The 57,671-nt window shown below is 66.2% G+C and carries 49 protein-coding genes and 2 tRNA genes (2 of these 51 cut by a window edge); 23 read left to right on the top strand and 28 right to left on the bottom strand.

What is annotated here, in order from left to right; translation table 11 throughout:
* The 6 genes from AX672_RS11610 to AX672_RS11585 all read right to left on the bottom strand — a co-directional run.
* Positions 1–414 carry the beginning of a carboxylesterase/lipase family protein gene (locus tag AX672_RS11610; RefSeq protein ID WP_066651550.1) on the bottom strand. The gene continues 1,155 nt to the left of window position 1, outside the view, so the window shows 414 of its 1,569 coding nt (coding positions 1–414); its start codon is at positions 412–414; its stop codon lies off the left edge, out of view.
* Positions 401–1,408, bottom strand: coding sequence for a sugar kinase (locus tag AX672_RS11605; RefSeq protein ID WP_066651591.1), 1,008 nt, complete (start codon positions 1,406–1,408; stop codon positions 401–403). Before AX672_RS11605 ends, AX672_RS11610 begins: the two co-directional genes overlap by 14 nt.
* The gene (kduD, locus tag AX672_RS11600; RefSeq protein ID WP_066651548.1) at positions 1,408–2,163 is read right to left on the bottom strand and encodes a 2-dehydro-3-deoxy-D-gluconate 5-dehydrogenase KduD; all 756 of its coding nucleotides are present in this window, start codon (positions 2,161–2,163) and stop codon (positions 1,408–1,410) included. Before kduD ends, AX672_RS11605 begins: the two co-directional genes overlap by 1 nt.
* A 128-nt stretch (positions 2,164–2,291) precedes the next feature.
* A complete protein-coding gene (gene kduI, locus AX672_RS11595; protein WP_066651547.1) occupies positions 2,292–3,131 on the bottom strand; it encodes a 5-dehydro-4-deoxy-D-glucuronate isomerase in 840 nt (279 codons plus the stop codon).
* 13 nt (positions 3,132–3,144) lie between these two features.
* On the bottom strand, positions 3,145–4,587 hold the full coding sequence (gene uxaC, locus AX672_RS11590) for a glucuronate isomerase (protein ID WP_066651546.1): 1,443 nt from the start codon (positions 4,585–4,587) through the stop codon (positions 3,145–3,147).
* A 72-nt stretch (positions 4,588–4,659) separates the two neighbouring features.
* The gene (locus AX672_RS11585) at positions 4,660–5,685 is read right to left on the bottom strand and encodes a LacI family DNA-binding transcriptional regulator (RefSeq protein WP_066651589.1); all 1,026 of its coding nucleotides are present in this window, start codon (positions 5,683–5,685) and stop codon (positions 4,660–4,662) included.
* A 123-nt stretch (positions 5,686–5,808) separates the two neighbouring features.
* Between AX672_RS11585 and AX672_RS11580 the strand changes: the two genes are divergently transcribed.
* The 8 genes from AX672_RS11580 (at position 5,809) to AX672_RS11545 (ending at position 18,174) form a co-directional block, all read left to right on the top strand.
* A complete protein-coding gene (locus tag AX672_RS11580; RefSeq protein ID WP_066651541.1) occupies positions 5,809–7,287 on the top strand; it encodes a UxaA family hydrolase in 1,479 nt (492 codons plus the stop codon).
* Positions 7,284–8,723, top strand: a complete 1,440-nt coding sequence (locus tag AX672_RS11575; RefSeq protein ID WP_066651539.1) for a mannitol dehydrogenase family protein — start codon at positions 7,284–7,286, stop codon at positions 8,721–8,723. The genes AX672_RS11580 and AX672_RS11575 overlap by 4 nt, the downstream gene beginning before the upstream one ends.
* 70 nt (positions 8,724–8,793) lie before the next feature.
* Entirely contained in the window at positions 8,794–9,612 is an 819-nt protein-coding gene (locus tag AX672_RS11570; protein WP_231731303.1) for a 2-keto-4-pentenoate hydratase, read from the top strand.
* A 31-nt stretch (positions 9,613–9,643) separates the two neighbouring features.
* Positions 9,644–10,933, top strand: coding sequence for an MFS transporter (locus AX672_RS11565; protein ID WP_066651537.1), 1,290 nt, complete (start codon positions 9,644–9,646; stop codon positions 10,931–10,933).
* Positions 10,930–14,673 carry a LamG-like jellyroll fold domain-containing protein gene (locus tag AX672_RS11560; protein ID WP_066651535.1) on the top strand — a complete coding sequence of 1,248 codons (3,744 nt, stop codon included), beginning with the start codon at positions 10,930–10,932 and terminating at the stop codon, positions 14,671–14,673. Before AX672_RS11565 ends, AX672_RS11560 begins: the two co-directional genes overlap by 4 nt.
* Positions 14,670–15,845 carry a DUF885 family protein gene (locus tag AX672_RS11555; RefSeq protein ID WP_066651534.1) on the top strand — a complete coding sequence of 392 codons (1,176 nt, stop codon included), beginning with the start codon at positions 14,670–14,672 and terminating at the stop codon, positions 15,843–15,845. Before AX672_RS11560 ends, AX672_RS11555 begins: the two co-directional genes overlap by 4 nt.
* On the top strand, positions 15,842–17,398 hold the full coding sequence (locus AX672_RS11550) for a family 43 glycosylhydrolase (protein ID WP_066651532.1): 1,557 nt from the start codon (positions 15,842–15,844) through the stop codon (positions 17,396–17,398). The genes AX672_RS11555 and AX672_RS11550 overlap by 4 nt, the downstream gene beginning before the upstream one ends.
* 2 nt (positions 17,399–17,400) lie before the next feature.
* Positions 17,401–18,174 (top strand): rhamnogalacturonan acetylesterase, encoded by a 774-nt coding sequence (locus AX672_RS11545; RefSeq protein ID WP_066651530.1) that lies wholly within the window; start codon positions 17,401–17,403, stop codon positions 18,172–18,174.
* Here AX672_RS11545 and AX672_RS11540 read toward each other — a convergent pair.
* From AX672_RS11540 to AX672_RS11530, 3 genes are read right to left on the bottom strand one after another with little or no spacing between them, the layout of a single operon-like run.
* Positions 18,163–19,497: a pectate lyase gene (locus AX672_RS11540; protein ID WP_231731301.1), complete on the bottom strand. Its 1,335-nt coding sequence runs from the start codon at positions 19,495–19,497 to the stop codon at positions 18,163–18,165. The two genes, AX672_RS11545 and AX672_RS11540, sit on opposite strands and share 12 nt — an antisense overlap.
* A 10-nt stretch (positions 19,498–19,507) precedes the next feature.
* Positions 19,508–20,932, bottom strand: coding sequence for a glycoside hydrolase family 28 protein (locus AX672_RS11535; RefSeq protein ID WP_066651523.1), 1,425 nt, complete (start codon positions 20,930–20,932; stop codon positions 19,508–19,510).
* A gap of 29 nt (positions 20,933–20,961) precedes the next feature.
* The gene (locus tag AX672_RS11530; RefSeq protein ID WP_066651521.1) at positions 20,962–24,300 is read right to left on the bottom strand and encodes a TonB-dependent receptor domain-containing protein; all 3,339 of its coding nucleotides are present in this window, start codon (positions 24,298–24,300) and stop codon (positions 20,962–20,964) included.
* A 262-nt stretch (positions 24,301–24,562) separates the two neighbouring features.
* Between AX672_RS11530 and AX672_RS11525 the strand changes: the two genes are divergently transcribed.
* The 3 genes from AX672_RS11525 (at position 24,563) to AX672_RS11515 (ending at position 29,583) form a co-directional block, all read left to right on the top strand.
* Positions 24,563–26,074 carry a CoA-acylating methylmalonate-semialdehyde dehydrogenase gene (locus AX672_RS11525; protein WP_066651519.1) on the top strand — a complete coding sequence of 504 codons (1,512 nt, stop codon included), beginning with the start codon at positions 24,563–24,565 and terminating at the stop codon, positions 26,072–26,074.
* 262 nt (positions 26,075–26,336) lie between these two features.
* Positions 26,337–28,292, top strand: coding sequence for a hypothetical protein (locus AX672_RS11520; protein WP_066651517.1), 1,956 nt, complete (start codon positions 26,337–26,339; stop codon positions 28,290–28,292).
* 4 nt (positions 28,293–28,296) lie between these two features.
* Complete coding sequence (locus tag AX672_RS11515; protein ID WP_202189316.1) at positions 28,297–29,583, top strand: MBL fold metallo-hydrolase; 1,287 nt, start codon at positions 28,297–28,299, stop codon at positions 29,581–29,583.
* A gap of 6 nt (positions 29,584–29,589) precedes the next feature.
* On the opposite strand, the gene AX672_RS11510 is transcribed toward AX672_RS11515, so the two are convergent.
* Positions 29,590–29,680, bottom strand: a tRNA-Ser gene (locus tag AX672_RS11510).
* A 77-nt stretch (positions 29,681–29,757) separates the two neighbouring features.
* On the opposite strand from AX672_RS11510, the gene AX672_RS11505 reads away from it, so the two are divergent.
* On the top strand, positions 29,758–30,657 hold the full coding sequence (locus tag AX672_RS11505; protein WP_066651584.1) for a peptidylprolyl isomerase: 900 nt from the start codon (positions 29,758–29,760) through the stop codon (positions 30,655–30,657).
* On the opposite strand, the gene AX672_RS11500 is transcribed toward AX672_RS11505, so the two are convergent.
* The 4 genes from AX672_RS11500 to AX672_RS11485 are packed head-to-tail and all read right to left on the bottom strand — an operon-like array spanning position 30,654 to position 34,160.
* Positions 30,654–31,262: an ABC-type transport auxiliary lipoprotein family protein gene (locus AX672_RS11500; protein ID WP_066651582.1), complete on the bottom strand. Its 609-nt coding sequence runs from the start codon at positions 31,260–31,262 to the stop codon at positions 30,654–30,656. The two genes, AX672_RS11505 and AX672_RS11500, sit on opposite strands and share 4 nt — an antisense overlap.
* Before the next feature lie 8 nt (positions 31,263–31,270).
* Positions 31,271–32,233, bottom strand: a complete 963-nt coding sequence (locus tag AX672_RS11495) for an MlaD family protein (protein ID WP_066651514.1) — start codon at positions 32,231–32,233, stop codon at positions 31,271–31,273.
* A complete protein-coding gene (locus AX672_RS11490; RefSeq protein WP_066651511.1) occupies positions 32,233–33,051 on the bottom strand; it encodes an ABC transporter ATP-binding protein in 819 nt (272 codons plus the stop codon). Before AX672_RS11490 ends, AX672_RS11495 begins: the two co-directional genes overlap by 1 nt.
* Positions 33,051–34,160 (bottom strand): ABC transporter permease, encoded by a 1,110-nt coding sequence (locus tag AX672_RS11485; protein ID WP_066651507.1) that lies wholly within the window; start codon positions 34,158–34,160, stop codon positions 33,051–33,053. Before AX672_RS11485 ends, AX672_RS11490 begins: the two co-directional genes overlap by 1 nt.
* A 62-nt stretch (positions 34,161–34,222) precedes the next feature.
* On the opposite strand from AX672_RS11485, the gene AX672_RS11480 reads away from it, so the two are divergent.
* Entirely contained in the window at positions 34,223–34,894 is a 672-nt protein-coding gene (locus AX672_RS11480) for an HAD family hydrolase (RefSeq protein WP_066651505.1), read from the top strand.
* Between the two features lie 5 nt (positions 34,895–34,899).
* Here the strand turns inward: AX672_RS11480 and AX672_RS11475 are convergent, their stop codons facing one another.
* From AX672_RS11475 to AX672_RS11450, 6 genes are all read right to left on the bottom strand, one after another.
* Complete coding sequence (locus AX672_RS11475; RefSeq protein WP_231731297.1) at positions 34,900–36,156, bottom strand: DUF445 domain-containing protein; 1,257 nt, start codon at positions 36,154–36,156, stop codon at positions 34,900–34,902.
* Between the two features lie 55 nt (positions 36,157–36,211).
* The gene (locus tag AX672_RS11470) at positions 36,212–39,367 is read right to left on the bottom strand and encodes an efflux RND transporter permease subunit (RefSeq protein ID WP_066651503.1); all 3,156 of its coding nucleotides are present in this window, start codon (positions 39,365–39,367) and stop codon (positions 36,212–36,214) included.
* 54 nt (positions 39,368–39,421) lie between these two features.
* On the bottom strand, positions 39,422–40,615 hold the full coding sequence (locus AX672_RS11465) for an efflux RND transporter periplasmic adaptor subunit (protein ID WP_066651501.1): 1,194 nt from the start codon (positions 40,613–40,615) through the stop codon (positions 39,422–39,424).
* Positions 40,616–40,843: 228 nt separating this feature from the next.
* The gene (locus AX672_RS11460; protein WP_066651578.1) at positions 40,844–41,095 is read right to left on the bottom strand and encodes a GlsB/YeaQ/YmgE family stress response membrane protein; all 252 of its coding nucleotides are present in this window, start codon (positions 41,093–41,095) and stop codon (positions 40,844–40,846) included.
* 91 nt (positions 41,096–41,186) lie between these two features.
* Complete coding sequence (gene sciP / locus AX672_RS11455) at positions 41,187–41,486, bottom strand: CtrA inhibitor SciP (protein ID WP_066651499.1); 300 nt, start codon at positions 41,484–41,486, stop codon at positions 41,187–41,189.
* A gap of 98 nt (positions 41,487–41,584) precedes the next feature.
* Positions 41,585–41,812, bottom strand: a complete 228-nt coding sequence (locus tag AX672_RS11450; protein ID WP_066651498.1) for a hypothetical protein — start codon at positions 41,810–41,812, stop codon at positions 41,585–41,587.
* Positions 41,813–41,948: 136 nt separating this feature from the next.
* On the opposite strand from AX672_RS11450, the gene AX672_RS11445 reads away from it, so the two are divergent.
* Entirely contained in the window at positions 41,949–42,971 is a 1,023-nt protein-coding gene (locus AX672_RS11445; RefSeq protein WP_066651496.1) for an MnmA/TRMU family protein, read from the top strand.
* On the opposite strand, the gene AX672_RS11440 is transcribed toward AX672_RS11445, so the two are convergent.
* Complete coding sequence (locus tag AX672_RS11440; RefSeq protein ID WP_066651495.1) at positions 42,968–43,447, bottom strand: DUF4188 domain-containing protein; 480 nt, start codon at positions 43,445–43,447, stop codon at positions 42,968–42,970. The genes AX672_RS11445 and AX672_RS11440 overlap by 4 nt on opposite strands.
* 16 nt (positions 43,448–43,463) lie before the next feature.
* The gene (locus AX672_RS11435) at positions 43,464–43,802 is read right to left on the bottom strand and encodes a hypothetical protein (RefSeq protein WP_066651494.1); all 339 of its coding nucleotides are present in this window, start codon (positions 43,800–43,802) and stop codon (positions 43,464–43,466) included.
* Between AX672_RS11435 and AX672_RS11430 the strand changes: the two genes are divergently transcribed.
* The gene (locus AX672_RS11430) at positions 43,801–44,877 is read left to right on the top strand and encodes a serine hydrolase domain-containing protein (protein ID WP_082730517.1); all 1,077 of its coding nucleotides are present in this window, start codon (positions 43,801–43,803) and stop codon (positions 44,875–44,877) included. The genes AX672_RS11435 and AX672_RS11430 overlap by 2 nt on opposite strands.
* Before the next feature lie 149 nt (positions 44,878–45,026).
* Here AX672_RS11430 and AX672_RS11425 read toward each other — a convergent pair whose 3' ends face one another.
* Genes AX672_RS11425 through yajC form a run of 5 tightly spaced genes read right to left on the bottom strand, consistent with a single transcriptional unit; the run spans position 45,027 to position 49,555 of the window.
* Positions 45,027–46,190 (bottom strand): DUF3089 domain-containing protein, encoded by a 1,164-nt coding sequence (locus tag AX672_RS11425; protein ID WP_066651576.1) that lies wholly within the window; start codon positions 46,188–46,190, stop codon positions 45,027–45,029.
* Positions 46,191–46,250: 60 nt separating this feature from the next.
* Positions 46,251–46,622, bottom strand: coding sequence for an Mth938-like domain-containing protein (locus AX672_RS11420; RefSeq protein WP_066651490.1), 372 nt, complete (start codon positions 46,620–46,622; stop codon positions 46,251–46,253).
* 10 nt (positions 46,623–46,632) lie between these two features.
* Positions 46,633–47,607 carry a protein translocase subunit SecF gene (gene secF / locus AX672_RS11415; protein WP_066651489.1) on the bottom strand — a complete coding sequence of 325 codons (975 nt, stop codon included), beginning with the start codon at positions 47,605–47,607 and terminating at the stop codon, positions 46,633–46,635.
* A 12-nt stretch (positions 47,608–47,619) separates the two neighbouring features.
* Complete coding sequence (gene secD, locus AX672_RS11410; protein WP_066651487.1) at positions 47,620–49,209, bottom strand: protein translocase subunit SecD; 1,590 nt, start codon at positions 49,207–49,209, stop codon at positions 47,620–47,622.
* Positions 49,210–49,213: 4 nt separating this feature from the next.
* Positions 49,214–49,555 carry a preprotein translocase subunit YajC gene (gene yajC / locus AX672_RS11405; protein WP_066651485.1) on the bottom strand — a complete coding sequence of 114 codons (342 nt, stop codon included), beginning with the start codon at positions 49,553–49,555 and terminating at the stop codon, positions 49,214–49,216.
* A 125-nt stretch (positions 49,556–49,680) separates the two neighbouring features.
* Here yajC and AX672_RS11400 point away from each other — a divergent pair, with 125 nt between their 5' ends.
* From AX672_RS11400 to AX672_RS11385, 4 genes are all read left to right on the top strand, one after another.
* Entirely contained in the window at positions 49,681–50,097 is a 417-nt protein-coding gene (locus tag AX672_RS11400; RefSeq protein WP_066651483.1) for a PaaI family thioesterase, read from the top strand.
* Positions 50,098–50,156: 59 nt separating this feature from the next.
* A tRNA-Pro gene (locus tag AX672_RS11395) sits at positions 50,157–50,233 on the top strand.
* 315 nt (positions 50,234–50,548) lie between these two features.
* Positions 50,549–52,978, top strand: a complete 2,430-nt coding sequence (locus tag AX672_RS11390; protein ID WP_066651482.1) for a PAS domain-containing protein — start codon at positions 50,549–50,551, stop codon at positions 52,976–52,978.
* Positions 52,975–53,361 (top strand): Hpt domain-containing protein, encoded by a 387-nt coding sequence (locus AX672_RS11385; protein WP_066651480.1) that lies wholly within the window; start codon positions 52,975–52,977, stop codon positions 53,359–53,361. The genes AX672_RS11390 and AX672_RS11385 overlap by 4 nt, the downstream gene beginning before the upstream one ends.
* Here the strand turns inward: AX672_RS11385 and AX672_RS11380 are convergent.
* Positions 53,337–53,969: a response regulator transcription factor gene (locus AX672_RS11380; RefSeq protein ID WP_231731295.1), complete on the bottom strand. Its 633-nt coding sequence runs from the start codon at positions 53,967–53,969 to the stop codon at positions 53,337–53,339. The genes AX672_RS11385 and AX672_RS11380 overlap by 25 nt on opposite strands.
* A 248-nt stretch (positions 53,970–54,217) precedes the next feature.
* On the opposite strand from AX672_RS11380, the gene AX672_RS11375 reads away from it, so the two are divergent.
* From AX672_RS11375 to AX672_RS11360, 4 genes are all read left to right on the top strand, one after another.
* A complete protein-coding gene (locus AX672_RS11375; protein WP_066651475.1) occupies positions 54,218–55,186 on the top strand; it encodes a DUF11 domain-containing protein in 969 nt (322 codons plus the stop codon).
* A gap of 12 nt (positions 55,187–55,198) precedes the next feature.
* The gene (locus AX672_RS11370; protein ID WP_066651470.1) at positions 55,199–55,660 is read left to right on the top strand and encodes a hypothetical protein; all 462 of its coding nucleotides are present in this window, start codon (positions 55,199–55,201) and stop codon (positions 55,658–55,660) included.
* A 72-nt stretch (positions 55,661–55,732) separates the two neighbouring features.
* Positions 55,733–56,791: a hypothetical protein gene (locus AX672_RS11365; protein ID WP_066651468.1), complete on the top strand. Its 1,059-nt coding sequence runs from the start codon at positions 55,733–55,735 to the stop codon at positions 56,789–56,791.
* Positions 56,792–56,892: 101 nt separating this feature from the next.
* Positions 56,893–57,671 carry the beginning of a hypothetical protein gene (locus tag AX672_RS11360; protein WP_231731293.1) on the top strand. 4,285 nt of this gene lie beyond the right edge of the window, so the window shows 779 of its 5,064 coding nt (coding positions 1–779); its start codon is at positions 56,893–56,895; its stop codon lies beyond the right edge, outside the window.

Raw genomic sequence — 57,671 nt, 5'->3', positions numbered from 1 at the left:
GTCGTTGAGCGGATCGGTGACGCTGCCGTTCGAATAGGCGCCGCCGTGGATGTACAGCATCACCGGCAGCTTGGCGGCGGGGCGCGGCGCGCTGGTCCAGACGTTGAGGAACAGGCAATCCTCGGACTGCACGCCGTAACGGGTGCCGCTCTGCGGCGCGACCGGGCCGAAGCTCAGCGCCTCTATGCGCTCGCCGGGTCGGGCGACCGGTGTGGGCGCGCGGAAACGTTCCGCGCGGCCGTAGCGAATGCCCTTGAAGCTCGCGACCCCCTCCGACACGCTGCCGAGGAAGTCCCCCGCCGGTGCCGACACGACAGGCTTTGCTGCGCCCGCCCTTGCAGCAAAAGGGTGCAGCATGAGCGCAGCAGAACCGCCCGCGATCAGCGCGCGGCGGTCGATCTCACCGCCGGACATCGAGCCCGCCGGCCAGATAGGCGTCGATATCGGCCTGACGGAACAGGCTGGCATCGCCCGGCAGCGAATGTTTGAGCGCAGCGAGCGCGAGACCGGTGCGCGCGGCATCCTCGATCGACCCGCCGCTGCGCAGCGCGTGCAGCACGCCCGCCGCAAAGGCATCACCGCCGCCGATCCGGTCGACGATCCCGGCGAGCACGACCTCGTCGGTCTGCGCATGCGCGTCGCGCGTATCGATCCGCGCCGACAGCCGGTGGAGATCGACATGTTCGACATGCCGCGCGGTCGAGGCGATCGTCTGGAGCTTGGGGAAGGCCGCGAATGCGGCTTCGGTTGCCGCGCGCCGCCGCTCCTCGCCCTCGCCGGCGAAGTCGCGGTCGAGCATCAGCGCAATGTCGCGGTGGTTCCCGAACAGCAGGTCGGCGTGGCTGACAAGTTCGTGCAGGATGGCGCGCGGGTTCGAGTCCCAGCGTTCCCACAGTTTCGCGCGGTAATTGCCGTCGAACGATACCGCGATGCCGCGCGCGCTTGCGACTTGCGCGGCCGCCAGCGCGGCTTCCGCCGGGACCGGGCCGAGCGCGGGCGTGATCCCCGACAGATGCAGCCGGTCGACCTCGTCGAGCAGCGTGTCCCAATCCCAATCCGCCGCCGGCGTTTCGGCGAAAGCCGAATGGGCGCGGTCGTAGATGACTTCGGTCGCGCGCATCCCCGCGCCCGAAGTGACGAAATAGAGCCCCATCCGCTCGCCGCGCAGCTGGATACCGCGCGTGTCGATTCCGTGCCCGCGCAGGCTCGCCACCGCCGCACGGCCGAGATCATTGTCCGGCACCGCGCTGACAAAGTCGACATCGTGCCCCAGGCGCGCGAGCGCGGTCGCGACATTGGCCTCGGCCCCCGCTACCCACACGTCGAGCTTGGGCGTCTGGAGCAGCAGTTCGCGCCCCGGCGGCGAGAGGCGCAGCATGATTTCACCGAAAGCGAGGAATTTACCCATCACCGCGCCAGCCATCCGCCGTCGACCGCCAGGATATGCCCCTGCACATAATCCGACGCCGATGACGCAAGGAACACCGCCGCGCCGCCCAGATCGCTCGCCGCCCCCCAGCGCCCCGCCGGAATCCGGTCGAGAATCGATTTGTTGCGGACTTCGTCGGCTTGCAGTGCAGCAGTATTGTTGGTCGCGATATAGCCCGGCGCGATTGCGTTGACGTTGACGCCCTTGGCTGCCCATTCATTGGCGAGCAGCTTGGTCAGCCCGCCAATCCCCGATTTGGAGGCAGTGTAGCTCGGCACGCGAATGCCGCCCTGAAACGTCAGCATCGACGCGATGTTGATGATCTTGCCCGATCCCTGCGCGATCATGTGCCTTCCCGCTGCCTGACACAGGAAGAACACGCTTTTCAGGTTGGTGTCGACCACCGCGTCCCAATCGGTTTCGGTAAAGTCGACCGCGTCGGCGCGGCGGATGATGCCGGCATTGTTGACGAGAATGTCGACTTTGCCGAACTTGTCCGCAGCTTCGTCCACAATCCTGCCCACAGGTTCGATCGTCGACAGATCCGCCGCGATCAGCGCGCCGCGCCGCCCGAGCGCCTCAATCTGCGCGAGCGTTTCGTCGGCGGGGGTGCGCCCGACACAGGCGACATCGGCGCCGGCGGCGGCGAGCGCGACCGCAATGGCCTGGCCGATGCCGGTATTGGCGCCGGTGACGATCGCGGCCTTGCCGGTCAGGTCGAAGGGGTGGATCATCCGCAAAACTCCCCCCTCCCGCTTGCGGGAGGGGCTGGGGGTGGGCCTTTCCGCTCTACCGAGAGCGGCTCTATTGGGGAGAGCAAGCGCCCACCCCTAACCCCTCCCGCAAGCGGGAGGGGGACGGTTTACGCCAACTGGCAGATGTCGAGCACCGACATGTCGGTATAATCCTGATTCTCACCCGCCATCGCCCAGATGAAGGCATAGGCGCGCGTGCCCGATCCCATGTGGATCGACCAAGGCGGGCTGATCACGGCTTCTTCATTGGCCATAACGATGTGCCGCATCGCTTCGCCTTCGCCCATATAGTGGAAGACGCGGTCGTTCGGGTTGGGCAGATCGAAGTAGAAATAGATTTCGCTGCGGCGCTCATGGATGTGCGGTGGCATCGTGTTCCACACCGAGCCCGGCTTGAGCACGGTCAGCCCCATCACCAGCTGCGCGCTGTCGCACACGCCGGGAATGACGAGCTGATAGATCGTGCGCTCGTTCGATTCCTCGAGGCTACCGCGCTCGAGCGCATTGGCGTCGGCAATCGACAGCTTGCGCGTAGTGAAGCCTTTGTGCGCGGGGCACGACGCGAGGTAGAAGCGCGCGCCTTCGCCTGAAAACACGACGTCCTTGGCGCCCATCGTGACGTAGAGGCAGTCCTTGTTGCCGAGGCCGAACGCTTCGCCGTCGACCGTTACCGTTCCCTCGACCGAACCGACATTCACGACCGCCAGCTCGCGGCGTTCGAGGAGGGGGTGGCCGACCGCCGATGGCGGCTCGGTCTGCGTCGGTAGCGCGACCGGCGCGTCCGCCACCGCAACGCCGCCGATCACAAACCGATCGGCATGGGTGTAGTTGAGCACGCATTCGCCGGCGCGGAACAAGTCCTGGATCAGATAGCGGTCGCGCAGCTCGTCATTCGACACGCATTCCATCATGTCGGGGTGGGTGGCGTAATAAGTGCGTTCGAACATGGTCGGTCTCCGGTCAGGCGGCCTTGGCGGCGGGCAGGGGTTGATCGAGGCGATAGGCACGGCGGACGAGGCCGCTGGTGAGTTCATGCGCGAGTTCGGCGGCTTCCCAGTCGGCGAGCCGATGCTCGGCGACGAGCCGCGCGAGGAAGCTGCAATCGACGCGCCGCGCGACATCGTGCCGCGCCGGGATCGACAGGAAAGCGCGGGTGTCGTCGTTGAAGCCGACGGTGTTGTAGAAGCCCGCCGTCTCGGTCGTGTTCTCGCGGAAGCGGCGCATCCCCTCCGGGCTGTCGTGGAACCACCACGCCGGGCCGAGCTTCAGGCACGGATAATGCCCCGCGAGCGGCGCCAGTTCGCGTGCGTAAACGCTCTCATCGAGCGTGAAGAGGATGATGCTCAGATCACGCTCGTTGCCGAAGCGGTCGAGCAGCGACTTCAGCGCGCGGACATAATCGGTGCGGGTCGGGATGTCGGCGCCCTTGTCGCGGCCGTGGCTCGCGAACAGGCCGGCATTGTGGTTGCGGAAACTGCCGGGGTGGATCTGCATCACCATCCCGTCGTCGACGCTCATCGCCGCCATTTCGGTGAGCATCTGCGCGCGGAACAGCTCGGCGTCGGCGGGAGCCCAAGTGTCGCCGATGATCCGCGCGAACAGCGCCTCGCATTCGGCGATCGAAAGATTCGCCGTCGCGGCGGTCGGATGGCCGTGATCGGTCGCCGTCGCCCCTGCCGTGCGGAAATCGGCGCGGCGCTTGCGGTGCGCGGCGAGATAGCCGTGCCAGCCGAACACATCCTCGCCGGTCAGCTCGGCAAAGCGCATCATCGCGGGCTTGAAGGCTTCGTGCTCGACATCGATCACGCCGTCGGGGCGATAGGTAGTGACGACCCGCCCGCCCCAGCCGCTGCCGTGGATGCGGTGATGCGCGTCAAGGCTGTCGTGCGCACCTTCGGTGGTGGCGAGGAAATCGATCCGGAACCGATCGAACAACGCGCGCGGGCGGAAGCCATCGGTCGCGAGCGCCGCGCCGATCGCGTCGAAATAATGATCGGCGGTGCTCGCTTCGAGCGCGACATCGATGCCGAACACCTCGGCAAAGACATGGTCGAGCCACAGCCGCGACGGCGTGCCGCGAAACAGGTAATAATTGGCGGCGAACAGCTTCCACGCCGCGCGCGGATCGGTCGCGGGCGTACCGTCGCGGCGCGGGATCGCCAGCGCGTCGAGGTCGATGCCCTGACTGTAGAGCATGCGGTAGATATAATGGTCGGGCGCGAGCAGCAGGCTGGTCGCGTCGGTCCACGGCGCATTGTCGGCGAACCAGATCGGGTCGGTGTGGCCGTGCGGGCTGACGATCGGCAGATCGGCGATTTCGGCATAGAGCGCCCGAGCGATGTCGCGCGTCGCCGGATCGGCCGGGAACAGGCGGTCGGGGTGCAATGTCAGCGGCCGGGCCATCTCGTTCCTCTCCCTTGCATCTGCGGTGCAAGCTGCACGTTGGTAACCGGTGTCAGCAAATTCCGCAACCGTCTAAACGGGCGGCGGCGCGACCGAAGCGCGGCGGATGAGCGTGGACAGGAACCGCGACGGTTCCTCCACCTGCTCACCGCCATCGACTCCGGCGAGCAGCTTGAGCGCTGCCGAGCGCGCCATCGACACGATCGGCCAGCGCACCGTCGTCAGCGGCGGCCAGACATGCGCGGCGACCGGCGTATCGTCGAAGCCGATGATCGACAGGTCGCGCGGGATGTGCAGCCCGCGCTCCATCGCTGCATGCATCACCCCGGCCGCCATCTCGTCGTTCGACGAGAAAATCGCGGTCGGGCGCGGCACCACGTCGAGGAGGCGATCGGCGGCGACGCGGCCCGAATCGAAAGTGTAATTGCCATCGGCGACCATCGACCGTGGCAGGCTGATCCCCGCCGCGTTCAGCGCTTCCTCAAACCCTTCGCGCCGTTCGCGCGCCGAGCGGAAGCCGTGCGGCCCGGCGACCAGTCCGATCCGGCGATGCCCCTGTTCGATCAGATACTCGACCGCCGTGCGCACTGCCTCGCGGTCGTTCGACGCGACCATGTGCGCAGCATCATCGAGCATCGCTGACCCCATCCGCACATAACGACAGCCGATTTCGTCGCACAGCCGCGCGATCGAATCATTCTCGCTGATCGGCGGCATCAGCAGCACGCCGAACAGCCGCTGGCGTTCGAGGAAATGGCGCAGATCGTCGAGCATCGTCGCCGAGCCGCGATTGAGCGGGCGCACGACCATTTCGAACTCGCTGCCCTGCAACGCTTCGAGCATGCCCGCCTGGACGTTCATCACCGTCTGCGCATTGGGATTGTCGTGGACGAGCCCGATCAGGAAATTGCGCCGCAGCGCCAGCGCGCGCGCCTGCGGATTGGGGATGTAACCGAGCTCGCCAATGACATCCTCGACCTTGCGCCGCGTGTCTTCGTTGAGAAGCGGCGAATGGTTGATGACGCGGCTGACGGTCTTCTTGGACACGCCGGCGATGCGGGCGACGTCGTTGATCGTGGGCTGGCCGCTGCTCTTCATTCGCGGCGTCATATCGCGCGGCGGCGGCTTCGACCAGCCGTGCCGACTTGCGCCGTGGCCGGTGCTCGGGCAGAAGCGCGACGCTGTTGATACCGGTTACCAATCGTCACGGGAGCGCAACTTTTGGCCAAAGCCTGGCAAGTCGACCCCGCCGACACCGTCGCGACGCTGCTCGGCGACGCTGCGGCGGGCGAGGTAGTGACGATCGGCGACAGGCAGGTGACCGCGCAATCGCCGATCCCGCGCGGGCACAAGATCGCGCTGGCGCCGATCGCGGCGGGCGATGCGGTAGTCAAATATGGCTTTGCGATCGGCAAGGCGCTCGGCGCGATTGCCGCGGGCGAGCATGTCCATGCCCACAATCTCGCGACGGCACTCACGGGGCACAGCGACTACACCCCTGCCCTTCGCGCCGCAGCGGTCGCGGCGGATGCGGGCAGCGCGCGCTTCATGGGCTATCCCCGGCCCGACGGACGAGTCGGCACGCGCAACGAAATCTGGATCCTGCCGACGGTCGGCTGCGTCGCCCGGACGGCCCAGCGGATCGCGGCAAAGGCCGATGCACGTCATCGCGGCGCTATCGACGGCGTCCACGCGCTCGTCCACCCGTTCGGCTGTTCGCAGCTTGGCGACGATCTTGCGGGCACGCGGCGCATTCTCGCCGCGCTCGCCAATCACCCCAATGCCGGTGGCGTGCTGATCATCGGGCTGGGCTGCGAATCGAACCAGCTCGCCGACTTGCTGGCCAAAATCCCCGAAGCACGGCGCGGGGCGATCCGCACGCTCATCGCCCAGCAATCGGCCGACGAAGTCGCCGAGGGCGAAGCGCTCGTCGATCAACTGGTCGCCCAAGCCGCACAGCCGCGCGTCGCGGTCGGGCTCGAGAAGCTCGTGCTCGGGGTGAAGTGCGGGGGCTCGGACGGGTTCTCCGGCCTGACCGCCAACCCACTGGTCGGGCGGATCAGCGACCGGGTCGCGGGCGCTGGCGGTCGCGTGATCCTAACCGAAATTCCAGAAATCTTCGGCGCCGAACAATTGCTGATGGCGCGCGCGACCACCCCGGCGGTGTTCGAGGCTGTCGGTGCGATGGTCAACGACTTCAAACGCTATTTCACCAACCACGGCGAGCCGGTGTCCGAAAATCCGTCCCCAGGCAACATCGCGGGCGGCATCACAACGCTCGAGGAAAAATCGCTCGGTGCGGTGCAGAAGGGCGGCAATGCGCCGGTGGTCGATGCGATCGGCTATGGCGCACAGGCGAGCCTGCCGGGGCTGACCTTGCTCGAAGCACCGGGCAATGATGCCGTCTCGACGACCGCGCTGGCGGCCGCGGGTGCCACGCTGATCCTGTTCACGACCGGCCGCGGCACCCCGCTCGGCGCGCCGGTGCCGACGCTCAAGATCGCATCGAACAGCGCGCTGGCAGCGGCCAAGCCCGGCTGGATCGATTTCGACGCCGGCGCGACGCTGACGCAGGGCATGGCCGCCAGCGCCGATGCGCTGCTCGCCCGGATCGTCGCGATCGCATCGGGCGCGCCGACCGCCGCCGAGCGCAACGACGAGCGCGAAATGGCGATCTGGAAGCGCGGGGTGACGCTTTGAACCGCTTGACCTACGCTGCCCTCGGCGGCCTGCCCGCTGCCATTGCCCGGCCGCAGCGGACGGCGCCGCCGCGCGTCGGCATCGTCCATTTCGGCCCCGGCGCTTTCCACCGCGCGCATCAGGCGAGCTTCATCGACCGGCTGCTCGACCATGATCCGCGCTGGGGCATTGCCGCGGTCGCGCTGCGCAGTGCCGAGACGGTGGCGGCGCTGGCGGCGCAACAGGGGCTCTATACGATCGCCGAGCGCGATGCCGAGCCGCGCTACCGCATCGTCGGCGCGCATGGCGCGTGGCTGGGGCCGGACGATAGCGCGGCCGTTGCGGCGATGCTGGCCGATCCCGCGATCGGGCTGGTGACGACCACCGTGACCGAAAAGGGCTATTGCCTGGCGAGCGACGGCACGCTCGACCTCTCGCACGCCGATATCGCGCATGATCTGGCGGGCGGCACGCCCCGCAGCGTGATCGGCTGGATCGTCGGTGGTCTCGCCGCGCGCCGGGCCGCCGGGACCCTGCCATTCGTGCCGATGCCGTGCGACAATCTCGCGAGCAACGGCGCCAAGCTCCATGCGGCACTGGTGGCGTTCGCCGCCGCACGTGACGCCGAGCTGGCGAAATGGATCGCGGGCGAGGTCCGCGTCCCCTCGACGATGGTCGATTCGATCACGCCCGCCAGCGACGCCGCGCTCCATGCCGATGTCGATGCCGCGCTTGGCGTGACCGACGCGATTCCGGTGCAGCGCGAAAGCTTCGTCGCCTGGGTGATCGAGGATGTCGGGCTGCGCACCGGCCCCGACCTCGCCAGCGTCGGCGCGATCGTCACTGCCGATCCGGCGGGGCATGAGCGCGCCAAGCTGCGCATCCTGAACGGCGCACATTCGACGCTCGCCTACGCCGGGTTGCTGCGCGGCCATGCCAGCGTTGCCGAGGCGATGGGCGACGCGGCGCTCAGCAGCTTCGTCGACGCGATGATCCGCACCGACATTGCCCCCGTCCTGCCGCCGGTCGCCGGGCTCGATCTCGACGCCTATCGCGCGACCGTGCTCACCCGCTTCCGCAACCCCGCGATCGTCCACCGGCTCGACCAGATCGCGCAGGACGGATCGCAGAAGCTACCTTATCGTCTGGTCGATACGATCGTCGCCAATCGCCGCGCGGGCAAGCTGCCGGCCCATGCCGCGGCCGCGCTGGGGTGCTGGGTCGCGTTCGTGATTTCGCGCGCGCGCGCGGGCACCACGATCATCGATCCGGCCGCGCCGATGCTCGCAACCGCCGCAAGCGACGCCGATCCCGCGCGCGTCATCGCCCGGCTGACCGAGCAGGCGCTGGTGTTCCCGCCGGACTGGCAGAGCGACGCCGCGCTGACGGCGAGGATCGTGATGGCAGCAGAAGCGGCGCTGGCAGGCGACTGGCCGCGCGTCTTTGCACCGCACTGACGCGGACGAAGCCATTGACACCGGTTTCCTCCCGTCGCACTGTGGCAAAAAACAAGCATGGTTGAAATGCATGACCAAGGGGCAGGGTGAGCCGATGCGGCGCGACCACGACGACAATATTGCGCAAATCGCCAGCCGCTTCGTCGATGCGCGGCGGACGGCGACGGCGCTGCCCGATTATCCCGGCATCATTCCCGATGATCTCGCGGACGCCTATGCCGTGCAGGACGCCGCGATTGCGCTGAGCAAGGGCGAGATCGTCGGCTGGAAGGTTGGGCGGATCAATCCGCCGCTCGGCGATGTCGACCGGCTCGCCGGGCCGATCTTTGCGAGCGTCCCCGCTGCGTCCGGCGATACGCCCGTCGCGATGCCGGTATTCGCGGGCGGCTTTGCGGCGGCCGAGGCGGAATTCCTGCTGCGGATCGGCACCGCGCCCGATCCCGCCAAGCGCCATTATACGCTCGCCGAGGCGACCGCGATGATCGACGCAGTCCACGTCGGTATCGAGATTGCGAGCTCGCCGTTCCCTGGCATCAACGATCTCGGCGCCGGGGTGACGATTTCGGATTTCGGCAACAACAACGGGCTGGTGGTCGGCGCGGCGATCGTCGGCTGGCAACGGCAGAATCTGCTCGACTGGCCGGTCGAGCTGATCATCAACGGCGCGCTGATTGGTGCCGGGATGGCATCGACGATGCTCGACGGTCCGTTCGGCGCGGCGCGCTTCCTGTTTGAACTGATGGCCGAGCGCGGCATCGCTTTGAAGGTCGGCCAGTGGATTTCGACGGGCGCCGTCACCGGCGTTCACCGTGTCGCGATCGGTGACAAAGTCGAAGCACGCTTCAACGCGCAACTATCGGTACAGTGCACGATCAAGGCAGAAGGATAACCCGCACAGCGGGAGCTTGGGGAGAGAGCGAATGGCAACGGCAGAACTGCCGGGCGTGGCAGCAGCGGCGACACGGGTCGGGCGCTATCGCTGGGTGATCTGCGCGCTGCTGTTCGCGGCGACGGCGATCAATTACGTCGACCGCCAGATGATCGGCGTGCTCAAGCCCACGCTGACCAAGGAATTCGCCTGGACCGAAAGCGATTTCGCGACGATCATCTTCTGGTTCCAGGTCGCCTATGCGATCGGTTACGTCAGCTTCGGCAAGGTCGTCGATGTCGTCGGCGCGCGGCTGGGCTATGCGATCGCGATCGTCATCTGGACCGCGAGCCACATGGCGCATGGCCTCGCCACCAGCGTGACCACCTTCGCTATGGCGCGCTTCGGGCTCGGCATCGGCGAGTCGGGCAATTTCCCGGCGGGCATCCGCGCCGTCACCGACTGGTTTCCGCAGCGCGAGCGGGCGTTCGCGATCGGGCTGTTCAACGCCGGCGCCAATATCGGCGCGATCATCACGCCTTTGCTGGTTCCTGCGCTCGTCCTCGCGTTCGACTGGCGCGTGGCCTTTTACGTCACCGGCATCCTCGGCATCCTGTGGCTCGTCGCCTGGTGGCTGATCTATCGCCACCCCCGCGAGCATGGCCGCGTCAGCCCTTCGGAGCTGGCGTGGATCGAGCAGGACCCCGCCGACCCGGTCGAACCGATTGCCTGGGGCAAGCTGGTCACGGTGCGCGAGACCTGGGCCTATGCGCTCGGCAAATTCTGCATCGACCCGATCTGGTGGTTCTTCCTGTTCTGGCTGCCGGGCTATCTCTACGAGCGCTATCACCTCGATCTGAAAACCTTCGGGCTGCCGCTCGCCGCCATCTATCTGATCTCGGATTTCGGCAGCATCGCGGGCGGGTGGATGTCGTCGCGGCTGATCAAGGCGGGCTATTCGCCCAACCTCGCGCGCAAGCTGACGATGCTGCTCTGCGCCTTTTGCGTGACGCCGATCTATTTCGCGCAGTCGATCGACGGGCTGTGGAGCGCGGTGCTGGTGATCGGCCTGGCGACGGCAGCGCATCAGGCGTTTTCGGCCAATCTCTACACGCTGCCGTCGGACATTTTCCCGCGCGGCGCGGTTGGGTCCGTCGTCGGCATCGGCGGGATGATCGGCGCGATCGGCGGCATGGGGATGGCGCAATTCACCGGCTATATCCTCGACACGACCGGCAAGAATTATTCGATCCTGTTCGCGATCTGCGCGAGCGCCTATTTCGTGGCGCTGCTCGTCATCCATCTGCTCTCGCCGCGACTGGCCCGCGTCGAGGTCGCATGATCCGCGCGGGCTTTGTCGCGCTGGGGCTGGCGCTGCTCCCGGCAGCGGCGCTGGCCGAGCCGACGGGGCTGCTGTTCCAGGTGTCGGCGGACAAGTCGCTCGACGCCGATGTCGCGCAGGGCGATCCGGTGCCCAATTTCCGCAGCGGCGTCGAGGTGGTGCCCGACGGCGCGATCGGCGGCGCGGCGCGCTGGGCGGATGAGGGCTATGTCGCGTGGAAGGCGCCGGGCAATATCCGCGCGACGCGGGGCACGCTGTCCTTCTTCTGGCGGCCGCGCGACCCATTGGGCGAAGCGCCGTTCGCGATCTTCCGCGTCGGCTTCGCCGATCATTCGAGCTGGGATATGGCGTTCCTGCGGATCGACTGGAACGGCCACGGCTTCGACGCCTTCGTCACCGACGCCAACCTGTCGCGGGTGCGGGTATCGTGGCGGATCGATGCGGTGCCTGCCGCCGATGCATGGAAGCACATCACCTTCGCGTGGGACGAAGCGGAGGGCGTGCGGCTCTACGTCGATGGCCGCGAAGTCGCGCGCAAGCTGCAAAAGGCCGATCTCGACAGCGGCCTCGACCAGTTCGGGCTCGCCGGGCGGGTGATGTCGCCGCATCAGGTGCAGAGTCGCTATAATTTCATGCGCGGCAGCGATCTCGACGAGATTCGCGTCTATGACCATGCACTCGCCGCAAGCGATATCGCAAGGCTCGCCGCCAGGCAGGAGCCCGGCCCCGCCCCTGCCGCCGATGCCGCCGCGCGCTGGGGGGCATGGCTGCACCGCTACGGGTGGGACCGCGCCTCGCCGCCGCTGCTCGATGCCCCCGTAACAGTGATCCGCAAGGTCGAATTCGCCGACGCGCGCGACCTGAAGCAATGGATGTGGAAAGGCGTCGACGGCATCGCCGAGACGACCTGGCCCGGCGTCTATAATCGCTCGCGCTTGGCCGGTCGGAGCGATTATTTCGAGTTGCCCGACTGGAACACCTATGTCGAGGGCGGCAAGCGGTACGACCTGACGATACCAACAAGCGAGCGCGTCAACCGCGTCGAGATGCGCGGGGCGGCTTACGGCACGCTGCTGGGCAACGGACAGGCCCTAGCCACCCGACCGCCGGGCGTGGTCCGATCGGTCGACAGCATCGCGCCACAAGCCGGCGGCACGCTCAGCTTCGTGAATACGATGCAGGAGCAGCCGATCCAGGAAATCTGGGCCTATGACGTCCATCCCGGCGCCGAGCCCGAGGGCAGTTTCAAGCTCTCCTTCACGGTCGACAGCAGCGCCTCGACCAAGGTTGCTGCGCTCGACCGATTGAACGCCTTCATCGCCGGCCGTTACGCGCCCGACGAGCGCGCGACCGTCGTCGCGCTGCCGAGTTCGGGCATTCGCGCAGCCGTCGGCGCGGGGGCCAATACCGGCGGCAAGGCCGAGGCACGCGCCAAGGGGCTGCCGCTGGTCCATATCCTGATCCCGGCAAGCCTGGGCGACGCCTATCCCGACCGCCCGATCGCGCGCGCCTTCGATTATGGCTGGCAGAACCTCCACGACGGCCTCGACGGCATTGCGATCGATCTGCCCGCGCTCAAGGCGACGCCGGGCAAGGACGGCCTCATCCCGCTCAACATCCGCGTCAAGGACCCGCTCTGGCCCGCGCGCGACATGATCGATGTGTCGGTCAGCGTTCGTCCGGGCGAAGCGCACACGCTCTGGCTCGATTTGCGCGACCGCATTCTTCCCGACGACAGCCTGTACCTGACCATCGCCTCGGGCGCGGCCGATGTCGATGCCGAGGCGCTCAACGGCACCCGCCTCCGCCTGATCTTCAAGCCCCGCGCCGAGGCGCTCAAGGAGCACATCGCCGACCGCTTCAATCAGGTGAAGGACAATTGGGGCTTCCTTGTCGAGGAGCACACCGCCTCGAAGCGACAGGCGCTCTATGCGCGCCTGTTCGCGGACATTTCCGATCTGCTCCGCATCGATCCCGACAACGTTCGCGCCCGCGCCTATTGGGCCGACATCAACTATCGCCCCGAAAACATGCCCAAGGCCCCGGTGCCGAGCGCGCCGCCGGGGGTGCCGCGCTGGGCCTTCCTGCAACTCGAAGATCTGAAGATCACCCGCCGCTTCGTCGAATGGTGGATCGACAATCGCCAGGTCTCGTACGGCGATTTCGGTGGCGGGATTTCGGACGATACCGACCTCACGCAGCAATGGCCCGGCCTCGCGCTGATGGGGGTCGCACCCGACAAGATCAACGCCTCGCTGCGCGCGCTGTCGGATGCGGCATACAAGAACGGCATGGTAGTGAACGGCCTCGGCGCGATCACCACCGACGAACTCCATGCCTATGAGGAAGGGCTCAATTCGGACGCCGAGCGGCTCTACCTCAACTGGGGCGAGCCGCGCGCGGTCGAGCGGCTGATGGCGACCACGCGGGCGCTCTCGAATGTGATCCTGAAGAACCCCGCAGGGCATCTGCACTTCGCCAGCAACTGGTACGGCGCGCGCAAAATGTACCGCGAGGGCGCGTGGGAATGGCAGAAACCCTATAGCTTCACGGTGATGCACGCGCCGGTGCTGATCGGGTTCTACAATGGCAATCGCACCGCCCGCGATCTGGTGACGGGCGTGGTCGATGGCTGGATGGCGCATGGCAAGGCGGGCGCCGACGGCGTGTGGAGCTACCCCAACGAGATCAATTGGCGCAGCGATGCTGAGCGCGCGGGCGACGGCGGCGGCGTGAACACCCCGCTGCAATCGGCCTGGGCGGCGTGGCGCTTCACCGGCGACGCGCGCTACCTTCGCCCGATCGCCAGCCGGATCGCGCGGAGTGCCGCCGCGCTCGGCGAGTTCAACGAAAATGGCTTTGCGGCGCTCCCCGATGGCGCGGCCCTGCTCGCCAAGACCGCGCGCAAGGGCGATGACCCGGCGAGCCGTTTCGCGCGCTGGCAGGCAAGCGGCGATCTTGAGGCGATTGCCGATCTCCATGCCGATGCCTTGGCCGAAAAGGCCGCGCGGCTCGACATGCTGACCGAAGGCCATTGGTGGTCCGACCGCGTCGAGATGGACACGCAATGGCTTCAGCGCGAGCGGCTGGGCGGCATCGCGCTGCGGCGCAATCAGACCTGGCCGGGCAATACCGTCAGCTGGCGCTTCGCGGATGACGCGGCGGCGGAGAAGGTCGCGATCCTGCTGCCCAATGCGACGCCGGGGAAGTTCCGGGTGATCGCCTACAACACCACCGGCCAGCCGCAGCGCGCGACGATGACGACGTGGAACGTCACGGCAGGGCGCTGGCGGATGACCGCTGCGGACGGCAAGACCGACCTGACGCTGGACCGCAGCACGCCGACCGTGCTGTTCCTGCCGCCGGGGTCATCGACGTTCGACTTCGAACTCGTCACCCCCGGCGAACCGGTCGAGCAGCGCCCCGACCTCGGCATCGGGGCCGACGACCTCAAGCTGACCGGACGCACGCTAACGCTGACCGTGCACAGCCTCGGCGCGCAGCCGACCTCGCCGGGCATGGCGTGGCTGACGCATGACGGCGACGGCATCATCGCGCAGGTGCCGATCCCGCCGCTACCCGCGCCGACCGATCTCCAGCCCAGAACGAAAGTGGTGAAGCTGACCGTGCCGAAGGGATTCGACCCGGCGGCTATCGAGGTCCGGATCGGGCAAGTCGATCAGCGTGCGGAAGTCACGTGGCTCAACAACGCCGTCCCGCTGTCGGCCGCGAGACCATGAGCGTGACGCGGCGGGCAGTCATCATCGGCGGCGCAGTGCTGGCGCTCGCCGCGCGCGCGGAGGCCGCCATAACCCTATCGGCGGCACTCGACGCGGCTGCCGCGGAGCGCGATCCCGCGAAAGCGCTGGCCATGCTCGACGGCTTCGACCCGCGCGACTTCCCGCCGGTCGCCGCGCTCGACCTCATCACCGCGCGCGCCGGACTCGAGGCTGACATCGCGCTTGCAGGCAACCCGAGCTTTGACCTTCGGCTTCAGCGCCTGTTTGGCACGCATCGCGGCACAGCGGCAATCGAGCGGCGACTGATCCGCGAACAGCATACCGCCACCCGCGCCGCGCTGCGACTTTTCGACGCGATCGGCATCGGCGGCGCGACTCCCGGCGCCCGCTTCGCCCAGTTCTGGCGTGAGGCCGAAGGGCAATTCGCCGACAGCGATGCCGGTCGCGACGCCGCCGTCGCCGCGATGAACGGCACGCTCGACCGGTTGCGCGCGATGCTGCCCGCGCTGATCGGCCCCGTGCCCGGCTATTGCCGCGACGTCGTCGCCTCACGCGGATCGGCCGAGGAGCAGGCGGCGGGCAAGGTCGGCACCCGCCGCCTGCCGCTGCCGGGACGCCCCGGCGCCTATGTCGTCGATCTCGCGCGCATAGCCGATCGCCCGCGCTGCTCGCTGCCGAGCGTTGTCGCGCACGAACTGCTGCCCGGCCATATGGTCCAGCTCCCGATCGAGGCCGCCGCCCGCCCGCACAAGCTCCGCCTCGCCTACGCACCGGGCTTCGCCGAGGGCTGGAGCATCCACATCGAACGGCTGGTCGCGCAGGCGGGCGCCTGGGCCGATGATCCGCGCGCGATGCTCGGCTATCTCCACTGGCGGCTGTTCCGCATTGCCCGCGCGCGCGCCGATATCGGCATTCATGTCCATCGCTGGTCGATCGACGAAGCACGCGCGCGGATGGCCGAATGGCAAGGCGTCCCAGCCTATTTCGCGCCGTTCGACACCGATCTCGCGCGGATCGCCGCCGAGCCCGCGACCCGCACGGCCGAGATGCTGTTCGCGCTCGCGATCGAGGACGGCGCGCGCGGCAAGCGCGGCGCCGCGCTCGTCCGCTTCCATCAGGCGATGCTGGTCGACGGCCGGATGCGCGGCGACGATATCGGGCGGCGCGCATGACGCTGTCCCGCCGCGAGGCGCTGCTGGCTGCAGGGGGCGCGGCACTGATCACTGCCGCTACGCCGCCGCCGCGCCGTGGCCTCGACAACCAGCGCGTCCCCGATCTCGGCAATGGCCAGTTCCTCAATCCGGTGCTCGCGGGCGACCACCCCGACCCGGCGATCCTGAAGGACGGGCAGGATTATTACGCGACCTTCTCGAGCTTCGACAGCTATCCCGGCTGTATCATCTGGCATTCGCGTGACCTGGTGAGCTGGCAACCGATCGGCCCTGCCCTCACCCGCAACATCGGCAGCGTCTGGGCGGTCAGCCTCGAAAAGCACAAGGGCCGCTATTTCCTCTACATCCCTGTCAAGGCGTCACCCAACTCGATCTTCGTGATCCATGCCGACAAGATCGAAGGGCCATGGAGCGACCCCATCGACCTCAAGCTGCCGCGCCACATCGATCCCTGCCATGTCGTCGGCGAGGATGGGTCGCGCTGGCTGTTCCTGTCGGGCGGCGACCGGGTGCGGCTTACCGACGACGGCCTCGCCACCGTCGGCGCGGTCGAGCATGTCTATGATCCTTGGCGCTATCCCGCCGACTGGGTGGTTGAAGGCTTCTCCCCCGAAGGCCCCAAGCTCGCGCGGCGCGGCGAGTGGTTCTACCTGATCACGGCCGTGGGCGGCACCGCCGGGCCACCCACCGGGCATATGGTGATCGCCGCACGGTCGAAATCGATCCACGGCCCGTGGGAGAATTGCCCCCACAATCCACTCGTCCGCACCCGCGACACCGCCGAGCGCTGGTGGTCGCGCGGCCATGCCTCGCTGGTCGAAGGGCCGGCGGGCGACTGGTGGGCGCTCTATCACGGCTTTGAGAATGGCTATTGGACGCTCGGGCGGCAGATGCTGCTCGATCCGGTGACGTGGACCAGGGACGGCTGGCCGCGCATGACCGGCGGCGACCTGTCGCGCCCGCTCGCCAAGCCCAAGGGCGGGCAAGCCGTGCCGCACGGCATGGCGCTGTCGGATCGCTTCGATACCCTCGCGCTCGGCACACGCTGGAGCTTTTTCAGGCCCAGCCCGACCGAGGCGGCGCGGGTGAGCGCGGCCAACGGCGTGCTGACGCTGGCCGCCAAGGGGACCGCGCCGGTCGACTCGTCGCCGCTGCTGACGATCGCCGCCGACACCGCCTATCGCTTCGAATGTTCGGTCGAGATCGATCCCGGCACGACGGCGGGGCTGGTGCTCTTCTACGACGACAAGCTCTATTGCGGGCTGGGGTTCGATGCGAAGCGCTTCGTCACGCACCAATATGGGCTGGAGCGCGGGCGCCCCGCCAATCCGCATGGGTTGGCGATGCGCATCCGCGTGACCAACGACCGCCATATCGTCACTTACGACACGAGCGGCGACGGCGGGCGGAGCTGGACGCGGTTCGATCGGGGCATGGAAGTGTCGGGCTATCACCACAATGTGCGCGGCGGCTTCCTGATGCTGCGGCCGGGGCTTTACGCAGCGGGCCGAGGCAGCGCGCGGTTTCGGGATTTTACTTACAAGGCGCTTTGACCATGATCCTGCCGCTTCTCGCCGCCGCTCAGGTAGCCGCCGCACCGCTGCCCCCGCCAGTCAAGCCCATCGCGCCGTCGAAGATCATTCTCGTCGGCGATTCGACGGTCGCGGTGAAAGGCGGCTGGGGATCGAGTTTCTGCGGCGAGCATGTCACTTCGTTCGCGGCGTGCCTCAACCTCGCGCGCGGGGGGCGCAGCTCGGGCAGCTACCGCGCCGAAGGATCCTGGGCCGTCGCGCTCGGCGAGATGAAGGTGGCGGGCTACAAAAACATCTGGGTACTGATCCAGTTCGGCCACAACGACCAACCGGGCAAGCCCGGGCGCTCGACTGACCTTGTGACCGAATTCCCCGCCAACCTGCGACGTTATGTTGCCGAGGCACGCGCGGTTGGCGCGATCCCGATCCTTGTGACGCCGCTTACGCGGCGCAGCTTCAAGGGCGGCACGCTCGACAATGATCTGGCGCCGTGGGCCGATGCGGTCCGCCGGGTGGCCAAGGAAGCCGGCGCGCTACTCGTCGATTTGAACGCGGAGAGCAGCGCAGCAGTGCAGGCCATGGGCGAAGCCGAAGCCGATCGGCTTGCCGAGATCCCGAAGGACGCCGCGCCCCCGGCGGCCGGATCGACCGAAGTCGACGAAAGCCCGCTGTCAGCGTTCAAGCCCGTGTTCGATCGCACCCATTTGGGGCGCACCGGCGCGGATTATTTCGCGACGATGGTCACGCGGCAGCTTGCGCAGGCCGTGCCGGAAATGCGCCCGCTGTTATTGCGTTGAGGGCGGCAGCGGCACGAGCCCGTTTAGATACGCTTCGACATGAGTATAGCCGTCCTTGCCCACCCCGGCGCTATCGTCCTTCGTCGGGTTCAGGCCGTGCGACTTTTCCCACGCATCGGGCATGCCGTCGCCGTCGCTGTCCTTGGGCGCGGCGAGCGATTTGAGTTCGGGCCAGCCGCCCATCTCGGTCTGGCTGTCGATCTGGTGGCCCGTCTTGTCCCGCACGCCGGCCACCACCGCGAGGTCGACGGCGTCGCGCACTTTCGACGCCCCTGCGCCTGCCAGCACGCGCGCATAGGCGCTCGGCGCGGGATCGGCAGCGACCGGGGCGACATCGACCGGCGCGGCCAGCCGATAGCCATCGGGGCTGATGCCCGCGACCAGACTCCACGGATCGGCAGGGATCACGCCATTCATGCTGTTGCCCGCGAAATAGGCCTTGGCGAGCGTGTCCGATTCCTCGAACGCCACCAGCTTCTTCGATTGCGGCCCGGCGACATAGGCATTGTCGATGAAATTATAGCGCGACAGCGTCGCCTTGTCGGCATTGTAGCCCGAATGGCCGCCGCCCCAATTGTAGAAGACATTCGACCGGAAATCGAAGAAGGCGCCCACCGGATCGACCTCCGGCCCCGAATAATTGCCCGGCCGTGGCATCCGCGCCGAATGATTTGCCCAGAGATTATGGTGCCAGCTCGCCTTCGATCCACGCCCGCCACGGATCAGGCTGCCATAGCCATGCTCGCCCTTGGCATGCAGCGATTTGGTGAGCGAGTTGGCGATGATCGACCATTGCACGGTCAGGTCGAACCAGCCCTCGTTCGGCTGTGTATAATTGGCCGACGCCGACAGCGTCTCGTCGACCGACCAGCTCGCCGAGACGTGATCGAGGATGATCCGCCGCCCCCGGAAAATCCAGATCGCGTCGCTCTCGGTCTTCGATTCATCGCCCAGCCGCGAGCGGATATAGCGGATGACGACATCGTCGGCGGCGACCTCGAGCGGGTAGTCGCGCAGCGTGATGCCATCGCCGGGCGCGCTCTGTCCCGCGATCGTCGCGCGCCCCTCGCGGATGCGCAGCGGCTTGGCGAGCTTGATCGTCCCCGACAGCGCGAACACGATGATGCGCGGGCCCTTGGCTTCGACGGCCGCGCGCAGGCTGCCGGGACCGCTGTCGGCAAGCGTGGTGACGGTCAGCACCTTGCCGCCGCGCCCGCCGAGCGCGAACCGCCCGGCTCCCTCGGCGCCCGGAAAGGCAAGCTGTTCGGCAGCGGCGGGAGCGGCGGCGAGCAGCAGTGCGGCGGTCAGGGCAGAGCGGATCACGGGCAATTCCTCAGGCGAGATTGGCGACGCGGCGGCCATTGACCAGAACATGGTCGAGCTGAACGCGCGCGGTATGGCGGATGATGCTCGGCGAGGTGACGCCGTCGAAGCGGCAGTCGCGCAAGGTGATGTCGCCGACCGGCGCGTTGGGCAGGCCCTGGCTGTCGAGCACGCAGCGGGCCTGCGCGACCGCCATCCGTTCGACGAGGATATCGCGCAGCACCGGCGTGAAGCGGCCTTGTGCGCCTTCCTCATAATTGAAATCGCACGCGATCACCGATCGGCCGACGGTGCCGACGCGGATGTCGCGGTAACGGAAATGTTCGAGCAGCCCGCCGCGCAACGCGTTGTTCTTGAAGCGGATCGCGTGCCACAGATCGGGGCTGTCCATATCGCACTGCTCGACGAACACCCGCCGCGCGCCGCCCGAAATCTGCGAGCCGACGGTGACGCCGCCATGCCCTTCCTTCATCCGGCAGCGGCGGATGACGATGTCCTCGGCGGCCACGCCGATCCGGCGCCCGTCCTCGTTGCGGCCCGAATTGATCGCGATGCAATCGTCGCCGGTATCGAAGCGGCACTCCTCGATCAGCATCATCGCCACCGATTCGGGATCGCAGCCGTCGTTGTTCGGCCCGTGCCCCATCACATCGACGCCGCGCACGATGACGTTGCGGCACAGCACCGGATGCAGCTGCCAGAAGGGTGCGCCGCGCAGTTTCACGCCTTCGATCAGGACATTGTCGCACAGATAGGGCTGGACGAATGATGGCCGCAGGAAGCTGCCGTCGCCGAACACGCGTTTTTCGACCGGCACGCGCCGCTCGGCCATCTCGAACAGCCGCGCGCGGGCCGGGCGTTGATCGGCCATGCCCTCGCGCCAGCCGTGATCGACGGTGCCGCCCCACGGTCCTTTCCACGACCACCAATGCTGCGCGCTCGCCTGGCCGTCGAGCGTGCCTTCGCCAGTGATGCCGATGTCGCGCGCCTTGTAGGCATAGACGAGCGGCGAATAATTGATCAGCTCGATCCCCTCCCACCGCGTCGGGACGAGCGGATAGTCGGCGGGGTTGGTGCTGAACGCGAGCGTCGACCCGCGCGCCAGATGCAGCTCGACGCCCGATTTGAGCTCGACCGCGCCGGTCAGGAAACGCCCCGCCGGCACCAACACGCGGCCCCCGCCTGCGGCTGAGCAGGCGGTGATGGCGCGGGCGATCGCTGGGGTATTCAGCGTGACGCCATCACCCCGTGCGCCGAATGCCGTGATGTCGAATTGCCGCGCGGCGAAGCGGGGAGGCTGCAGCATCCGCCTGATCCACGCCGCCCGGGCCCAGCCGCGCGCGGGCGGCGCAATCGGGGCAGCGGCGGCAGCGACCCCCATCGCTGCCGCCGCGCCCCCCGCCATCACCAGATCGCGCCGGGAAAGGTCGTGCATTTACGGTCCCTTTCCGGCGCGTCGCTGGCTTAGAAGACGACGCGGATCCCGGCCGTTACGATCCGCCCGGTGCTGGCGGCGACCGAGCTGAGCGGGTTGGCCGCGTACATCGTGTTCCACTGCGTCGTGTTGGTCAGGTTGCGCGCCTCGAGCGAAACCCGCGCCCAAGGCGTGAGCGCATAGCTCGACGCGAAGTCGAGATTGAACGTCGACTCTCGATAGCCAAAATCTGCAACGATCGGCGAGTTGCAGGGGCCGCCGGCGTTGGTCGTCAGGCCGACGCTGCAGGTGCCGGTCGAGAGCGGGAAGCGGTTGACATAGCGCGTGCGATAGGCGCCCGAGAAGCGGATCGAAAACTTCTTGTCTTCATAATAGAGCGTCGCGTTGAACGCGTCGGGCGAGGTGTTGAGGAACGGCGCGCTGGCATAGGTGTTGACTGCCGTCGCCGCCGTGCCCGTCTGCGTCGTCGACAGCGCCGTCCCAGTCAAATAGCTCAACCGCGATTCGATATGGGTGTAGTTGGCGGTCACGCCGAAATTGTCCCACGGCGCGGGCAGGAAGCTGAAGTTCGACTGGACGTTGAGTTCGAAGCCCTTGATCACACCGCCCGGCGCATCGTTGAACTGGCGCACGGCATAGACGCCGTTCGCCTGAGTATAGGCGAGCAGGGTCGGGCTGGTGATCGTCCCGAGCACCAATTGATATGTCGCGGGATCATAGACCGATGACAGCGGCACTTCGCCCGCCGTCTGCTGCGGGAAATTGGCGAGATCCTTCAGGAAGAAGGCGATCGAGATCAGGCCGTTCTTGCCGAAATAGCGTTCGAAGCTGATGTCGAAATTGGTCGCCCGGAAAGGCTGGAGATAGGGATTGCCGACGGTGATCGACGGTGCCGAGCCGTTGGTCGGCAATCCGGTCGGGAAGGCCGTGGTCCCCGGAGTCAACGACGCGAGCTGCGGCCGCGCCATGACCTTCGACGCGGCAAAGCGGAACAGGAAGTTGCGCGAGATCGTCCATACCATGTTCACCGACGGCAGCACGTCGGTATATTCGTTGCGTGCGGTGACAACCACGCCGACCCCGCCGTTGCCGGCGCCGCCAACCGATCCCGTCGCGGCCACCTGCGTATTGGCCACACGCACGCCGGCATTGCCGCGGAAAGCATGCCCGAACAGCTCGGTATTCCAGTCGACTTGCACGAATCCCGACAGATCGCGCTCGGTCACCTGATTGCCGTTGCGGCCATCTACTGTCAGGCGATAATCGGAGTAACGGTTTACACAATTGCAGTCGATGCCGAACGCATTGATGAACCGGTTGAGATCGGGCACGAAAAAGCTGGTCGGCGTCCCCGCCTGCAGGGTCAGCCCTTGACCGAAGCCAACCGTGCGTCCCAGATCCGTGAGCGATCCGATACGGGCTTCGGCAAGAGTCGGGTTAATCGCCTCGACCGTGGTATTGTTGCGGCCCGACGTGCTTGAGTAGGTGAACCGCTTCCACGTCAGACCAGCCGAGAACGTCAGCTCGTCATTGGCCTTCCAGGCCAAGCTGCCGCGATTGACGGCGAAGGTATTGCGGACATCGTCCGAAAAGGCACGGATCGTCGACAGGCCTTTGACGAGATTCCAGTTCGCCGGATTGGCGACGTCGAAGCCGGGATTGAAGATCGGCACCTGACCGCCGTTGCGCTCGTCATAGGTGAAGCCGTTCTGGTCAATCGCGTTGAATTCGGTCAGAAAACCGCGACCATTGAACTGCGTTTCGGAATAGCCGCCGGTATATTCGAAATGCAGGTTGGGCGTGAAGTCATGCTTCACATTGATCGTCGCCTGTTTGAACTCGGTGTTGCCGAACTGCGAGTCGGCAAAGCTGCGCCAGTCGAGCCGGTCGAGCACCAGATAGTCCGCCTGCCCCGCTGCATTGACATTGGCGGCGCGGATCACTGTGCTCGGGCGACCGATCAGCTGGTTATAGAAGCCGGTCTGGTTGGCCGTGGGAACGAAGCCCGGCGAAAGCGGGTTATTGTAATAATCGAACGGGTTGAGGTTGTTCGGGTTGAGGCTGTTGAGATAACCGGCGAGCGGCGTCGCCCCCACCCCGGTTCCCGCTGCTTCGCCATTGCAATCGAGCAGCGCCGACGGCACGCAATTTGCGTAAAGTGCCACGCGGTCGGCATTGCCGTTCGCCGTGCCGACCGCGCGCAGCCCCGCCGTCCCGGTCAGCTGGGCCCGCGCATTGGTGCCGTTGCGGTTGAGGCCGATCGTCGTGATGCCGCTGACCGTCGAGTTTTGCCGATAGCTCGAATAGACGCCGTCGAGCGTGATCTCGGTATGGTCGGTCGGCCGCCACTGCGCAGTCACGGTCGCGCCGATGCGTTCGTAGAACAATTCCTGCCGCGTGATCGAGGGCAGCGCGGGGATGATCGTGGTTGGCGTGACCAGCGCATAGGCCGCCGGGTCAGACCCATAGAGAATGCCCGTGCCCTGGTTCGACGGCAGCGCAAAGCCATAGGTGGCCGGCGTAATGCCGTTTAGCTGCGAATTGCGATAAGTATATTCGAACTGTCCCGGATTGCGGCGATAGGCATCGATCTGCTGGTTCTGGCTCTGATAGGCGAACGTGCCGAGGATCCCGAAATTGTCGGTGATGTGCTGCGAAACCAGCGCGGTGATGCGCGGATTGAAGGTCGCGCCATTCTCGCGATATTCGGCTTCGGCGCCCAGCGCATAACGGTTCTTCTTGCTGGCGAGCGGACGCCCGGTGTTGAGATCGATGATCGCGCCGAGCGAGCCTTCGTCGTTCGATGCCGCCGTCGACTTGGTGACGGTGATGCCGCCGAACAATTCCGACGCAAAGGTGTTGAAGTCGAACCCGCGCGAGCGGTTGGCGCCCGAGTCGGACTGGTTGCCACCCGAAATGCTGAGCGCATCGGCGCCGTTCAGCCGCACCTGCTGGAAGTCGCCGCCGAGGCCGCGCACGGTGATGGTGCGACCTTCGCCATTGTCGCGGTCGATCGACACGCCTGGCAGGCGCTGAATCGATTCGGCGAGGTTCGCGTCGGGGAAATTGGCGATGTCTTCGGCGGTGATCGCATCGATGATCTGGTTCGACGCGCGTTTCTGGTCGAGCGCATCGGCGAGCGATTTGCGGAAACCGGTGACAACGACGTCAGTGCCGGCTTTTTCGTCAGCAGCGGGGGCAGCGTCTTGCGCAGCCGGCGACCCGGCCGGCTCGGTCACTGTGATCGCGCTCATTTTGGCGGTCGCGGGCGTTTGCTGCGCAGCGGCGGGCGCAGCGAAAGCCGTGCCGCCGAGCACGAGGCTGAGCGTCGAGCATGACAGAAAAAGCTTGGATGCCTTGGTGACCATCAGAAATCCCTCCCCTTGCCGGCGACTAAGCATCGCTCGTGGCTTCGTTGACACCGGTATCAATAAGGTTGCGACATTTCAAGTGGCAATGGCGTTACGGGCGAAATGGTCTGGGGCTTGGCAACGGTCGGTCCGCCAACGGCGCAACCTATTAGCGAATGGCCGCGGCGGACCGCCACGCTTGCCGAGCGTTATGCAGCTAGCCATTGTTTGCAGCCGCTTGCGGCGGCATAGAGCCCGCACAACCAACAGGATCCGATCTATGCGCCTCATCGATCACCATATTGCCGCCGCCAGTGCCGGAACCATGGCCGGCGCGGGCGCACCTCGGATGGCGGATGTGTTCGATCCCAATTCGGGTCGCGTGCAGGCGCAGGTGGTGCTCGGCACCGCCACCGATCTCGACCGCGCTGTGGCGGCAGCTCAAGCCGCGCAACCCGGCTGGGCCGCGACCAACCCGCAGCGCCGCGCGCGCGTGATGTTCGAATTCAAGCGGCTGGTCGAAGCCCATATCGACGAACTCGCGCAACTGCTGTCGTCGGAGCATGGCAAGGTCGTGGCGGACGCGCGCGGCGACGTGCAGCGCGGGCTCGACGTGATCGAATTCGCCTGCGGCATCCCGCACGCGATGAAGGGCGAATATACCCAGGGCGCGGGGCCTGGCATCGACGTCTATTCGATGCGGCTGCCGCTCGGCATCGGCGCGGGGATCACGCCGTTCAACTTCCCGGCGATGATCCCGATGTGGATGTTCGGCGTGGCGATCGCCTGCGGCAACGCCTTCATCCTGAAACCGAGCGAGCGCGACCCGTCGGTGCCGGTGCGGCTGGCGGAACTGATGCGCGAGGCGGGCGCGCCCGAGGGCATCCTGCAGGTCGTCCACGGCGACAAGGAAATGGTCGATGCGATCCTCGACCATCCCGCGATCAGCGCAGTGAGCTTCGTCGGATCGTCCGACATTGCGCATTATGTCTATCGGCGCGGCGTCGCGGCGGGCAAGCGCGTGCAGGCGATGGGCGGGGCCAAGAACCACGGCATCGTCATGCCCGACGCCGATCTCGACCAGGTGGTGAATGACCTGGCCGGCGCGGCGTTCGGCTCGGCGGGCGAGCGCTGCATGGCGCTGCCGGTGGTGGTGCCGGTCGGCGCGGAGACGGCCGAGCGGCTGCGCGAAAAGCTGCTCCCCGCCATCGCCAAGCTGCGGATCGGCGTGTCGAGCGACAAAGACGCCGATTACGGCCCGGTCGTGAATGCCGCGCACAAAGCGCGCGTCGAAGGCTGGATTCAGAAAGGCGTCGATGAAGGCGCCGAACTGGTGGTCGACGGGCGCGGCTTCACGCTGCAGGGGCATGAGGAAGGCTTCTTCATCGGCCCGTCGCTGTTCGACCACGTCAAGCCCGACATGGAGAGCTATCGCGAGGAAATCTTTGGCCCCGTCCTCCAGATCGTGCGCGCGGAGGATTTCGAGGAAGCGCTCGCGCTGCCCAGCCAGCACCAGTATGGCAATGGCGTCGCGATCTTCACGCGCAACGGCCACGCCGCGCGCGAATTCGCGGCGCGCGTCAACGTCGGGATGGTCGGCATCAACGTGCCAATCCCGGTGCCGGTCGCCTATCACACTTTCGGCGGGTGGAAGCGCAGCGCCTTTGGCGACACCAACCAGCACGGCCCCGAAGGCGTGAAGTTCTGGACCAAGATCAAGACGATCACCCAGCGCTGGCCCGACGGCACCCCCGACGGCAGCAATGCCTTCGTCATTCCGACGATGGGCTGAACCTTATCATGATCAATGTCGCGGAACGGCACGCGCCATTGCATCTCGTCGCGCCTCGCCGATAGGCAGATCGCCAAACATCCAACGGTCCAATTCGGATGCTTTGCGATTATTGATTGTACAACGGAATTGTTGGCGCGACATCCGAATGTTATGCTACGCCAATTACCAATTCGGCAGGTGCGAATGACTGCCGAATTTCGATAACGCCTGTCAGTTGCCATCGTCCTGTTGCGTGTCTCCCCATCGAAGGAGTTGACCGTTGGACATATCGAACGAACCCGGTCCCAATGTCGGTGGCTTGAATCAGGACGATCTGCTCAAGGCAGCGCTCGCCGGTCCGGCCATCCCCGCACCGCGCACGCGCCGACTGCGGATCTATGCGTCCGACCCCACGCTCGGCGCAGACCTCGCCACTTACGACCGCGCCGAGACCATCATCGAAGTGCCTTGGGAAAAGCTCCAGCCCGGGCCGATCGGCGAATATGTCGAGGTCGTCGATATCGATCCGGCGAGCAACGCTGCTTATGCGCCAGTCGATCTCGACCACCCGTTTCTGACCCACGACGCCGGTCTGCCGGCAACCGAAACCGATCCCCGCTTCCACCAGCAAATGGCATATGCGGTCGCATCCCGCGCGATCGAGGTGTTTGAACGGGCGCTGGGCCGCCGCGCGCTCTGGGCGCCGCGCTTCATCAAGGACGAAAGCGGCAGGACGCTGAGATCGGAATTTGTTCAGCGGCTGCGAATTTATCCGCATGGGGTGCGCGCTGCCAATGCCTATTACAGCCCGGACAAAAAGGCGCTGCTGCTCGGCTATTTCAACGGGCGCGAAGCGGGCGATGCCGAAGGCACCGTTCGCCCGATCGTGTTTGCGGCGCTGTCGCACGATGTGATCGCGCACGAAACCGCGCACGCGCTGCTCGACGGCCTTCACCGGCGCTATGTCGAGGCGACCAATCCCGACTGCCTCGCTTTCCACGAAGCTTTCGCGGACATGATCGCGCTGTTCCTGCACTTTACGCTGCCCGACGCAGTTGCGGCCGAAATTGCGGCGACGCGCGGCGATCTGCTGACGCGGAACCGGCTCGGCGAAATTGCCAGCCAATTCGGTCGCAGTACCGGCGGACGCGGGGCGCTACGCGATTACATCGGCTTCTACGACGACGCCGGAACCTGGCAGCGGCGCCGCGCCGATGTGAACGACTATAGCAACGCGACCGAGCCGCACCCGCGCGGCGCAGTTTTGGTTGCGGCGGTGTTCGACGCCTATCTCCAGGTTTATGAGATGCGCGCCCGCAAGGTTTTCCGCCTTGCAACCGGCGGCAGCGGCATTGCGCCTGCGGGCGATTTGCCGCCGGTGCTGGTCAAGGCGCTCGGCGACCTGGCCTGCACGGTCGCCGGGCAGTTCCTCAACATCCTGATTCGCGCGCTCGATTATTGCCCGCCGTTCGACATCGATTTCGGCGAATATCTGCGCGCCGTAATCACCGCCGACCGCGATCTCGTTCCCGAAGACCCGCACGGCTATCGCGTAGCTTTGGCCGCTGCGTTCAGGGCGCGCGGGATCGTCCCCTATGGCGTGCGGAGCGTATCGCCCGATGCCCTGGCATGGGAGGGGCCCGATTTCCCCGAAAGGGCACCGCGTTTTGAGCAAGTGCTCCGTAATATGAAGCTTGATGCCCTGAAGGACGAAAGCCGCGCTGAAATCGACAAGCGCTCCCGCAGCAATGCGGCGATCTTTCACAAGTGGCTGACCTCGGACGCGGTGAGCGACGAAAATCTCGAAGTATTCGGCATCCGGCGCGCCGCCGGCGCATTGTCGCTGGCGTTGCCGGACAATGCCGATGATGGTTCAGCCGCCGAGATTGCCGGCACGCTGCGCGGGCCTGAAGTTCATTCGGTGCGCACCTTGCGCCGCGTCAGCCCGGACGGCAGCATCCGGTCGAGCGTCATCATCGAAGTGACGCAAAGCTGGTATCCCGACAGCGGCGACGATAGAAAGCCGTTCCGCGGCGGCAGCACGATCATCCTCGATCGCGAAACCGGTAAGCTCGACTATGTGATCCGCAAGCGCATCACCAGTGCGCACCGCCTGGCCGCGCAGCGAGCATTCCGATTGGCACCGCCAACCGGGCTGCGCGCGGTCTATTTCGATAGCGACGCGCCATCGGTCGGCGAACCGTTCGCCATGCTTCATGCTCTTGCTGACGAGTGATCCGATGCCCGCTGCAAACAATCCCGCCACACCCAACGCCAATGCCGCCCCGGCGCGCGCGACGATCCGCATGTATCGCCACGGGCTCGGCGATTGCCTGCTGCTCCAGATCATGCGCGACGGCGCGGCACCTTACCGCATCCTGTTCGACTGCGGCCTGATCCTCGGCGTCCCTGCCGCCAAGGACAAGATGACCGAAGTCGTCGACCATCTGAAGACGACGCTCGGCGGCGCGCCGCTCGATCTGCTGGTGGTGACGCATGCGCATTGGGATCACGTATCGGGCTTCGTGCAAGCGAAAGCGGCATGGGATCAGATCACCGTCGACAAAGTCTGGTTCGCCTGGACCGAGAATCCGGCCGACACGGACGCCAAGCGGCTGAAATCGGCCTTTGCCACGGCCGAAACCGCCGTGCGAATGCGGCAAGCGGCGATGCGCGACGCGGGCCTTGCGGTCGGCAATATCGAAGCGCTGACGGCCTTTCTCGGGGTTGCGGGGAAGGGCGGGACAGCCGATGCCATGCGCAACGCGGCCAAGCTGGCCGCCCATCCCGAATTTCGCAATCCCGGTGAGGGTCCAATCGCGATTCCGGGCAGTTCGGCCCGCATCTTCGTCCTCGGGCCGCCGCGCGAAGAAAAAGCGCTGCGCAAGATGGACCCCAGCAAATCCACCCCGGAAACCTATAGCCTGCAGGCGATGGCGCATGTTTCCGACCTGGGCGGCATATCCGACCGACCCTTCGCACCGCGCTTCACCATTCCGCTCGACAAGATCGGTGAGAACGCCTTCCTCGCCAAGACCTATCTCGCCGAGGAGCATGGCTGGCGGCGCATCGACAATGACTGGCTCAACGACAGCGAGAGCTTAGCGCTGCTGCTCGATCGTGCCGTCAACAATAGCAGCCTGGTGCTCGCAATCGAGCTCGAGCCGGGAGGCGATGTGCTGCTGTTTGCCGCCGATGCGCAGGTCGGCAACTGGTTGTCGTGGCTGCCGCTGACCTGGGACTTGCCGGACGGCAAGGTGACCGGACCCGATCTGATCGCACGCACGATCGTCTACAAGGTCGGCCACCATGCCAGCCTGAACGCGACGTTGCGCGAACACGGCGTCGAGAAGATGGCCCGGCTGCAGCACTCGCTGGTACCGGTCGACGCCAAACAGGCTGCCGACAAAGGGTTTGGCAAGAACATCCCGTTTGGCGCGCTGCTGACCGCGCTTGGCCGCAACGGTGCCAAGGTGTGGCGCTCCGATGAGGGCCAGCGCGGCCTCTTCGACGAAATCACGGTTTGATGTGAATGGCGGAGCGGGAGGGATTCGAACCCTCGATACGCTTTTGACGTATACTCACTTTCCAGGCGAGCGCCTTCGACCACTCGGCCACCGCTCCGCATGCTTGGCAAGGCCGCGAGCCGTAGCGGGGCGCACCGGCTTCCGCAAGCCGCGCGCGCATGGCATGGTGGTGCGATGATCCGTCTTGCCTCGCTCGCCCTTGCCCTCCCGCTGCTGTTCGCCGCCGCCGAGGCGCCCAAGCCCAAGCCCAAACCCGGTACTGCCGACATATTGAAGGCCGCACCCGACAGCGCCTGGGCGGAGATTGCGCCCGAAGACCTGTTGCTGATCGACTTCCCCGATGGCCGCCGGGTGACGATCTGGCTCGCAAGCCGCGTGACCCCGGTTCACACCGCCAACATCCGCACGATCGCGCGCAGCGGCTGGTGGGACGATGCGACCGTCTATCGCGTGCAGGACAATTATGTGACGCAGTGGGGCGACGCGACCGAGAAAAAAGCGCCGCCGCCCGGCATCGTCGCCAATCCGCCGGCCGAATATGAGTGGCCCGCTCGGGGCCAGAAGCTAGTTCGCAATCCCTATCGCGATGCCTATGCCCGAACGGCCGGTTTTAGTGGTGATGGCTGGGCAGTTGCGAGCGACGGTCGGCAGCAATGGCTGCCGCATTGCTATGGCGCGGTCGGCGTGGCACGCGATCTGGCGCCGAGCACCGGCAGCGGCACCGATCTCTACACCGTCATCGGCCATGCCCCGCGCCATCTCGACCGCAACATTGCCGTGGTCGGGCGCGTGATCGACGGGATGGCGGCGCTGTCAGCGCTGCCGCGTGGCACCGGCGGCGGGCTTGGGCTTTATGAGGACCCCAGGCAGCATGTGCCGATCGCCAAGGTGCGGATCGCCGCCGACCTGCCGGCGGGCGAGCGGCCGCGCTGGGATTATCTGGTGCCCGGAAGCGGCGATTTTGCGGCCTATCTGGAAAGCAAGGCCAACCGCCAGCCGCCGTTTTTCACGGTGCCGGCCAACGCCGCCGATCTGTGCAATTTGCCGGTCCCGGTGCGGCGGGTGACGTCTTAAGCGCCGACCCAATCGGCCACTTCTGCCGCGACCCGATTGGCGGCGCGGTTGAGTGCAGCACCCGCGCCTTCGGGGGTGATCGCGCTGACGGGCTCACGCGCTTCGAACCGGCGCTTCTCGAACGTCTTCTGGCCGTCGCGGACCAGCGTGGCTTCGAAGGAGACGACGGCCTGATTGCGATCGGCATCGACGCCGAACAGCCGCAATTCGCCCGCCAGCCGCGCGCCGGGATCGGCAAAGCTCTGCTGGTTCGACAGCACGACGCGCCCGGTCTTGGCCGCGACCGTGTCCGCCATCAGCCGGGCGAACAGCCGCGCCGGTGGCTCGGACCAGACCGCACCCTTCACATAAGCGATCGAGGTCGCACCGGTGATGACGGGCACGCGCGGCCCGGCGATTGCGGCAGGCACCACCGGCACCAGGACGGTGATTGTCCTGGCCGTTTTGGAATCGAGCGTGGTGCCGACGGCTGGCGCGGCGCTCGACGCCAGCGTGAGCAGCATCGCGGGAGGCTTGCCGACGAGGCTGATGCACGCACCCAGCGGCAAGAAGGCGAGCAGGAGGGGCAAGCGCTTCAAGCGACGGTGCGTCGGGGATCGGAGCATCGCGGGCCTCATTTCTTGGGCTTGTAATCGGGAAGGGCGGGCTGGCCGAGCAGCGCGCCAGCGCCACCCTGATCGATCTTCTCGGCGACATTGGTCAGCGCTGCCGACATGACGCGCAAATCGCGAACGAGCTGGCCGATCTCGGGCACGGTCTGCTTGCTGAACGCCTGCACGCCCGGCTTCGCATCGGCGACAAGCGTGTCGATCGTCTCGAGGCTGTGCTGCGCGGCGTCGAGGGCCTTGCTGAGCTTGGCGGCAGCGGGCTTGAGATCGTCAACGGCGCCGCCCGTCTTGTCGGCGAGCGCGCCAATCTGATCGGCAGCGGCGCCGACCTTCTGCAGCGTCGTGCGCGTCTCGGCGAGCGTCTTGCCGATATCGGGCGACTGGTCGGCGAGCGCGCGCGTCAGCCGGTCGGTGTTGGCGAGGATGTTGGCAAGCGACTTGCTGTTGCGATCGTTGAGCAGCTCGGTCACCTTGGCCGTCAAAGTTGACAGCCGCTGCAGCAGTTCCGGCGCGGAACTGAGCAAAGCCCCGAGCCCGCCCTGCCGCGTCGGGATCACCGGCACGCCGTACGGGCAGGATTGCTGCGGATTGACCGCCGGACAGACGATCGGCGGCGCGCCCTTGACGGCACCGTCGAGCTGGACCGTGCTTGTGCCCGTGAAGCTGCCCTGCACATAGGCAGTGGTGCCCTCAAGCACTGGCGTGTCGGGCTCGACGCGAATGCGCACGCGCACGAATTGCGGATCGTCCTTGAACAGCGCGATCTGCGTCACCTGCCCCGATGGAACGCCCGAATAGCCGACTTCGGACCCCTTGTTCAGGCCGTTGACCGACTGCTTGAAGAAGATGTCATATTCCTTCGCCTGGCTGCCGTTGAGGCGGGCAAGCCAGATCAGGAACAGCGCGACCATCGCCAGCAGGACGAGGACGACGGCACCGACAAAGACGTGGTTGGAACGCGTTTCCATCAGTCGCTGGTCCCTCGATTGGCCTCGGCAGCGGCGCGGCGGTCGGCAGTTTCGACCGTCGCGATCGCGGCACGCCCGCGCGGTCCGTTGAAATATTCCTGGATCCACGGATGGTCCAGCGCGAGCAGTTCGTCGATCGTGCCGACCGCGATCACATGTTTGTCGGCCAGCACCGCCACCCGGTCGCAGATCGCATAGAGCGTGTCGAGGTCGTGCGTGATCAGGAACACGGTCAATCCCAGCGTGCGCTGGAGCGAACGCGTGAGTTCGTCGAACGCCGCCGCGCCAATCGGGTCGAGCCCGGCGGTCGGCTCGTCAAGGAACAGCAGCTCGGGATCGAGCGCGAGCGCGCGTGCGAGGCCCGCGCGCTTCTTCATGCCGCCCGACAGTTCCGAGGGATACTTGGGACCGGCATCGACCGGCAGGCCGGTCATCACCACCTTGTAGGCGGCAATTTCGTCGAGCAGGCCCTGGTTGATCCCGGGATAGAATTCGCGCAGCGGCACCTGCACATTTTCAGCCACCGTCAGCGTGGAAAACAGCGCGCCGCCCTGAAACAACACGCCCCAGCGGCGGCGGATCGCCTCGGTCTCGGTTTCCTCGCGACCGATGGTCGATTCGCCGAAGACGCTGACATCGCCCGCATCCGGCGTCTGCAAGCCGATGATCGAACGCATCAGCACCGACTTGCCGGTGCCCGATCCGCCGACGACGCCCAAAATCTCGCCGCGCCGCACGTCGAGATCGAGATTTTCGTGCACGATCTGCGCACCGAAGCTGGTGCTCAGCCCGCGGACCCGTATGACTGATTCAACCATCAGATCCAGCCGATCCAGGTGAAGAACACCGCGAAAAAGGCGTCGAGCACGATCACGAGAAAGATCGCCTGCACCACGGCCGAAGTCGTCCGGCTGCCGACCTGCTCGGCGTCGGATTCGACCTGCATTCCCTGAAAGCAGCCGGCAATCGCAATGATCGCGCCGAATACCGGCGCCTTGACCAGACCGACATACAGGTCGGTGATCGGCACGACTTCGCGCAGCCGCTGGATGAAGGTAACCGGCGGGATGTCGAGCGCGCCCCAGCACAGCAGCCCGCCGCCGAAGATCGCCCAGGCCGACGCATAAAAGCCGAGCAACGGCATCATCAACACCGCCGCCAGCACGCGCGGCAGCACCAGCGCTTCCATCGGTGACACGCCGATCGTGCGCATCGCGTCGATTTCCTCGGTCAACTTCATCGTGCCGAGCTGCGCAGCAAAGGCCGATCCCGAACGCCCCGCGACCATGATCGCGGTCATCAGCACGCCGAGTTCGCGCAGCGTGATCCGCCCGACAAGGTTGATCGTGAAAACCTCGGCGCCGAACTGGCGCAGCTGGACCGAGCCCTGCTGGGCGATGACGATGCCGATCAGGAAGCTCATCAGCCCGATGATGCCGAGCGCCGACACGCCGACCACTTCGAACCGGTGCACGGTCGCGTTGAAACGGAAACGCGAGGGGTGGCGGATCACCGAGCCAAGCGCGATCGCGGTCGCGCCGAAGAACCCGAGCAGGCCGTACAGCGTCGACAGCGCCGATATCGTCGCCGCGCCGATTTCAGCCACCATGCGAACGATCGTGTGCGGGCGCTCGGGCCGCATTTCGACATGCTGGTCGGCGGCGGCGACCTGATCGAGTAGATGCGCGGCTTCGGGGCTCAGCCCTTCGATCTGCGCGTGATGTTCGGCGGCAAAACGGTGGACGAGCCACGCCCCGACGGTGTCGATTCGCTGGATACCGCTGAGGTCGAGCCGGTCGATCCGCCCATCGAAAGCGCGCAGCCGTTCCGGAAAATCGCCCAGCGTCGCCAGCGACAGGCTTCCCGTGAAGCGCAGCGTCACGGCGTCGCCGATGGTTTCCTGATGAAAATCGGCCTTGGCGCTCATCGCGGCCTTCCTTGCGGCAATCGGGCTGGATCGGCAAGCAGATAGCGGCCAGTAAGCGTCGCATGCAGCGGCTCGCCATCTATGACATGGACAAGACGATCACGCGTCGGCCGACGTGGACGCGCTTTCTGATCCATTATGCGCAGCGGCAGGCGCCGTGGCGCTTGGGGCTGCTGCCGGTGGCGGGGGCGCTTGCGGCCGGACATCCGCTGAAGCTGATTGATCGCGTGCAATTGAAGCAGGCGACGCACCGGCTGCTGATCGGCGGGCGCGTCGCGCCGGCACGGATCGCGCGCGCAGCCGAAAGCTTTGCACGACGCGAGCATCGGCGCGGGCTGTTTGCCGCGGCGCTCGAACGCATCGCGGCGGACCGAGCCGCAGGCTACCGGATCGTCATCGCGACTGCCTCGCACCGTTTCTATGCGGAGGCGATCGCCCGGCTGGTCGGCGCCGACGCGGTGGTCGCGACCGAGGCGCAACGCGATGCGCGCGGGCGCGTGCGGCATCGCCTCGCCGGCGACAATTGCTATGGCGCGGCGAAGCTCGATCACCTGCAGGCGTGGCTGGCGCGCGAAGGCATTGCCCGCGCCGACGCGCACATCCGCTTTTATTCGGACCATATCTCCGACGCGCCGAGCCTCGACTGGGCAGACGAGGGTTTTGTGATCAATCCCGATCCCGCGCTGGTGCGGCTGGCCGAGGCGCGCGGCTGGGAACGGTTCGACTGGCGCTGAGCTGGTCAGAACAACGTGTCGATCGCGTGCAGTCCCACGCCGACCAGCCCGCCGACGACCGTGCCATTGACCCGGATATACTGCAGGTCGCGGCCGACCGCATTTTCCAGACGGCGTGAGATGGTGCGCGCGTCCCAGCTGCGGATCGTCTCCGACACCAGCCGGACGATGCCCGAGCCATAATCGGCGGCAGTACCGACGGCGGCGCGGCGGACGAAGCGGTTGATCGTCGCGCGCAGGGCCGCGTCCTGCTGGAGTGTATGGCCAAGCTGCTGCATCGCCTCGGCCAGCCCGCCGCCGCGCTGGGCATCGGGTTCGCGGGCGTAGCGCAGCAGCGAATGACGCGCCGATTCCCACAGCCCGTCGAGCCAGCGCTGCATCGCCGGATTATCGATCACTTCGAGCTTGAGCACCTCGACGCGCGCGCGGATCGCGGGATCGTTCTGGAGATCGGCAGCGAGCTGGACAAGGCCCTCCTCGGCCTTGGCGCGCAGCGGATGCTCGGTGTCGCTATCGACTTCGCCGAGCATCTGGTTGAGCCCGTCGATGATCTTGTTGGCGACGGTTTCGTCGAGCCCGGTCCAGCGCATCAGCGACCCCGACCGGTCGTGCACCATCGCGCGGATATTGGCTTCGTTCGCGCGCAGCATCTGGCCGCCCCAGCGGATCATGCCGTTGAGCAGCGGCACGTGGCGGTCGTCGGCAATCGCCGCTGCCAGCGCCTGCCCCAGCAACGGCGCGATGTCGAGCGCGCGCAGCCGGTTGCCGATCGTCGTCTTGACCATACCGCCGAGGCGCTGCTGGTCGAAGGCTTCGAGCAGATCGCCGAACAGCCGCGCGGCGCCGTGACCGAGACGCCCGGCGCGATTGGCGGGCTCGGCGAGCCAGCGCCCCGCCGACGCCGCGACATCGAGCCGCCGCATCCGCCGCGCCACGACTCCCGGCACCAGAAAATTGTCGCGCAGGAAATTGGCGAGCGCATCACCAATCCGGTTCTTGTTCCGCGGCACGATCGCGGTGTGCGGGATCGGGAGGCCGAGCGGGTGGCGGAACAGCGCGGTCACCGCGAACCAGTCGGCCAGCCCCCCGACCATCGCGGCCTCGGCAAAAGCGCGCAGATAGCCGATTGCCGGGTGCACCGGGCCGATCCAGCGCGTCGCGACGAACACCCCCGCCATCACCACCAGCAGCCCGGTCGCGATCAGGCGCATACGCACCAGCGCGGCGGGAGGGGCAAGCCGGTCGGCGGTGCGCGACATCATCGGCTGAACAAGCCCCGAAGCCGGCTTTTGTTCAAGCGGCGATTGCGCGCCGCGCTCACTCGGCGGGTTGCACGGCTCCATCGCCGGGGCGGAAGCCGATCTTGTCGGGGCCACCGACATGGTCGATCACCGGCCGGCCATCGTCGCCCGGACGATAGGTAAGGAGCCGCTTGCCGAGCCGCGAGCCGATCCATTCCTCGATCCCGACCGCGAGCGAGAAGGTCGCCGGCACGATCACCAAAGTCAGCAAGGTCGACAGGATAAGGCCGCCGATCACCGTCACGCCCATCGGCGCCCGCCAGCTGCCGTCGCCGGTCAGCGACAGCGCGACCGGCACCATGCCCGCGACCATCGCCACGGTGGTCATCACGATCGGCTGTGCGCGCTTGTGCCCGGCGTCGAGCACCGCCGTGGTCTTGTCGATGCCCTTGGCCATTTCCTCGAGCGCGAAATCGACGAGCAGGATCGAATTCTTGGCCACGATGCCGAGCAGCATGAGCAGGCCGATGAACACCGGCATCGACACCGCGTCACCGGTAATGCGCAGCGCAATCGCCGAGCCGAGCGGGGCGAGGATCAGCGAGCCCATGTTCACAAGCGGCGGCATCAGCCGCTTGTAGAGCAGCACCAGCACCGCGAAGACGAGCAGCACGCCCGACACCACGGCAATGATGAAGTTGACAAGCAATTCGCCGAGCCATTTGTCTTGACCCAGCGTCAGCTGGCGCACCCCGGTCGGCAGGTTCTTGAGCGCCGGCAACTGCTGGATCTTGGGCTGCGCATCGCCCGTCACCTTGCCGGGCGCGAGGTCGGCGCCGATGCTGATCCGCCGCGTCAGATTGGTGCGCTGGATGAGCGTGGGGCCAGCGCCGAAGCCGATGTCGGCGACGACCTTGAGCGGCACCGAACCGCCGTTGATGGTCGGCACGGCCATATTCTCGATCGTCGACAGGTTCTTGCGCGAATCCTCCGACAGCGCGACGCGGATCGGGATCTGGCGGTCGGACAGCGAGAATTTGGCGGCATTCTGGTCGATATCGCCCAGCGTCGCGATACGGATCGACTGGCTGATCGCCGCCGTGGTCACGCCGAGATTGGCAGCAAGGTCCATGCGCGGCGTGATCGTGATTTCGGGCCGCTGCAGGTCGCCGACGACGCGTGGCGCGCGCAGTTCGGGCAGCGTCGCCATCTGATCGACGAGACGGTTGGCGACGTCGTTCAGCTGCGCAGGGTCGCTGCCGCCGATCGTGACCGTGATCGCCCGACCCGATCCGCCGCCGCCGCCCTGCGCCTGGAAATTGACGCGCGCGTCCGGAATTTCGTTGAGCTGCGGTGCCAGGCCGCGCTCGAACTCGCTCGAGGTGCGCTTGCGGTCCTTCTTGAGCGTGATGAAAACGCCAGCACTGCCGACATTCACGTCGGTAAAGGCGGTTTCGACTTCAGGCGCCGATTTGATGATGGCGGTCACCCGATCTGCCACGGCCTTGGTCTGATCGAGCGTGGTTCCGGGCGCCATCTGGATGCGCACCTGGCTGAAGTCCTGGTTAAGTTCGGGCTGGAAGGCGAGCGAGATGGGCTTGAGCACGCCGGGAATGCCGCCGAAGGTCGCAATCGTCGCAAGGAACGCCAAGCCGCCGATGCCGACCGTCATCCACCGGTGCCGCAGCGACCAGCGCAGCGTATCCATGTACCGGTCCATGATCCAGCCTTCGCCGTGCGTGGCATGGCCCTTGGCCTTCAGGAAATAGGCCGCGATCATCGGCGTGATCAGCCGCGCAACCCCCAGACTGAGCAGCACCGCGACCACCACGGTCAAACCAAAATTCTTGAAGAACTGGCCCGAAATCCCCGGCATCAACCCGACCGGCAGGAACACCGCGACAATCGCCATCGTCGTCGCGAGCACCGCCAGCCCGATTTCGTCGGCGGCGTCGATCGACGCCTGATAGGCCGATTTGCCCATGCGCATGTGGCGCACGATGTTTTCGATTTCCACGATCGCATCGTCGACCAGCACGCCCGCGACGAGGCTGAGCGCGAGCAGGCTGAGGAAGTTGAGCGTGAAGCCCATCAAATCCATGAAGAAGAACGCCGGGATCGCCGACAGCGGAATCGCGATCGCCGAGATGATCGTCGCGCGCCAGTCACGCAGGAAGATGAACACGACGATGACGGCGAGCACCGCGCCTTCGATCATCGCTTCGATCGCCGAATGATATTGGCTCTTGGTGTAATTGACGCTGGTGAACAGCTCGGTGAAGTGAACCTTGGGGTTTTCCTTTTCGAGCTGCCGCAGTGTCTTTTGCATCGCATCGTAAACGGTCACGTCCGATGCGCCCTTGGCACGGCTGATGCCGAAGGCGACCACGGGATGGCCGTTCATCAGCGCGATCGACCGCTGTTCGGCATAGGCGTCCTTGACCTGGGCAAGGTCGGACAGCTTGACGGTGCGGCCGCCACCGATCGAAATGTCGGTTTCGCCAAGCTGGAAGGCCGTGCGGGCATTGCCAAGCACGCGCACTGACTGCTCCGACCCCGCCACTTCGGCGCGGCCACCGGCGGCGTTCAGATTGGTCTGGCGCAGCTGCTGGTTGACCTGCGCGGCGGTGATGCCGAAGCCCTGCAGCTTGACCGGATCGAGGATCACGCGGATTTCACGGTTGACGCCGCCGTCCCGGCTGACGCTCGCGGTGCCCGGATTGCCGAGCAGGCGCTTGGCAACGGTGTCATCGACGTACCAGCTCAATTCCTCGAGCGTCATGTCGGTCGCTTCGGCCGAGACATAGGCCAGCCCGTCGTCGCCGATGTCGATGCGCTGCACCTGCGGCTCAAGGATGCCGTCGGGCAAGTCGCCGCGGATCTGCGAGATGGCGTTGCGCACGTCATTGACCGCGCGGTCGATCGGGGTGCCGATCGCGAACGACACGCGCGTCGTGCTATAGCCTTCGCCGATGCTCGAATTGACTTCGTCGATGCCGGCAATGCTGCGGACCGCCGATTCGACGCGCTGGGTCACTTGTTTTTCAAGTTCGGTCGGCGCCGCGCCCGGCTGGTTGATCGTGATCGATGCGGCCGGGAAATCGATGTCGGGGTTGTTGTTGATCTGCATCCGCGAGAAGCTGACGATGCCCGCCAGCAGCAGCGCGACAAACAACACGATCGAGGGCACCGGGTTGCGGATCGACCACGCCGAGATGTTACGGAAACCCATGACCCTGCACCCTTATCTGACGCTCTAAACCCAGCGCACCAATGTTCGTTCGGTTCAGCCCGCGTTGCGCGGCTGCCGCACCGGGATGACTTTTTGCCCCGGATTGAGGAAGGCGCCTGCCGACACCACCACCTGTTCGCTGCCCGACAGGCCTTCGGTAATCGCCACACCCGCATCGGACACCTGACCGACCTTGATCGGCTGGCGGATGACCTCTTGCTTGGCGTTGACGATGTAGACGAAATTGCCCTTGGCGTCGCTCTGCACGGCCGATTGCGGCAGCAGTGGCGATTGCGACGCACCGCTCGTCAACGTCGCCGCCGCAAAGCCGCCGGGGCGCAGCGCCTCGTCAAAGGGCAGTGCGACGCGAACCGTGCCCTGCCGGGTCTGCGGGTCGATCACCGGCGACACCTGCCAGACATGGCCGGTAAAGCTGCGGCTGTTGCCGACGGGCGTGACCGTCACGGGAATGCCCACCCGCACCTGCACCATATCGGCATCGGACAGCGCCGCGCGCAATTCGAGCTCGCCGCCTGCGGCCAGCCGGAACAACACGCCCGACCCGGCGCCGACAATCTGGCCGGGCTCGACATTGCGGGTCAGCACGCGACCCGCAGCCGGCGCGCGGATCAGCAACCGGCCGTTGCGCGCACGGATTTCCTCAAGCTGCGCCTGCGCGACCTTGACGCGGGCGAGCGCCGCGTCGCGCGTTGCCGTCCGGCGATCGACGTCGGCCTTTGATATGAAGCCGCGATCGACGAGCTGCTTGGCACGATCGAGCTCAGCCTGGGCGAGCCGCGCATCCGATTGCGCAACCGCAATCTGGGCCGCCTGCGAGGCTTGCGTCTCCACTTGCACCGACCGGTCGATCGTCGCCAGTACTTGCCCGGCGCGGACCCATTGGCCGGGCTGAACGAGCACGGCGGTGACACGCCCGCCCTCGCCTGCCACGCCGATCGGCATGTCGACCTTGGCCGCGATCGACCCAGTCGCGCTGATCGTGCGGTCGACGAGCTGGCGCCCGGGTACGGCAACGGTCACGGTCGGAATCTGTTTGGCCGGCGCCTTGCTTTCCTGGGCGGTGGCCGCGTCGGATTTCTTGCCGAAGGCCCAGAAGCTCAGCAGCGCGGCAAGGACGACGCCGGCGATGGCAAGACCGAGCCAAAGGCCGCGGCGCGACGGGCGTACATGATCGTCAGGCAGCGCGTGGCGCCCGTCATTGCCGATCGTCCCCGGTTCATAATTCATTGCTGCCACTTTCGTCCCAGCCCGCGCTGTTCATGCCACACTGTATCGCTGTATTAGCGAAATAAATCACTAACCTCAAGGGGCGTTGGGCGGCGCGGCGCACATGCCGCTTTTTGGCGCGTGCTGCAAGGGTGTACCAGCATATCATCGCATCGAAAACGAACGAAAAAGGGGTCGCGCGGCATGACCCGCGCAACCCCTTTGAATCGTCCGACGCTGGCGAATAGTTCAGCGCACGGCGCCGCGCCGCACCAGATTGACGATCGCGAGCAGGATGATCGCACCGATCAGCGAATAGACAAAGGTCGTGACAGTAATCGCTTCGTTGATGCCGCCACCGAACAGATAGGACGCAATCACCGATCCGATGATGCCGACGACAACATTCAGGACAATTCCCTGCTGCGCGTCCGTCCGCATCACCATGCTTGCGAGCCAGCCGACAACGCCACCGACGACCAGCCAAATAATAATGCCCACCATATCATCCTCCATCGTGCTCGATCGTCGAGCATGATGGAGAGACTCTCTGCAGGGCCGGTTGGTTCCGCTAATTCGTTGCAGGCGCCGGTCAGTATTTCTGCTGGCGTTCGTAGAGCGAGCGATAATGCTGGATGCGCGTGACGCGCAGGCCGGGCATGCCCGACCGATCGATCGCACGCTGCCAGCCGGCGAATTCCTCCAGCGTCAGGTTATAGCGCGCGCACACTTCATCCACGCTCAGCAGGCCGCCGTTAACGGCAGCGACCACTTCGGCCTTGCGACGCACGACCCACCGCGTCGTCTCCGGCGGCGGCAGCGACTCGAGCGTCAGCGGTTCGCCGAGCGGCCCGATCACCTTTGCCGGGCGGATCTTCTGGTTCTCGATCATTTACAAACCTCGATTGGCGCAAGCGCTCTCAAATTGCAGTAACGACCGATAGCAGCCGGACTTGAACACGGACTGAAACGGCGGGGTAAACAGGATGTTCATGCTCGTTGCCAGTTGCTGAGCGCGGCAGCGGTCGCCGCGTTGAACGACCCGTGCCACGGCAGCAGCGACCGCTCGATCGACGCCGGCCGATCGAGGCGCATGGCGAGTCGCGCCGTCGGGCTGGTCGCCTGCCGCGCGGCGACACCGACCATCAGCACCGCGAAGGATACCGGCTGCACTGTTCCCGAAGGATCGAATTGCAGGCGCCCAAAGCCAAGGTTCACAACAACTTCCAATACAGACTCATCATCAGCCAGTCGTATAGGGACGCGGGTCTGAAGGTCCGGTAAAGGGCGGCGGCACCACGCAATTTTCGTCGCGGCTTTGCATCGGCGCGGCGCACCCCCTATCTGCGCCGCCATGATCGAGGGCGATTTCCAGCTGGGTGACAACCCGACCGCAAGGCGCATTGTCGTTGCGATGTCGGGTGGCGTCGACTCGTCGGTGGTCGCCGCGCTGGCGGCGCGCACCGGCGCCGAGACGATCGGCATCACGCTTCAGCTTTACGATCACGGCGAAGCCGTTGGACGCGCCGGCAGCTGCTGCGCCGGGCGCGACATTCGCGATGCCCGCGCCGTGTGCGACAAGCTCGGCATCGCGCATTATGTCTTCGATCACGAGACGGCGTTTCGCGAAGCCGTGATCGACGATTTCGCCGACGAATATCTGGCCGGGCGCACCCCCATCCCGTGCATCAAGTGCAACATGGGGCCGAAGTTCACCGACCTGCTCAAGCTCGCGCGCGATCTTGGTGCCGATTGCCTCGCGACCGGCCATTATGTCCGCCGGGTCGAAGGCGCGGGCGGCGCTGAGCTGCACCGCGCCGTCGACCCGGCCCGCGACCAGAGCTATTTCCTGTTTGCGACCACGCCTGAGCAACTCGGTTATCTGCGCTTTCCGCTCGGCGGGATGCCGAAGGCGCGGGTGCGCGAACTTGCCGCCGAAATAGGCCTCGGCGTTGCGGCCAAGCCTGACAGTCAGGACATCTGCTTCGTCCCCGACGGCGACTATGCGCGCCTCGTCAAGAAACTGCGGCCCGAAGCCGAGGCGGGCGGCGAGATCGTCGACGAGCCGCTCTATGTGATCCGGCTCGAGCCCGAGACGCAGCGTGTCGTGGTCGGCCCCAAGCGCGCGCTGGCGGTGGGCGCGGCGCGGCTCGCTAGCATCAACTGGATCGGCGGCGATCATGCCGGGCCGCTGACCGCCAAGGTGCGCAGTCTCGCCAAGCCCGTTCCGGCACGGCTCGAGGGCGACCGCGTGGTCTTCGACGCACCCGAATATGGCGTCGCGCCGGGGCAGGCGGCAGTGCTCTACGCGGGTGAGCGCGTGCTCGGCGGCGGCTGGATCATGGCGACCGAACGCGCCGAGGCGGCGTTCGCCTAGCTTTGTGCCAGTCGGCTGCGCGCGGCTTCGCGATTGCCTGTGGCGGATACCAGCCCCTTGGCCTTGCCGAGCCCGAAGGCAGGCAGATCCTGATACAGCGTCTCGCTCGCACCGCCGCGCACGACATAGGTTTCGTGGAAGATGCCGACCGCATTGTTGCCCCGCGCCGCCCGCGTGAAGGCGGCCCATGCCGGGCGATGCGCCCTGTCCGTGTCGGTCGCATAGCGCTCCAGCGCGTCGAACGAGCGCCAATATTGGATCAGCACTGGCTGGCGCGGCGATTTCCAGCACATTTCATAGGCGAGAAAACCGCTGTCGGAGTCGCGATGCAGCTCGCCGAGCATTGCCCCCATCGCCCGGAACACCGGCAACCACTTGCCGACCGCCAACAGCCGGTTGACGCGCATGCCGATCACGAACACGACGATGTCGCCGCTGTGGTCAGCCGTCATCCGTCCGGGTACGATTCCGGCCATCGGCGCATCCCCCGGGTTATGGCACTTTGAGCGGCGTGCCCTTGAACGGTTCGGGCTGGCAGCCAAGGACCGGATCGAACCGCACCGACCGCGACGCCAGCAGCGGGACCGAGGCGGTGACGGTCTTGGTGGCGGGATCGTCGGTGAGGCCGATCGACTCCATGCCCGGCTCGAAATCCTTGTAGCAGCTGTTCAGGTCGCGATTGCCGATGTAGCGGCACGCACAGGCAACGCGCGCGCCATAGCCGACGCCGAGTTCGATCTGCGGCGTGATCGAGCGCGCATAGAGCCACGCCGCAATCAAGCCTGCGAACACCAGCAGCAGTGCGCCGATACCGATCCGTCTTGCCATCATGGGCGCGCACTCTATCCTGCCGCCGATGCAACGCAAGCTTGCCCTGCCCGCGCTCGCAGCGCTCACGCTGATCGGCAGCGCCGCGCCGGTTGCCGCTTCACCCGACGATGTGCTGGCGCCGCTGTTCGCCGCCGATCAGGGCGACACCCGCGCGGCAATCCTGATCGAGGACGGCAAGGTCATCGCGAAACGCTATGCGCCCGGCTATTCCGACGCGAATCGCTTCATCAGCTGGTCGACCGCAAAGACGATGACGGCGATGCTGGTCGGCGAGCTGGTGAGCGACGGCAAGCTGCAACTCGACGCGCCTGCGCCGATTGCCGAATGGCGCAAGCCCGGCGATCCCCGCGCGGCGATCACCCTGCGGCAGTTGCTGCAGATGGCGTCGGGACTGAAGCACACCGAAGTCGGCAAGCCGATCGAGGCCAGCGACACCAATCAGGTGCTGTTCGCCAGCGGTACCAACAACATGGCCGCGCGCGCGATCGGCCAGCCGCTTGAAGCCAAGCCCGGCGAAAAATTCGAATATAGCTCGCTGACGACGATCATCCTGTCGGAAATCGTCGCGCGCACGCTGACCGACAGCCGCGATCCGAAGGTGCGTGCCAAGGCGTATCGCGATTTCGCTTTCGAACGGCTCTACACGCCGGCAGGCGCGGCGGGGGTCGTGCTCGAATTCGACGGCGCGGGGACGCAGATCGGCGGGTCGCTGATCCATTTGTCGCTGCCCGATTTCGCAAGGGTCGGCGCGCTGCTGCTCGACGGCAAGGGCGCCGACGGGAGCCAAGTGATCGGGCCCGACTGGCTCGCCTTCATGAAGACGCCGTCGCCGAAGAAAGCGATCTACGGCGGCCAGACTTGGCTCAACCGCTTTGCCGCCGACGGCAAGGGCCCGGCGATTGCCTCGATGAACGGCCATCTCGGCCAATATGTGCTGACGTTTCGCGGCACCGGCCGCGACGGCAAGCCGCACGCCTATGTCTTCGTGCGGGTCGGCAACACCCGCGAGGACCGGCTCGACGTGGTCGAGCATGCGATGGGCAAGATCGCGGCGGAACTGGTGCCGGGCGGCTGACGCGCACCCGCCGCTGGGACAGCACGTCATCCCCGCGCAGGCGGGGATCCATAGTCGCCGCGCAAAGGCTTAGCGGGTGACTTCAGCCATTATGGATTCCCGCCTGCGCGGGAATGACATGTTTCCGAAAAGTTAGACGCGCCGCGCCCTCACCGCTTCTTCGCCGCCCAGGCTTTCGCCTGCGTATTCGCAAGCTCGACCAGATTGCCCATCACCACCGGCATGTCGATCAGGTGCAGGCCCCAGTCGGGGAGGATCTTGTTGAGGATCACGACATCGCCCGCGATCGTGTCGGTGCGCGGATCGGCGGGGTCGGCGTTGACGGTGACGGCGAGATAGCTGAACTTGCCGTTGCGCACGCATTCCGAGCTCAGCAGCCCCGGCGCCTTCACGAACGGGGTCGCCACGGCGGGGCCGTCCTTCACCCACGGCGCCTGGATGCCGCTGCCGAGCCCCGCCCCGCGCGTGCCGAGGTAATTGTTGGTCACAGCCTTGCCGCCGCCGAGCGCGGCCGGATTGGTGCAGGCCGCGATCATCCCCGGCTGCGGCACGACGCCGAAGCGGCTGTTTTCGGGCGGCGGCGCGTCGGCGCGGAAAGTGACGTAAGTGATCAGGCACCCGGTCTGGGTGGCGGCGGTGCAGAGCGGAAACGCCTTCAGGTCGCCGCCCACCGTCTTGCCCGCCGGCACCGCGACATTGGTGCCGAGCAGCATCGCCGAGATGATCTGCCTCGACACCGGCTTGCCGTCGATTTCCTGCGCGATCAGCTCCTTGAGCATGCCCGATCCCTGACTATGCCCGATCAGCACCACACCGCGTCCTTTGTTCTCGGTCGCGAGATAATGGTTCCACGCCGCCTTCACATCGCCATAGGCCATCGCGCGATCGGCGGAGAGCGCGCCGCCACCCATCACGGTACGCAGCGCGCCGAGCGTGATCTGGCGATAGAGCGGCGCGAAGACGCGGCAATATTTGCCGAATCGTGCCGCCTGGAAGGTCGCGACGGTACGCTCCTCGAGCCCCGCGTTCATGTCGCTGTTGGGCGTCGGGTCGAGCGACACGGTCGGATAGACGTAGAAACAGTCGAACTTGGGCGCGGCGGCGGGCTTGAACGCCTCGACCGTCTGCGTGCCGTTGGCGGCGACAATCGTCGCGTCCTGATTGGCCGCACAGGCATCGGCCCGACCGGGCAGGCACAGCCACGTCTCGGGCTGGGCATAGTTGGGCGCAGCGGCGGGCGACGGTGCCTGCTGCGCAAGCGACGGGCTGGCGACGGCGGCGACCGCAAGCGCGATCAGGGCGACGGATTTCATGGCACTCTTCCCCATCTGTTTTGCCGCGACCATAGCGCGGCCCACGCGCCCGTCGAGGGGTTAAAGCGGATAGAGCGCGCCCGCGATCCATCGGCCTTCGCCGCGCAGCACTGCCCAGGCGCGAGCGGCGGCACGGCTGTCCATCGGCTCGAGCCCGATCCCGCGCGCCTCCAGCGCCGCCACCAGTCCGCGCGGCGGCAGTTGAAGCGTCGCCCCGGTGCCCAGCAGGATGAACTCGGGCGCCGGATCAAGTGCGAGCAGCGACGCGAGCGCGGCTTCGTCGAGCGCTTCGACCGGCGGCGGCGTCCAGCCATCGGCACGCCGCGGCGTGATCAGCAGCGCGGTGTAGACATTGTCGTCCACGCGGAAACCACCGCGCACGAACCCTGAGATCAGCGGGCCGTCGCTGCCAGCCTCGCGCGCCAGCTTCATTTGCTGAGCGTCACTTGTCGATCGGCCCGATCCGCTCGGCGCCTGCCATCGGCGATGCCTTGCCCGGCGGCGGCGCGACTGGCTCGGCGCGCAGGCCTAGCGTGATCAGCAACGACGACGACACATAGATCGACGAATAGGTCCCGACGACGACGCCTAGGATCATCGCGGCGGTGAAGGCGCGCAGCACTGGCCCGCCGAAGATCAGCAGCGCGATCAGCGCCAGCAGGATCGTCAGCGAGGTCATCACCGTACGCGGCAGCGTTTCATTGACCGACAGGTCGACGATTTCGCGCATGTCCATTTTGCGATAGCGGCGCATATTTTCGCGGATACGGTCGTCGATGACGATCTTGTCGTTGATCGAATAGCCGATGATCGTCAGCACCGCCGCGACGATGTTCAGGTCGAATTCGAACTGGCTGACCGCAAAAAATCCCAGCGTCATCAGCACGTCGTGGACGATCGCGACGACGGTCGACACGCCGAACTGCCATTCGAAGCGCAGCATCGCAAACAGGCCGATCCCGATCACCGCGAGAATGACGGCGAGAATGCCCTTCCAGATCAGCTCGTTCGAAACCTTGCCCGACACCGCATCCTGCTTCGAAAAGCGCGCGTCGGGGAATTTGGCGGTGATCGCCGCCTGCACGCGCTTCACCACCGCCTCGGTCGCGCCCTTATCGTCGCTCTTGGGCGGGGGCAGGCGGATCGACACGGTCTTGCCGTCGCCATAGGGCTGGAGTCGTACTTCGCCGAGGCCAAGGTCGTCCACCGTCTTGCGCAGCGTTTCGATGTCGGGCGATTTGCTGAATTTCTCCTCGATCGTAAGCCCGCCGACGAAATCGACGCCGAGGTTGAGCCGGAACAGCAACACGCAAACGATCGCACCGACCGACAACAGGGTCGTCAGCCCGAACGCCCAGTAACGCAGTCGGACAAAGGCGATGTTGGTGTTGTCGGGGACGAGTTTCAAAAGCCGCATGGGATCAGCCGATCAGATATTGAGTGTCGCAGGTCGCGTGCGGCGCAGCCACAGCACGACGAGCATGCGCGTGAAGACAACGGCAGTGAACACCGAGGTAACGATGCCGATCAGCAGCACGACCGCAAAGCCCTTCACCGGCCCCGAGCCGAGCAGCAGCATGATCACGCCCGAAATCGCGTGCGTGACGTTTGCTTCGAAGATCGTGCGGCTCGCTTCCTTGTAGCCGAGCTCGACCGACTGCAGCACGCTGCGCCCGCGCCGCTGTTCCTCGCGGATGCGCTCGTTGATCAGCACGTTTGCGTCGACCGCGGTGCCGATCGTCAGCACGAAGCCAGCGATGCCCGGCAAGGTCAACGTGCCGCCGATGACCGCAAGCACGCCGAGGATAATCAGCACGTTGATGACGACGGCGACGTTCGCATAAACGCCGAAGCGGCCATAAGTCACAAGCATGAACACGATCACGGCCACCGTCGCGATGATCGATGCAGTGATGCCGGCGCGGATCGAGTCAGCGCCGAGTTCGGGGCCGACGGTGCGTTCCTCGACCACTTTCAGCGAGATCGGGAGCTTGCCCGAGCTGAGCGCAATCGCGAGTTCGTTGGCCGATTTGACGCTGAACGACCCCTCGATATAGCCCGAGCCGCCCAGAATCGGCGACTGGATGTTGGGTGCCGAGATCACTTGGCCGTCGACCACCACCGCAAAGCGCCGCCCGACATTTTCCTGCGTCACTTCGGCGAACTTGCGCCCGCCATCGGCGTTGAAAGCGAATTCGACGATCGGCGAATTGTCTTCCTGCTTATACGCCTGTTTCGCGCTGAGCAGCTGGTCGCCGGTGATGATCGCGCGGCGCTGGACGACGATTTTCGCGCCCTGCCCGCCTTCGGGATAGGGCAGCGCCTGCGTCCCCGGCGGCAGGATGCCGCCTTCGACATAGGGGATGTTCTCGACCATCTTGAATTCGAGCTTGGCCGTCTTGCCGAGCAGATCCTTTAGCGCCTGCGGGTCCTTTAGCCCCGGCACCTGCACAACGATGCGGCTGGCGCCCTGGCGGACGATGGTCGGTTCGCGCGTGCCGAGCTTGTCGATGCGGACGCGCACGACATCGGTCGCGGTGTTCATCGCATCGTTGATTGCCTTGTCGGTGCCCGCCTGGGTCGGCTTCATCACCACGCGGGTCGCGTCGACGAAGGTCAGGTCCCAGTCGCGTTGCCCGGTAAGCCCGACGCCCGATGTCAGCCGGTTAAGCCGCTCGCGCGCCGCATCGAGCTGGGTCACGTCGCGCAGCAGGAAGCTCAGCTGGCCATTGTCAGTCGACACTTCGCCGATGTCGATCTTGGGCGTGCCCGACTGCATTTCGTTGATGATCTGCTCGCGCATCGCCTCGATCCGCGTCTTGACCAGCTCATCGGCGTCGGCCTCGACCAGGAGATAACTGCCACCGGCGAGGTCGAGCCCCAGATTGACGCGCGGATGCGGGAAGCTGCCCCAGCTGTCGGTGATTTTTTCAGGCAGGAAGGTCGGCACCGACAGCAGCATCAGCGCGACAAGCAGGCCGATGATCGACGCAACTTTCCAGCGAGGGAAATCGAGCATGGCTTCAGTCGTTCGCGGGCTTGGCGGCGCCGGTGGCCGCAACCGCGGCGATCGTCGACTTGACGACGCGCACGCGCACGCCCTGGGCGATCTCGACTTCGGCGACGCGCTCGTCGACCTTGGTCACCTTGCCGATGATGCCGCCGGCCGTGGTAATCTCATCGCCCTTCTTGACGGCGTTCACGGCGTTCTGAAGCTCCTTCATCCGCTTCTGCTGAGGGCGGATCATCAGGAAGTAGAATGCGATGAAGACCAGAAACAGCGGCGCAATGCCGATCAACTGGGCGGTCGCGTCACTGCCGACGGCACCGCCGGCGGTCTGGGCAAAAGCTGGGGAAGCGAACATGCACGTCCTGGGCTGGAAAAGGGTGGCGGCACCTTCGGGCGCCCTATAAGGGGGGCGCGCTATCACGGGTTATCCAACTTCGCAATGATTGGAGCGGATATGCGCGGTCTCAAGAGGGTTGAGTAGTGAGCCTCGCGCCGCCACCCGGCTTTGCACGCCATTTCCGCCAAAGCCCGCTCACCGATCCGTGGGAGCCGCTCTGGTCGAGGCGCGATGGCGACGCGTTCGTGCTGGCGCTCGAAATCGCCACCCCGCACACTAATGCGCGCGGCATGGCGCACGGCGGGCTGGTCGCCGCGCTTGCCGACAATGCGATGGGCATCGCCTGCGTGCTGGCGACCGAGGGGTTGAGCGGCATTGTCACTGTCAATCTGTCGGTCGACCTGATCGGTAGCGCGCGGATCGGCGACTGGCTCGAGTTTCGCGCGCGGCCGGTGCGGGTCGGGCGCAGTCTTGCTTTTGCCGAATGCGCAGTCGCGACGCCCGAACGGCTGGTCGCGCGCGCGAGCGCGGTGTTCAGCGTACCCGCCGCCCAGGGCTGAACGGCCCGCATCAACGCTTGCATCGGCGCGCCAAGCTGCTTATGCGCCAGCCCCTCGGTCGGGACGTAGCGCAGCCTGGTAGCGCATCACACTGGGGGTGTGGGGGTCGCAGGTTCGAATCCTGTCGTCCCGACCAAGATTCCCGCCATTCTAGCCCATCCAGCCGGTCGCGCATGCAACGGACCTGCGGCGTCAAGCGGCCCCGGCGCGCGCTCTTGGGCGCAAGACGTCTCGCGCAATCGCAATATGGTGCTTAAACAAACCCGTCCTCCGCCTTATTGATCCACCTCGGCCAGCTTGGCTGTCAGAAAATTAACCATGACCGATGCAGATATCGGCAATGTTCGGCGCTGGGAGAGCGGACCGGACCGGGGTGGGGAAGTCAGGTTTGTTGGCGAGCAACGATGAGCAGCGACGCAACGGGGCGGCGCCAGGGGTTTTGACGGCACCCGTGCCGACGGAACCCGCGCCCGACGTCGACCTGCGCTATTTTGCCGAAATCGCGGCCGAGCATTTCGGCGTACCGATCGCGATGGTGTCGCTGATCGAGCAGGATCGACTGCGGCTGAAGGCCTGTGTCGGCATGGACATTGCCGACGCGCCCGACGAACTCATTTTTTGCGAACATGTCCTGCATGATGGCCCCGGCACGATGATGGTGGTCGAGGACGCGACACTCGACGACCGCTTTGCGTCGGCACCACTCGTGCAAGGCGCGCCCGGCGTGCGCTTTTATTCCGGTGCGGCGATGGTCGCGGCGGACGGCCAGCCAGTCGGCATCTTGTGCATCGTCGACAACACGCCGCGGTGTCGCCCGGGTCCGGGTGAATTGCGCTTTCTGCAGACGCTTGGGCGGCTGATTGTCGACCAGCTCGATCTCGCCCGCGCGCGCGCCGCCTTTGATGAACAGCGGCGGCTGATGGGCATTGCCGAGGCCATGGCCGGCGTCGGTCACTGGCGCTTCGATGTCGCGACCCAGCGGATCACCGGGTCCGACCAAGTGTATCGCATTCTCGGCCTGCCCCCGGCGACCGATGTGCCCGATTTCGCTGCTATCCTGTCGCTTTATCATGAAGACGACCGCGACATGCTGCGCCGCGGCGTCGCCCATGCGATCGCCACCGGCGAAGGTTATGAACTGACGCTGCGCATCCGCCGCCCCGACGGCAAGATCCGGCATACGCTCGCCAAGGCCGAATGTGCACGCGATGCGAATGGCGAGGTTACCTCGATCTTCGGGCTGTTCCAGGACATCACCGACCAGCATCTGGCGGCGCTCGCGCTGACCGAAAGCGAGCATCGCTATCGCCTGCTCGCGAGCAATCTGAGCGATGTCATTTCGGTCTATGGCGTCGATGGCAGGTTCCGCTACATGTCGCCCTCGGTCGAGGACATGCTCGGCTTTCGTCCCGAGGAACTCGTCGGTCGGACCCCGTTTGAATTCATCTTGCCCGACGATCATCAACGCGTCGCCAAGGCTTTTGCCGAAAGCTGCAAATCCGGCGACCGGATGACGATCGAATACCGCGTTCGCGCCAAGGACGGCCGGGTCCGCTGGCTCGAGGCCAAACCGCGCTTCCACCGCGGCGCCGACGGGCGGATCATCGAGATTTCGGATTCGGTCCGCGACGTGACCGAGCGCCACGAGCGCGAAGCGGCGCTGCGCCAGGCGCGCGCCGATGCCGAGGCCGCCGCGCGGGCCAAAAGCACCTTCCTTGCCAATATGAGCCATGAGATCCGCACGCCGATGAACGGGGTGATCGGCTTTACCGACTTGCTGCTCGCGGAACCGCTCACCGACGCGCAGCGCGGCAAGGTGCAGATGATTGCCGATTCCGGCGCGGCGATGATGCGGCTCCTGAACGACATCCTCGATCTGTCGAAGATTGAAGTCGGGCAAATGATGATCGGCTGCCACGCGGTCGACGTCCGCCAATTGCTGCGCAACTGCGCGTCACTGATGAAACCGCTCGTCGATCAAAAGGGGCTGACGATCATCACCTCGATTGCCGATGACGTGCCCCAGACCGTGCTGGGGGATGACCTTCGGCTGCGTCAGGTGATCCTCAACTTGATCGGCAATGCCGTCAAATTCACCGATGAGGGCGATATCTCGGTTGCAGTGTCGATCGCGACCGATGGCGATCAGGACATGCTTCAGATTGCCGTCAGCGATACCGGCATCGGTATCGACCGCGATCACCAGCAAGCCGTTTTCGGCGAGTTCGTGCAGGCCGACGAAACCACCGCGCGACGCTATGGCGGGTCGGGGCTTGGGCTGGCGATCAGTGCCGAGCTGGTCCGGCTGATGGCAGGCACGATTGCGCTCGACAGCACACCCGGCGTCGGCACGACCGTCCGCTTCTGCATTCCGCTGCTGGTCGCAGGCGAGGATGATGTCGTCGCGCCCGCTCTGCCCGACGCCAATCAGGCCACAGCCCGACCGTCAGCAGGCTTACGCGTGCTGGTGGCTGAGGATCATCCGGTCAACCAGCAGTTGATCCGCGCGATGCTGGCGAAGATGGACATCGTCCCCGACATCGTCGCCGATGGCGAGGCGGCCGCCGACCGCGTGATCGCGGCGGCACGCGGCGACGCACCCTATGAACTGGTGCTGATGGATATCCAGATGCCCGTCTGCGACGGGATTGACGCGACGCGCGCGATCCGCGCCAGCGGAATCGACGCCGACCGGCTGCCGATCGTCGCGCTGACCGCCAATGCCTATGCGACCGACATCGACCAGTGCCGCGACGCCGGGATGCAGGACCATCTTCCCAAGCCCGTCACCATGGCCAGCCTGTCGGCAATGATCGCGCGCTGGACCGCGCCTGGTCCCGATCGGGTTGCGCCAGCAGCGATCCGGGATGTCCCGGCATGACGCCCGCCACCTTCGTGCCAGCGGCACGGCCGCCCTTGGTCGATATCGTTCTCGACGAGGAAAAGCTTGCCGATCTGCGCGCGGCGCTGGGCGACGTCGCGCTTCGCACGCTGATCGATCTTATGCTGCAGGACATCCCGCCGCGCGTGAAGTCGATCCTGTCCGCGATGGCGGCTTCGCAGCCGCGGCTCGCGTCGCGGCAGGCGCATGCCTTGCGCGGCGCGGCATCGGGCGTGGGCGCGGTTGCGCTGGCGGGCGCCTGCAGCGCGATCGAGCAGCTCGATCCGCTGGCACCTTCCCCGCTGCGGCTGGCCTGGATTGCCGAGCAGGCGTGCGACGCGCTGCGGCGGCTGCGCGATCAGCTTTCGACGTCGAGCGACTGAAGCGCGAGAATCGCCTGCGTCCGGTTGGTGACGCCGAGCTTGCGGAAGATCTGCGCGAAATGCGTCTTCACGGTCGGTTCGCTGATACCGAGTTCATAGGCGAGTTGCTTGTTCGCGCTGCCGCTGGCGGCCGCGCGCAACACACGCAGTTGCGCCGCCGACAATTCGCCGATTCGCGCCGCCGCATCGGGCAGGGGCGAAGGCGGCAGGTCCTGAAAGGCTTCGGGTGGAAAGACCTGGCCACCGGCAAGCAGCGCGCGAATCGCCGCAATCATGGCGCTCATCGGCGCGCTCTTGGCGATATAGCCGCTGGCGCCGTGGCGCATCGCCTGCTGCATCGTCGACGGCGCGTCGATGCTGCTGACGATTGCAACCGGCACCCCCGGCTGCGCCTTCGTCACGGCAATCAATCCCGCAAAGCCTTGAGCATCGGGCAATTTCAGATCGAGCAGAACCAGATCGAAGCGCGCGCGCGACGCCAGTTCGAGTGCCGCCGTCAGACTTTCGACATGGTCGGTCCGGGCGTCGGCGACGACCTGACGCGCCGCCATGCCCAGCGCGGCAGCGCAGATCGGGTGGTCATCAGCAATCAGAATGTTAACGGCCAAGCGATCGTCTCCTGCAATCGTGATAAACGGGACCGATTACTCACTCATTTACGATGTGCCGAATCGCCGACGATCCATCGGCGCGGGCCCGCAGGACGCGGCGGCAGGCTCGCATAACTGCGATTCCTGCGGCGTCATCCCTCTAGCGGACGTTCGTAACCACATTCCCTCATCCCTTAGTATGGTTACCCAGCCAAAGCGGGACGCCCCAACCAATCGTTTAACTATTGCGGGCCACAGCGCCGCTCATGACAAAGCGCACCCACCCCGACCGGGCCTTGTGCCCCACCCTGAACCGGCCCGCTCTCCGAATCGGGCTCGCGGCGACATCGGGCCTTGGCCTGCTGAGCGTTGCGGTTCCGGCCTCCGCCGAACTGACGCGCGCCGGCGTCGTCATCAACAATACCGCGACCGCGAGCTTCGATGATCCGACCGGCACGACCGCCAGCGCCAATTCGGGCGACGTCGCGACCCGCCCCGCCGTGCAGGGCGAAGTGCTGACCTTCCGCGTCACCAATGCCGGCAATGGCGAAGAGAATTTCCGCCTGACTGCCAATGGCGCGGTCGGCGGCAATGGCTTTACCCCTGTGATCACCCGCATCGCGATCGACAGCGACGGCGATGGGCTTTACGACCCGGCCAAGGACGCCGCCTATGTCGCCGGGACCAATGATCCGCTGATCGCGCCTGAGTCTTCGGCGACGGTGTTCGTGATTGCCAACATCCCGGCTGGTCTGAACGACGCAGCGCGCGCGGCCATATCATTGCAGGCGCAGGCCGTGACGGGCACCGGCCCTGCGGGGACGAGCTTTGCGGGTCGCGGCACCGGCGGCGGCGACGCGATCACCGGCGCGACGACCGCGGACCGCACCGCCAGCGGCTACCTCCGGGTCAGCGCAGCAAATGTCGATGTGGTCAAATCAGCGACGGTCGCCGATCAATATGGCGGCACCGCCGCGATCCCCGGCGCCACGATTACCTACAAGCTCGTCGCGCGCACCACCGGATCGGGCAGCCTTGCCAATCTGCGGCTCGGCGACGCCATTCCCGATGGCACCAGCTATATCGCCGAATCGCTCGATCTCGATGGTGTCCGGCTGACCGACGCCGCCGACGGCGATGCCGGCAGCTTTGCTGCCAACCGAGTTACCGCAACGCTCGGCACGGTGCCGGGCGGCGTGCAGCGTGTGCTGACCTTCAAGGTCAAGATCAACTAATTGGAGAGGCCCATGAAATTCTTCCCCTTCGCGATCATTGCCCTCTCGCTTGCCGGCGCTGCCCAGGCGGCACCGACGGTTGAGCTGTCGAGCAAGATCCAGGTCGAAAAGCAGGTCACCGTCAACGGCAAGCAGCAGACCGTGCTGCGCGACCCGAAGCCGGTTTTCCCCGGCGACCGGCTGGTCATCACGATCAGCTATCGCAACGCGACCGGCAAGCCCGTCAATGATTTCGTTGTCAACAATCCGGTCCCGGCCGCGGTCCAGTTCACGGGCGAAGCCTCGCCCGGCGTGCAGGTATCGGTCGACGGCGGTCGCAGCTTCGGCCTGCTTTCGACGCTGAAGGTCCGCAAGGCCGACGGCACGATCCGCGCGGCCCAGCCGGTCGATGTCACGCACCTGCGCTGGGTGCTGGCAGGCGCGATGCCGCCGGGGGCGTCGGGGTCGCTGAGCTTCCGCGGGGTCGTTCGCTAGTCTTCCTGCCCACTTAGCGCGCCGGTGGGTCGGTCAAGGGCGCGCACCACAATATCGAAGGACTATTGAGTCATGAAACGCACCAGCAAGCTGCTGGGCGCGACGGGGAGCTTCGTGCTCGCGATGACGGCCACGCCGGCCCTCGCAAGCGGAACCACCTCGGGCACCCAGATCACCAATACGGTTACCGTCAACTTCACCGTCGGCGGCGCTGCGCAAACGGCTGTCCAGGCGTCCGACACCTTCACCGTCGACCGCAAGATCAGCCTGACCGTCGCCGAAGTCGGCACCACCACGACCTCGGTATCGCCCAACCAGCTGGCGGCAGTCACGGCGTTCACGGTCACCAACACATCGAACACCGCGCTCGACTTCGCGCTGGTCGCAGCCCAGCAGGCGGGCGGCGCGGGTGCCCACAGCAATACCGACAATTTCGACGTGACCAACGTCCGCATCTATCGCGACGCGACGGGTGCAGGCGCCGGCAGCTACGGTGCCGAGGACACGCTCGTCACCAGCCTCGATGAACTGGCCGCCGACGCGTCGGCAACCGTGTTCATCGTCGCCGATGTGCCGATCACGCGCGTGACGGGCGATGTTGCCGCCGTGACGCTGACGGCAACCGCACGCGAAGGTGGCGCCGCCGGTACGCTGGGTGCAGCGATCACCCAGACGACGGGTGCCAACACCAGCGGCGTCGACACCGTCTTCGCCGATGGCGCGGGCGCGACCGATGCCGCCCGTGACGGTGCCTTCTCGGCACGTGACGACTATACCGTCCTTGCGGCGGCGCTCACCGTCACCAAGTCGAGCACGATCATCAGCGATCCGTTCAACGGCACGACCAATCCCAAGGCCGTTCCGGGCGCGGTGGTGCAATATTGCGTCATCATCCGCAACGCCGCGGGCGGTGCGGTCGCCAACAGCGTCGCCATCAGCGATCCGCTGCCGAGTGCCACGACCTATCTGTCGAGCTTCGGCGTCAGCGCCAACACGACGGTGACGGGCAGCACCTGCAACGCCGACGGCAATGTCACCGGCAGCCAGGCATCAGGGACGGTCACGGCGACCATCCCGACGCTGGCCCCCGGCGATGCACGCGGCGTCATCTTCCGCGTGACCATCAACTAAGCGGTTCAAGTCGCGCCCGCCGTCCCCCACCCCAGCCCACGGCGGGCGCGGCTTGATACGACGCCATGTTCAGTCTGCGTCCCCTTCTTACGCCTCTGCTCGTGACCCTGTTGTCCGCGTTCGCGCTCGTTTGCGCAGCGCGGGCGCAGGATATTTCGGCAGCACCGGCAGTGCGCGAAATCGTCAACGTCGCCGAAGCGCGCTGGCAAGCGGGCAGTGACGAGCTGACCCGGCTGTCCAACCGCGTCTCGATCCCGACGCAAGACTCCTCTGGCACGGGTTTTTCGATTGCGCCGCTCCGGCTCGGCGATGGTCCCACGGCAAGTCCCCGGCCCGTGGCGCGGCCGATGTGCCAAGGGAGCGCGGGTCAGATCTCCGTCCCGCTCGACGATGCCGCGCTGAATGCCGGCGATCAGCCCAAGCTGATGCCGACCGCCGACATCCGCGGCGGCGAGCCGCTCTATTTTTCGATTACCTTTCCCGGCGCCAACACCGATCCCGGCAAGATCAACAGCCTGACCGGCGTCATCGAATCGCGCGACGGCAAGGATCGCGAAATCCTGACCATTTATGAAACCGGCGCGAACACCGGCGTGTTCGTCGGCGTCGTTCAGACCCGCCTGTCACCGCCGGTTGCCGTGCAGGGTGATTGCGTGCTGACCGTCGAGGAAGGCGATATCGTGTCGGTTGCGAGCCTCGCGACCCGCAACGGCTTTCCGCTGGTCCGGACGCAGGTGAATGTCCTCGTCGATCCTTATGGCTTCGCCTTCGATTCCGAAGACGGATCTGCGGTCGACGGCGTGTCGGTCACGCTGATCGACGAAGCGACCGGCCAGCCCGCGCGGGTGAAGGGCAGCGACGGCGTGTCGGACTATCCCTC

This window comes from Sphingomonas sp. CCH10-B3 (assembly GCF_001556185.1).
GTDB lineage: Bacteria > Pseudomonadota > Alphaproteobacteria > Sphingomonadales > Sphingomonadaceae > Sphingomonas > Sphingomonas aquatica.
The sequence above is the reverse complement of the archived record's forward strand: the minus strand, read 5'-3'. Positions and strand labels throughout refer to the sequence as shown.

Coding starts and splice junctions, on each gene's coding strand:
- AX672_RS11605 (WP_066651591.1), bottom strand. CDS start 1,408: ATGGGTAAATTCCTCGCTTTCGGTGAAATCATGCTGCGCCTCTCGCCG.
- kduD (WP_066651548.1), bottom strand. CDS start 2,163: ATGATCCACCCCTTCGACCTGACCGGCAAGGCCGCGATCGTCACCGGC.
- kduI (WP_066651547.1), bottom strand. CDS start 3,131: ATGTTCGAACGCACTTATTACGCCACCCACCCCGACATGATGGAATGC.
- uxaC (WP_066651546.1), bottom strand. CDS start 4,587: ATGGCCCGGCCGCTGACATTGCACCCCGACCGCCTGTTCCCGGCCGAT.
- AX672_RS11585 (WP_066651589.1), bottom strand. CDS start 5,685: ATGAAGAGCAGCGGCCAGCCCACGATCAACGACGTCGCCCGCATCGCC.
- AX672_RS11570 (WP_231731303.1), top strand. CDS start 8,794: ATGACCAAGGGGCAGGGTGAGCCGATGCGGCGCGACCACGACGACAAT.
- AX672_RS11565 (WP_066651537.1), top strand. CDS start 9,644: ATGGCAACGGCAGAACTGCCGGGCGTGGCAGCAGCGGCGACACGGGTC.
- AX672_RS11560 (WP_066651535.1), top strand. CDS start 10,930: ATGATCCGCGCGGGCTTTGTCGCGCTGGGGCTGGCGCTGCTCCCGGCA.
- AX672_RS11555 (WP_066651534.1), top strand. CDS start 14,670: ATGAGCGTGACGCGGCGGGCAGTCATCATCGGCGGCGCAGTGCTGGCG.
- AX672_RS11550 (WP_066651532.1), top strand. CDS start 15,842: ATGACGCTGTCCCGCCGCGAGGCGCTGCTGGCTGCAGGGGGCGCGGCA.
- AX672_RS11545 (WP_066651530.1), top strand. CDS start 17,401: ATGATCCTGCCGCTTCTCGCCGCCGCTCAGGTAGCCGCCGCACCGCTG.
- AX672_RS11535 (WP_066651523.1), bottom strand. CDS start 20,932: ATGCACGACCTTTCCCGGCGCGATCTGGTGATGGCGGGGGGCGCGGCG.
- AX672_RS11530 (WP_066651521.1), bottom strand. CDS start 24,300: ATGGTCACCAAGGCATCCAAGCTTTTTCTGTCATGCTCGACGCTCAGC.
- AX672_RS11525 (WP_066651519.1), top strand. CDS start 24,563: ATGCGCCTCATCGATCACCATATTGCCGCCGCCAGTGCCGGAACCATG.
- AX672_RS11515 (WP_202189316.1), top strand. CDS start 28,297: ATGCCCGCTGCAAACAATCCCGCCACACCCAACGCCAATGCCGCCCCG.
- AX672_RS11505 (WP_066651584.1), top strand. CDS start 29,758: ATGATCCGTCTTGCCTCGCTCGCCCTTGCCCTCCCGCTGCTGTTCGCC.
- AX672_RS11500 (WP_066651582.1), bottom strand. CDS start 31,262: ATGCTCCGATCCCCGACGCACCGTCGCTTGAAGCGCTTGCCCCTCCTG.
- AX672_RS11495 (WP_066651514.1), bottom strand. CDS start 32,233: ATGGAAACGCGTTCCAACCACGTCTTTGTCGGTGCCGTCGTCCTCGTC.
- AX672_RS11490 (WP_066651511.1), bottom strand. CDS start 33,051: ATGGTTGAATCAGTCATACGGGTCCGCGGGCTGAGCACCAGCTTCGGT.
- AX672_RS11485 (WP_066651507.1), bottom strand. CDS start 34,160: ATGAGCGCCAAGGCCGATTTTCATCAGGAAACCATCGGCGACGCCGTG.
- AX672_RS11480 (WP_066651505.1), top strand. CDS start 34,223: ATGCAGCGGCTCGCCATCTATGACATGGACAAGACGATCACGCGTCGG.
- AX672_RS11475 (WP_231731297.1), bottom strand. CDS start 36,156: ATGATGTCGCGCACCGCCGACCGGCTTGCCCCTCCCGCCGCGCTGGTG.
- AX672_RS11470 (WP_066651503.1), bottom strand. CDS start 39,367: ATGGGTTTCCGTAACATCTCGGCGTGGTCGATCCGCAACCCGGTGCCC.
- AX672_RS11465 (WP_066651501.1), bottom strand. CDS start 40,615: ATGAATTATGAACCGGGGACGATCGGCAATGACGGGCGCCACGCGCTG.
- sciP (WP_066651499.1), bottom strand. CDS start 41,486: ATGATCGAGAACCAGAAGATCCGCCCGGCAAAGGTGATCGGGCCGCTC.
- AX672_RS11445 (WP_066651496.1), top strand. CDS start 41,949: ATGATCGAGGGCGATTTCCAGCTGGGTGACAACCCGACCGCAAGGCGC.
- AX672_RS11440 (WP_066651495.1), bottom strand. CDS start 43,447: ATGGCCGGAATCGTACCCGGACGGATGACGGCTGACCACAGCGGCGAC.
- AX672_RS11430 (WP_082730517.1), top strand. CDS start 43,801: ATGGGCGCGCACTCTATCCTGCCGCCGATGCAACGCAAGCTTGCCCTG.
- AX672_RS11435 (WP_066651494.1), bottom strand. CDS start 43,802: ATGATGGCAAGACGGATCGGTATCGGCGCACTGCTGCTGGTGTTCGCA.
- AX672_RS11425 (WP_066651576.1), bottom strand. CDS start 46,190: ATGAAATCCGTCGCCCTGATCGCGCTTGCGGTCGCCGCCGTCGCCAGC.
- AX672_RS11420 (WP_066651490.1), bottom strand. CDS start 46,622: ATGAAGCTGGCGCGCGAGGCTGGCAGCGACGGCCCGCTGATCTCAGGG.
- secF (WP_066651489.1), bottom strand. CDS start 47,607: ATGCGGCTTTTGAAACTCGTCCCCGACAACACCAACATCGCCTTTGTC.
- secD (WP_066651487.1), bottom strand. CDS start 49,209: ATGCTCGATTTCCCTCGCTGGAAAGTTGCGTCGATCATCGGCCTGCTT.
- yajC (WP_066651485.1), bottom strand. CDS start 49,555: ATGTTCGCTTCCCCAGCTTTTGCCCAGACCGCCGGCGGTGCCGTCGGC.
- AX672_RS11385 (WP_066651480.1), top strand. CDS start 52,975: ATGACGCCCGCCACCTTCGTGCCAGCGGCACGGCCGCCCTTGGTCGAT.
- AX672_RS11375 (WP_066651475.1), top strand. CDS start 54,218: ATGACAAAGCGCACCCACCCCGACCGGGCCTTGTGCCCCACCCTGAAC.
- AX672_RS11370 (WP_066651470.1), top strand. CDS start 55,199: ATGAAATTCTTCCCCTTCGCGATCATTGCCCTCTCGCTTGCCGGCGCT.
- AX672_RS11365 (WP_066651468.1), top strand. CDS start 55,733: ATGAAACGCACCAGCAAGCTGCTGGGCGCGACGGGGAGCTTCGTGCTC.